A 56,977-nucleotide genomic window follows, 5' to 3' on the forward strand; every position below is an offset into this window, starting at 1 on the left:
TTCGGCGTCTCTGTTTCATCGCAACACTCCCGCCGCATAATAGCGTTATTGTGTTGCATCGACCGGTTGAATCCGCCGGGTGGAGACGACGTCTGAGTGTCCCAGCAACGGTGCGGGCGCATGACGCTTCATGGCCGAACTGTGCCGACCCTCGAGCCATCCCCGAAAGTTTCCCACGGCATCAGTGCTGACGCCCGCGCCCGACAGTGGCCGCGGCACCCGTCCGTCGCTGCTCCTGACGCCATGAATTCAAACGGCGCCCGCCGGATCCAATCGTCAACGGACCTCGACATCGCTCGAGCCTCTATCGTCCAGATTCCAAAAAGACGATAGTCGAAACCATTCAACCGCCGAATCAATGCGACGAAACATATAGCGCGGACCCCGGACCCGCCTCCGGGACTGCAGAATGCTGTTTCATTCGTCGCAATTCTTCCGAAGGCGTGCCACCAAAGAGCCGCTTGAATTCGCGGCTGAACTGTGACGCACTCTCATAGCCCACCCGTGCGCTTGCCGCAGCAGCTGTCATGCCTTGCCGCGCCATCAACAGCCTCGCCTGATGGAGTCGCGTCGACTTGATGTACTGCAGCGGAGAAGTGTTCGTGGCCGCCTTGAAGTGCAGATGAAACGACGGCACGCTCATTGCCGCTTCCCTTGCGAGCGTTTCGATCGTCAGCGCCTCGGCATAACTAGAGTGAATCATGCGCAGCACTCTCGATATGCGCCCGAAGTTTCCATTCAGGTTGAGCGCCGCACGCATCGAAGCGCCCTGTTCGCCGATGAACACGCGAAAGTAGATCTCCCGCACGAGGGTTGGCCCCAAAACCGCGGCTTCGAGGGGATCGCGCATCGCATCGAGGAGCCGCACCATGGTTTCGCCGAGCGCCACATCCAGCCTCGTCGTGGCCATGCCGCCCGGCTCGCCCGGCACCACGCCGTCGCGCTCGTCGATCTGCAACAACACATCGGCGGCAAGCGTCGCATCGAGGCGCACGTACACCGCGAGCAACGGTTCGTCGGCGGTCGCGTCGGTTTCCATCGAGAACGGCAGCGGCAAGGCGACGGCCAGATAGTGCTGCGCATCGTAGACATAAACCTTGCTGCCGAGATAGCCGCGCTTGCAGCCTTGCGCGATGACCACGATCCCCGGCTCGTACAGCACCGGCGTGCGCGTGAGCGGACGATTCGACCGCAACAGGCGAATGTCAGGCATCGGCGTCGCGTTATAGCCTTCGTTTGGCGCGAGTTCCAGCAGCCGGCTCACCATCGAAGCGTGCACGCGAGCGAGTGCAGCGGCTTCGGTTTCTATCATCGGCAATTTGGAAGGGCAGTGCATTTTCATGCTTCGAGTTCGATAACAGTGTGTTCATAGAATCGGGCAAGCTTCGCAGACGATCAGACGTTCCCGTCACGTTGCCACATCCCTAACATTCGATCATGCATCGGCATGCGCGAATTGCGATGCCTCGATGCCCTGAGAAGACTCACTTACTTCGGAGAAAAAAGCATGATCGATGTAATCAATCCCGCCGACGGCACACTCGTCGGGCAAGTCGAACATCATTCGGAAGCGCAGGTGCGCGCGGCCATCGATCGGACATGCGCGGCCTTTCCAGCGTGGTCGCGCACGCTGGCGCGCGAACGAAGCGCACTGCTGCGCAAATGGTTCGACGTCGTCAGCGCCGACAAGACCGCATTCGCCGAACTGATGTGCCGCGAGAACGGCAAGTGCATGTCGGAAGCCTTCGGCGAAATCGACTATGGCCTGGGCTTCGTCGAATGGTATGCCGAGGAGGCGAAGCGCGTGTACGGCGACACCATCCCCACGCACGCGAGAGACGCCGCGGTCATCGTGACGAAGGAACCGGTCGGACCGGTCGCGTCGATCACGCCGTGGAATTTCCCCTTCATGATGATCACGCGCAAGGTCGCGACCGCGCTCGCGGCGGGCTGCACGATCCTGCTGAAGCCCTCCGAGGAAACGCCGCTGACTGCGTACAGGCTGCTCGAATACGCGCGCCGCGCCGGCATTCCGGAAGGCGTGTTCGAGATGGTCACGGGCGACCCGGCGCAAATCGGCAAGCTCATCACCGACGATCCGCGCATCCGCAAGATCTCGTTCACGGGATCGACCGCGATCGGCAAGCTGCTCGCCGCGCAGTGCGCCGGCACGCTGAAGAAGATGACGATGGAACTGGGTGGCAACGCGCCGTTCATCGTCTTCGACGACGCCGATCTCGACGAAGCCGCCAAAGCGCTCGTGTCCGCGAAGCTGCGCAACAGCGGGCAGGTCTGCATCTCGCCGAACCGCGTGTATGTTCAGGCGAGTGTGCATGACGCGTTCGTTCAGCGCGTGAAGGCGCTCGTCGAAGCGATTCCGGTCGATCAGGGATTGCAGGACGGATTCGTCGTCGGTCCGCTGATCAATCGCGCGGCCATCGAAAAGGTCGCCAAACTCGTCGACGATTCGCGCGAACGTGGCGCCCAGGTCGTGCTCGGCGGACATCCGCACGCAAAAGGCGGACTCTTCTATGCGCCGACCATTCTCGTCGATGTCGCGGACGACATGCCGATCGCATCGACCGAAATCTTCGGTCCCGTCTTCCCGGTCTATCGCTTCTCGACGGAAGCCGAACTCATCGCGCGCAGCAACGACAGCGAGTACGGTCTTGTCGCCTATGCGTTCACGCGCGATCTGGGCCGTTCGTTCCGGCTCTCGCGCAACATCGAGGCGGGCATGGTGATTCTCAACTCCGGCTCGGTCGGCACGGCTTCGGTGCCGTTCGGCGGCGTGAAGCAATCGGGTTACGGACGCGAAGGCAGTCATCATGGAATCGAGGAATATGGGCATGTCAAATACACACTGATGGCCGGTCTCGCCTGAACCACGCGAGGCGCGACATCACGATGCCGCGCCTCGCGTGATCGTTGGCTCAGCGCACCGGCAACTGCACCGCGTCCGCAGGACTTGCGCATTGGACTTCGCGATTGCGCTGACGGATGAGCCGATCCTGCCGCAGTCCCCAGAAGAACGTGACGGCAAGACACGGCAACAGCGACACGATCGAGTACCCGACGCCTGCAAGCGGGTTGCCCGTCAGATTGACGAGCGAAAGGCTGATCAACGGAAGGAATCCACCGAACAGCACATTGCCAAGTTGTTGCGACAGTCCGAAGCCCGTAGTCCTGCTTTGCGGCGGAAAACATTCGGCGATGAACGCGGGCAGCGGCGCCATGATCATCGCGGTCAACATGGCGAGCAGCGCGACGAGCAGCGTCACCGAGGCCCAGCTGCCTGCGAGCGCGTTTGTCCTGATGCCCGCGAAAGCCGGATACGCTGCGAGTATCCATAGCACGATGCCGATGAGCATCACACGCGCGCGGCCGATCGCATCGGACAGACGGCCGAACACCGGATAAAGCGGCGCGGCCACGACAATGGCAACGCCGAGGCACAAATTCGCGCGCGACGGTTCGACCTTCAATACGTTCTGCAGGAAGTACAGCATGTAGACGATCGACGTATAGAGCGACACCGACGTTCCGCCCTGCGCGCCGAACATCGCGACGAGAATCGCCTTCCACGACGTCGCGCTCGACAACGTGTCCTGCAACGGCGATTTCGACAGACGGCCGGCCGCCTTCATCTCCGCGAATACGGGCGTTTCCTTCATGCCTAGGCGGATCCATGTCGCCACCGCGACGATCGGCGCCGAGATCAGGAACGGCACGCGCCAGCCCCACGATTCGAACGCCGCTGCATCGAGCGCGAACTTCAGCGCAGACACGATAACCAGCGCCAGCAAAAGGCCGAGGCTCGCGGTGCTTTGCAGCACGCTCGTCGCCATGCCTTTGCGGCCTGCGGGCGCGTGCTCCATCACGTAGACGACGGCAGAGCCGTATTCGCCGCCGAGCGCGATGCCTTGCACGACGCGCAGCAAGATAAGTCCGATCGGCGCGAGCAAGCCGGCCGCTGCGTAGGTCGGCAGACAGCCGATGCCCACCGTTGCGATGCCCATGATCGCGAGCGTGATGACGAACGTCTTCTTGCGTCCGATGCGGTCGGACATCGGGCTGAAGATGATCGTGCCGAGCGGCCGCGCGACATACGCGATGCCGAAGGTGGCGACGCCCGCCATCGCGGCGACGGTCCGGTCGGTCGACGGAAGGAACAAGTGCGTCAGCGTCGATGTCAGCGCGACATAGACGAAGAAATCGTAGTACTCGAGCATCGTGCCGAGGCTCGATGTAGCGATGATCCGCATCATGCCGGGCTTGGCATTGCGGGCGCCGGAAGTCGTGGACATGGTCGTCTCCTGTGATTCGGTTTTGTGAGGCCACGCGCGATCGACGCCGTGGCCGTATCGGCGCATCACATGTGCGTGCGCTTCTTCGCCGCCTGCTGCTGCAGAAACCGGTCGACAGCCTCCTTGTGCTCGCGGCCGCACAACAGAATGGCCTGCATGCTCGCCGCCATTTCGAGCGTCGTCGCAAGCGATGCATCAGCCGCTTCGCGCACGAGCCGCTTCGCCATGCGCAGCGCCGTCGGCGGGTTTTGCGCGATGCGCTTCGCAAGCGACAACGCCTCGATGTCGAGCGCATCTGCCGGTACGACCTTCGACACGATGCCGAGGTTCAGCGCCGCTTCAGCATCGATGAACTCGCTGGTCAACGTCAGTTCGAGTGCCTTTGCATAGCCCACGATCCGCGCGAGAAACCATGATCCGCCTATGCCCGACACGAGTCCGAGCCGCAGGAAGCTCTCTGCGAACACGGCGTTCGCGCTTGCCATGCGGATATCGCACATCAACGCGAGATCGCAGCCGGCACCGACTGCGGCGCCATTGACCACGCATACCGAAGGCACGTCGAGACCGCTCAGTGCGCGCGTGATCCTGTGCAAGCTGCGATGCAGGCGGTCGCGCACATCTTCGACGCCGCCGCTCATGAGATCGCTGCCGCGTTGCATGTCCTTCACGTTGCCGCCCGTGCAGAAGTGCCGCGGCGACGACGAGCGCAGCAGCACGCAGTGCACGTCGCGCCGGTCGTTGATCTGCTCGAGTGCGTCCGATAGCGCTTGCGTCATCGCGACGTCGAGCGCGTTGCCGTTGCTCGGGCTGTTGAGCGTGAGCACGAGCACGCCGTCATCGACGGACGATTCGACCAGTGAATCGGCATCGTTCGATTGAGTTGACACGACAAAGTCTCCTGATTGTTCCGGCGATCACCGGTTCTGGAATGCGGCCTGACGGCGTTCGAGAAACGCGGCCATGCCTTCTTTCTGATCGGCGAGCGAAAAGCCCGCGTGAAAAAGCCGTCGCTCGAACAACAGCCCTTCCGACAGCGACGACTCGAACGCGCGATCGACGGCTTCCTTGATCGCGACGATCACCGGCAGCGAATGACGCGCGATCTGTTCGCCGACGCGCAGCGCTTCGTCGATCAACTGCTCGCGAGGGACGACCATCGACACGAGCCCATAGGCCAACGCCTCGCTCGCATTAAAAGGTTCGCCGGTCAGGCACGCGAGCATCGCCGTCGATTTGCCGACCGCGCGCGGCAGACGCTGCGTGCCGCCCGCGCCCGGCACGATGCCGAGCTTGATCTCGGGCTGGCCGAAGCGCGCGTCGTCCGCGGCGATGACGATGTCGCACATCATCGCGAGTTCGCAGCCGCCGCCGAGCGCGTAGCCGCCTACCGCCGCGATCAGCGGCTTGCGCGCCGTGCGGATGCGGTCCCAGCTACGTCCGATGTAGTCATTCGAGAATGCGCTCGCGTAATCGAGCTTCGACATCGCGACGATGTCGGCGCCGGCGGCGAAAGCCTTGTCGGATCCGGTCAGAACGGTCGCATGAACTTGCGGATCGTTTTCGATGCGCAGCAAGGCATCGACGAGTTGATCCATCAACGCATCGGTCAGCGGATTGAGCGGGTTCTCCGACGCGAGACGAACGAGCGCGACCCGCCCGCGCCGTTCGCTTACGATCATCGCGGCGCTCATGCGCTCACCTTGCGGTCTTCGTTGCACGTCTCGCGCGGGGCGCGGCTCACGCGGATCACGCCCGCGTTCAGCAGTCCCGCGATCTCGCTCTCGGCGAAACCGTATCGTTCCAGCATTTGCAGCGTGTGCTGGCCCGTCAGCGGCGCCGGCATGTCCGGCGCGCTCGCACGGTCCGACGGGCCGAGCGCGAAGCCATGCGTGCGCATGGGACCCGCGACCGGATGATCGATCGTCTGCGCCAGTCCGCATTCGGCGTATTCCGCTGTTTCGATGACATCGCCGTAAGTAGCGACGGGCGCGCAGAGGATGTCGCGCGCCGCGAGCCGTTCCATCCAGTCCGCAGTCGTGCGTTCGACGAAACGCGCCGCGAGTATGTGATGCAGCGTCGCGCGATGGCGCACGCGATCGTCGTTCGTGGCGAAGCGTGGATCCGCTTCGAGTGCAGGCGTTGCGACCACTTCACATAACGCGCGCCATCGTTGCGGGTGGTAGGCGACGACCATCATCCAGCCGTCCTGCGTCGGAAACGCCTCGTTCGGGCACGCATAGGGCGCGGCGCTGCCGGTCTTGTCCGGCTCGCGTCCGGATGCGAAGAACGCGGCGAAGCCGATCTGCTGCAGCATCAGCGTCGCGTTGTAGAGACTCACGTCGAGATGCTGCCCCCCGCCGCCCGCGCGGACCTGATGCAGTGCGCCCAGAATCGCGATCGAGGCGAGATAGCCGCCCATCATGTCCGCTATGGGGATCGGGACTTTCAGCGGCTCGTCGCTTGTCGTGCCGAGCGTGCTCATCAGACCGCTGACGGCCTGGATCACGCCATCGACGCCAGGCCGCTTGCGATTCGCGCCCGTCTGTCCGAATGCGGAGATCGAGCAGTAGACGAGCCGGGGATTCGGGTGCCGCAAGGTGTCGAAGTCGAGTCCCATCGACGCCATCACGCCCGGCCGGAAGTTTTCGACGAGCACGTCCGCATTCCCCAGCATGCGGCGAACGGCCTCGCGCCCCGCGTCGGTTTTCAGATCGATCGCGACGCTGTGCTTGTTGCGGTTGACACTGATGAAGGCCGGGCTTTCACCGCTTATCCACGGGGGCCCGATGCGTCGCCCGATCTCGCCGTCAGGCGGCTCGATCTTGACGACGTGCGCGCCGAGATCGGCGAGCGTCATCGAGCAGACCGGTCCGGCGAGAACGTGCGAGAAATCGATCACCCGCACGCCGTTGAGGCTGTCTCTTGGCATTTGTGATTGTCCTGTCTCGTGATTCGCCACCGCGACGAATCATGCTGACGAGAATAGGTACCCACCGCCCTACCGGACAATCTACAATTTAGAAACGAGCCGTTGACTTTTTGTTAAAGGGTCGGCGGCTTGTCAGAGCTATTCGCTGAGCAACGTGAGCAGCCATCGGCGGAAGATCTTCAGTGCATCCGATTGCGGACGCGCCGTCGGCCACGCGAAATAGTAGGTGTGATGCCCGCGATCGAGCTCGAACGAAAACGGCGCGACGAGCAGACCGCTTTCGAGTTCGCCGAGCACCAGCGCCTTCTGCGCCATCGCCACACCATGCCCTTCTATCGCTGCCTGGTACGCGAGCAGCGACGTTTCATAGCGCATTTCGCGGCGCCGCGCGTTCAATGGAAAGCCCGCTGCCTTCAGCCATAGCGTCCAGTCTTCCGGGCGCGCGAGCGTGTGCAGAAGCGTCTCGCCCTGCAACTGCGAGCGTGCCTTGACCTGCCTGGATGGCGCGGCGACCGGCACGAGCTCGTTCGCGATCAGACGTTGCACGCGCAGGCCGGGCCATTTGCCGTCGCCTAGCTGAATGCCGCCGTCAATGTCCTCACGCGCAAAATTCAGCGGAGCCGGGGATGTCGTCAATTGCACGTCGATGTTTTCGTGCAGCCGATGAAAGCTCGCGAGACGCGGTATCAGCCAGCGCACCGCGAACGTCGCGGGCGAGCGGATCTTGAGCACGCGCGCGCGACGCTCGGAGGAACGCAGGCTGTCGGTGGCTTCGCGCAGCGATGCGAACAGCGGCATGAGTTCCGCCAGATACCGCGCGCCCGCCGACGTCAGCTCCAGTCGCCCTTTCATCCGCTCGAACAAATCGACGCCCAAGTAAGTTTCGAGCGTACGCACCTGCCGGCTGACGGCGGCGGGCGTCACGGCCAGCTCGTCAGCGGCCTTGGAGATGCTCAGCAGGCGTCCGGTCGCCTCGAACGCCCGGGCGGGATTTAACGGGGGAAGCGGTGCTCGACGTTCCATGGCCTATCCGTGTAGAAGCATGATGAGATTGTCGCTCGAAATGCCCGAAGGACGGTTCAGAACGTGGCCACGCGCCAGATAGTGAAGCACGGAACAGCGGAGACGGGGCAAGAGACTATTCCGGCAGCGTGCGAATCGCGCAGCGTGTCGTCCACTCGATCACGATGATTACGCGAGTTCCACGTCGATGGTCGACTGGGCGAGGCTGATCTCGCCCAAATAAGCGCTTTCGCCCAACTCGCATTCCCGGCAGGCGTTGCCGAGCGCATGACGGATTTCGACACGGTACGTGCCGCTTCCCTTGGCCAGGCCGCCGAACCGGAAATCACCGAAATCGTCCGAGACGGTTTCGGCCAGCTTTTGATCGCCGACATACAGGGCGACCGCGGCACCCGGTACGCACTCGACCACGTCGCCTATACGAGCGCTGACGCTCGCGCCGATGAAGCAGGTCTCCCAACGCTCCAAGCCGCTGTACCACACACGCGGCTGCGTGCCCAAGTTCGGCCGCAATACTTTGAGTCCCTCACGCCGGGCCTTCTCGGACATCGCTGCATCATCAACCTTGACCGTCTCGAATACATCGGTAGGGCATGACTGCTGGCAACGTGGCTGAGGCCAGCCCTGGTCGAGTAGATGGGCATCAAAAATCCACGTCTGCGGCAGTTGCAGTTCTTCGTTCCAGACGATCGCCTGATACGGGCACGACTTCACGATGTCTTTGCGGCCCCGCGCCTTCTCCGGATCGATGATGACGATGCCGTCGGCGCGTTTGCGAATGGCGTCGCCGCCCACCCGCATGCACGGTGCTTCGTCGCAGTGGTTGCACATCACAGGCAGATAGGTGGTCTCGACCATATGCGAGTCGCCCTGAACCCGGCGCAATATGCGCAGGGGGCTGACGGCATCTGCCGCAGCGGGCGCGGCATACCCTGGGAAGTCGTTGCCGACATGCTCATCCCGTCCGGCGATGACGCAATTCTGGCAGTTTTCGCAACGCCCGACTTTGACGATCAGGTTCCACTTGTTCACTCTATGTTCCTCATGCTGCGCGACCGAGCATGAACGCCTCGGCACTTTTCCACTTTTCGACCTGTACAAGGCAGGAGTTAGGGCTCATGCTGCTTGTGCCGGCGGTTTGCGGCCGGTCAGGGGTAAGCATATTCATGCAACCTCCGATTTCGACGCGCTCGCCATCGATTTCAATCAGCTTGAATTCGGCGCTCGCCTCGTACGACTTGACGACTCCCGCATTGACCAGGGGAGAGACATCGGCCGCGCAGATCACAGCGCCTCGGTCGTTATAAACTTTGACGAGGTCGCGATGCGAAATGCCCCGGATGACCGCGTCTGCTCGACTAAGTCTCAGCAGCCAGAAGCGGTGTCCGCCGATTAATGCGCGATGGTCTTCGACACTGTTGACCGAGGAATTCTTCCCGTCGCAATGGGTATGGAAGCTGTAGCGACTGTGGGTGGCGATCAACTGCAGCGGATAGCGCTGAGCCTGTTCCGAGCGCAGTCCCTCCCAGGAAGGGATGTATCGGTTGAGCGCGGGTCGCTCGGGATTGTCTGCGGCGTGCCGCTTCAGCAACTCCGGCACAAATTCCAGCTTGCCACTTGGCGTCTGCAGGCCCATGCCGAATTTCTCGGCGAACTGGGACGGTAGCGGATGCGGTTCTTGCAGGTCCTTGCGGCGGCCCTCCGCGAACCAACGCATGTCCACCGGATGGCGCAACTCGGGCTTTTCGGGGGGCACGACAAAATAGCCCTTGCGGCAGAATTCGCGCCACGAAACATGATCGGGCAGATCCGATGAGTCGAAGACTCGCTTGACCCAATCCAACTCGCTGCATCCCTCGGTAAATACGCCGCCCAAGCCCAACCGGGTCAAGATGGCGGTGAAGATGTCGTAGTCCGAACGGGACTCACCCAGAGGCTCGATGCACTTGTGCTGCAGCATCAACATGCGATGATTCACCGTGCCATGCCCATGGTGCGCGTAGCCGCCGGAATTCGACCATTCACCGATGTCCCAGCGCTCGAGCGCAGTACACGCAGGCAGGATGATGTCGGCAAATTGGGCTTCGCCCTCCATCCAGATCGACTGGTTGACCACGCACTCGATGCTGGGGTGCCGGTAAGCCTCGGCCCAACGTCCGGAATTCGTCACTGTGCTAAACGCGGACCCGCCGTAACGATAAATCATGTGGATCGGCGAATACCCAGGCATGGGGTAGCTGAATGGGGCGAACTGGGCTTCCTGAGAAATGCCGTCCCAAAGATAGCCGATCGCCTGGCCGTTGATGATGGCATCGGGCAGTTGCTGCCGCGGCACCATTTGCTTGACCGGGTTCATGGTCAGAATGTGCGGCATGCGCTGGTAATTGTTGACCGCATTCGCGGTCCACGCGAGGTCGCCGGAAATGCCACCATCCGCATAGCCGGGGAAATAGAAATGGAGGTCGTGAGGCGCACCGACTTCAAGGCAGCCGAAATTGACCCCCGGCTTACCCCAACCCCGCATCGCCATCATCATGATCATGCAGCGCGCCCATTGCGCTCCGGTCGCGCCACGGCCTGCTCCACCGAATCCCGCGCCAGTCATACCAACGGCGAGATGGACCTTCTTGCTCCCCCATAGGCGCGCCAGCGCTCGGACGTCCTTGGCGGGCACGCCGGTCTCGCTCTCCTGCCACTCGGGCGTCTTTCGAACGCCGTCCGTCTCGCCCAGCAGATAGGCCTTCCACTCGTCGAATCCGGTCGTGTGGGTGGCGATGTAATCCTTGTCGTACAAGCCCTCCACGGCCCACACGTACATGATCGCCGTAGCCAAGGCGGCATCGGTTTGCGGTCGAACGGGAATCCAGCGCCCGCCCAGCAGTTGGGCAGTGGGATTGCAGTGCGGGTCGATATGAACGAACTCGATGCCGAGTTCCTTGGCCCATAGGCGCCGCGGTGTCCCTTCGAAACCCGCATAGGCCCCGTTGGTGCTTTCTGGATCGCAGGACCAGAAGACGATCATGTCGGCTTCCTGAAGACAATCCTCGATGCCGCCATAGCCGGACGGCACGCCGATGCGCATCGAGTTGCCGAAATGATGCATGGCGCCCCAGTACCAGCCTTCCCAACTGTCCGGATTGGCGGCGACCCGCGTAAAGCCAATCAGATTAGCGAAGCGTGTCAGCGCGCTGAGGTAATAACCCACATTGCCCCATTGGTGATGGGACGACATCGGGAAGGTGATGGAACCGGGACCGTGAACCCGCTTCTGCCGGTTGATTTCCTTGGCGACGATGTCCAAGGCCTCGTCCCAACTGATCCGGACATAGCCGGACTTTCCCCGGTTCTGGTGATTGCGTTCGCCATCAGCATCGAAATCGACCCGCTTCAAAGGATGAAGGATGCGCTTGTCGGAGTAGACGAGCGATTTGAGCGTCAATGCATGGGGCGCGACCAAGCCACGCCGCGGCGGGCTAAAGCGGCGTCCGCGCGCCTCGATGACCCAACTTGGCGCATCTTTGCTATCCAGATCGATGGGGGTGACCCGAACGACGCGGTCGTCCTTGACGTAGACGAACAGCGGCCCGCCATTAGTACATGTCGTGTAGCGGTGGGTGCCGTCACGCATAGGCATGCCCATCGGCAGGCCGACGGTCTGCATCATGCCCAGGTTTTGCAACAGCCAGACCAACAGTTCGTCCTCGCCCTCAGTGACCACTTTGAAGTTCTTGGCGGCGTGGATGATCTCGCCTTGGTCCGGACTGGGCGAGAGGAACTTAAGTGCCGTGGCGACATCCTTGAATACCATGCGCACGTCGGGCCGCGAATGCCTTCCGGCGCGCGACCGGACACGCCCGTTCCTGAACTTGATGACGCGGCCAATGCTTTCGTCCGCGAGTCCGATCCACGCCACAAGATCACGCTCCTTCAAGCGATCACGATAGGCGGGAAAGCGGCGTGCCGTCAGATCAAGGACCTTGGGCAACGCAAAAAGTATCGTCTTCAGAATCTGTCGTTTCATGATCCGATCCAAATTGAAGCTCGCCGCAAACGACTGACCGCATCTTCAATTGTCCAAGCAGCCCGGGCGAACCTCGTCATGCTGCGTTGAGGGTTGTAGACCTGGAAAGAGCGGGCCTTATCGTGGCAGCGCGCGTCGTGATATGTCGTAGTCGGCGATGAAAGCGCGGATCAAAAGCGAGTCCGGGGGCGCGAAACATGACGTATTCCATGTCTTTAATGAGCATTCAGCCCTCTCGGTTGGCGCACTGATGACCCGTACGCGCTAGAACGTATAGGCGACGTTCAGATAGACGTTAAGTGGATTGAGTCGTAGCGTCGAGGTGGAAACGACCTGTGTTCCCGTTGCGGTCTGCCCGTATAAGGTAAGGTGCGTCTTCACGGGGATATAGCCGACCGAAGTTCCGACCGACCAGTGTTTTGTAATCGCGTAACTCGCCCCGATTTCGAATACGGGATTCCACGATGAACTGAGCTCCGCGTGCGCCGAACCGCCGGGTCCCAGGTTATCGGTCACAAACTGGCTATTGGATATCCGAACTTGAGTGAACCACGTGTAGTTCACGCCAAGGCCTATGAATGGACGGAATTTCGACGCGCCTGAAAACACGTGGTATCGCAGTTCAATGGCGGGCGGCATCGGCTTGGTCGAGCCGAGGTTGCCATACTTCTGTAGCGTCCCATCGCCAACCAGATTGACTGTGAGTGGCAGCCCAACGAGCATGGCGACACCAATGTTGTCCGTGACGTAGTACTCAGTGGCGATGCCCACTGTGTCCGTTGAGCTCGGATGCGCCCCGCTTCCGGCCAGCTGCTGACTCACGCCGACGCCCCCGATTTTTTCTACGGTAAGTGGCGTTGCGTCGCCCTGGGGCGCAACGTGAAGCCAACCTGTCGACAGTGTGATGCTCCCGGCGGACTGCGCGTAGGCGATCTCAGTGAGCGCAGCCGAGCAGATAAGTGCCGCGATGCCGGCGGAGCCGATCGTTCGCCTGTAATTCCTCAAGTGTCTTCTCCTGTCTCGTTGCTTGGATATTTTTATCAAGCCCGGTGCGTCAATTTGGAACCAATCCGCGCACCGTCACGGGTCGTGGGACGCTTTTCACAGTCATCGCCCGGGCACGAGGACCAGAAATCATGTATTTACGTAGTTATACTAAGTAGCTATGAGAACGTGCTGTTTAACACCGCTGCCACCTCCTACACGTTTTGTTGAGACTCGTTTTCTCGTTCTCTTTTGCAGCGCTGTCTTCCCCGTTTCGCCGGGTGCCGTGAGCGGACACCGTCGCATCTCTACGCCTTGTCCCGCCTATATTTCCGGATATTCAATGCTTCAATCTTCCCACGCGCTAATATGCGCGCAACGCAAGGCGTTCAGCCTCGGGCGGGAACACGCACCAAGCACCGTCGCGATGGCGGAAGAAAAATAGTTCAACCGGCCCTGTCGGCAACATCAGCTTGATACGCACGCCGTGTTTCCGATTCGAGGCCGCATGACCGAATCGGGTAACACGAACCGGTACCGCAGAGGTTGGCCCCAGCCACTTTTCAACAAGCGATCGCAAGGACCTTTCCGTCACAACAATCATCCTCTCCCTCACCTGACCGTTCCAGGCCCGTAGCTCATTACGCTCGCAGTTGAAGCTCGCCACCGGGGCGAGTAGGCGTGACCGAATGCGCCCGCTGATATCGTGGTTCGTGTACCTTAGGCTGCCTGGGCATCTCCGATGCAGTTCGCCCGTCAGCGTTGCTCTACCCGAGATGGCTTCGCGGCGGAAGAGACCGTAAATGCGAACGGAAAGCGCCCAAGCGCGGATATCGCCAATGCTTCACGCGCGGGATTGGGAAGCTCGACGTAGAGTGCCATCCCGAGCGAGGCGTCCTCAATGATGCTAACAGCTGCATCCTCGACGCCCGCCTCCACTAATGCCATCCGTACGGCGTCTTCCGTTTCGCGGCGTCTTAGCGCGGGCTTAAAGATCTTGCCGACGCCCGTCAGCGGCATCGCATCCACGATGCGTATTCCTTTTGGAAACGCGGCCCGTTCGTTGATCTCGTGACGCAGAAACTCCGCCAATTCCGCCTCGGTCGTGACTGCGCCTGGCTTTAGCTGAACATACGCGACCGGCAACTCGCCCGCGTGCATATCTGGGCGCCCCACGGCTGCAGCGACCTGGACGGCGGGATGGCGATGCAGTGGCTCTTCAATTGCCGCCGGGTCGATGTTGTGTCCGCCCCGGATAATCAGCTCCTTTTTCCGGCCGGTGAGCCAGAAGTAGCCGTCGGCGTCGCAGCGACCGAGATCGCCGGTGTTAAGCCAGTTCCTGCCGTCACCCAGCTCTATCCAGATGCCATGGTTCTGCTCTGGGCAGCTATAGCCGACGAACACGTTGGGGCCGGAGATCACCAGTTGGCCGACCTCATTCGCATCGCAATCCCGTACATATCGGCCGGTTTCATCGACCAGCACTGCCTTCATCGCCTGCCCGGGAAGACGAAGTCCGATCGAACCGACCCTGCGTTCGCCAAACGGCGGATTCACGCTGCTCACGCAGGTACCTTCCGTAAGGCCGTAGCCCTCGAGGATTCTTATTCCTGTACGATCTTGGAAAGTGCGCAGTAATTCAACCGGCATAGGGGCGGCGCCGCACAGGCCATACTCGAGCGAACTGATGTCGTGTTCGCCAACCGGAACGTCCAGCAGCGACCCGTAGAGTGTCGGGACACCGCTAAAGAAGTTGATGCGATAGTGCTCGACAATCTCCCAGAAATGCCTTACAACACCCTCGCCCCGATAGCCTTGCGGTGTGCCGAGCACGATGTGGGCGCCGCGTGAGAACCCCAGCAGCCCTGTCACCGTCACGGCGTTGACATGGAACAGCGGCAATCCGCAAAAAATCACTTTGCCGGGGCCGATGCTCTCGCCAAAGAATTTACCCGCGTTCAACGCATTCGCCACCTCGTTGCCGTGCCGGCGCATCGCAATCTTCGGCAATCCCGTGGTGCCGCCCGTGCAGAAATAGGACGATATGTCATCGGGGCTGATTCGAAGCGTGCCGCTGAGCGCAACGCCCGACTCATGTTCGATCGCGGTGCTGTAATCGTGGATGTCAATCTGCGAAGGAACCACGCTACGCACACCGCCCTCGCCATACAACCGCGAACACTCGCCACGCTGGAGCATCCGCGCCACGAATCGCTTCTCGACCGGCATTCGGTCGATCAGATTGACGAGCACCAGATGCCGTAGTGCAGGAACCTTGTGCAACACGGACTGCACCTTCTGCCAAAGGTCAACCCCGCCCATCGGCGCCAGTGTGACAAGCACGCTTGCCCCTGACGCGATCAGCAGCTCGCCGATGGCCTCACCTTCAAGCAGCGGATTGATGGCGCAGACAATCCCGGCCGCTTCGCCGCCCCAGATCACGAAGTGCGTCTCGGGGAGGTTGGGTAGTACGTAGGCAACAACCGAGTTGCGTTGAACGCCCAGTCGGGAGAACAGGTTCGCGGTGCGGGTGACATCGCGCACAAGGTCACGATACGTCCAGCTTTCGGCGTTTCGATAGTCGTCAGCCGTGGCGAAGAACGAAAGTGCCAGTGCCGATGGATTGATGGCGGCACCCCGGCAGATCATCTCGTAAGTGCTCGACGGGAGATCGGCCTCCTGCCCCTGCGCTTCGATAGCAAGGACGTCCTGTACGTGTGCGACGCCTTTCATGCTGCCTCTTTGACAACAACGTTATGCTGCACGCCCAGATTGATCGAGCGGTCGGAGCTGGCAATGTGCGCTTCTACGACGTCCCCCACCTGCAGGTATTGCGGCCTCTCCTCCTGCATCTTCAAGAAAATCCGCCATTTTTCGACCTCAGGCAGCTGCGCCGCGGCGCGCTGCTTTTCGGGTGACGGGATGCTCAGTGCACAGCCGGAGGGCGTACCGGTTGCGAGCAGGTCGCCGGCGTGCAAGTCGTGTATGCGGGAAAGCTCCGTCAACGTCTCTGCCGGACCATAGACGAGACCCGCCGTGGTGTCGTTCTGGCGGACCGTTCCGTTGACCGTCAGCGTCAACACGAGCTCCTTTAACTTTGGAAAGTCCTCTTTCTCGAGGAGGCAAAGATAAGGACCGATGGGACCAAACGTCCGATAGCTCTTGCCCTTGTAGAACTGCATTTGCGGAATCTGGATATCGCGCGCGGAGTAATCGTTCACGATCACGGCGCCAGCAATGTATTCATGCAGGTTCTCGTCGGTGACCGTTTCGCGGGAGGTGATGTCGCGCTTGAGTACCAAACCGAGCTCGATCTCGTAGTCCAGGAAACGAACTTCGCTTGGTTTCACCACGTGCGAATTCGCCGGGACGATGCAGCTTGTCGCCTTCGTGAAGATCATATTGAATTTCTTCACGTCCGGGTCCATGCCAGACTCAATCATGTGCTCGCGGTAATTCGCACCCTGGCAGATGAACTGTTGATTGGCCGTCACGGGCGATAGCCATTGCACTTTGGACTCCGGAATCGTCGGAGCGCCGAGCATCAGTAACCGTTCAACCGGGTTGGCCTCGATAAACTCAGCGGTCGACTTGAACTCGCCGGGAATTGGGGTGATGGCGCCATGAGCAACCACGCCCCACTGCGCGCGGCCATCATGCAAGTAATGCAGAACGTGAAGTGCCATTTATTGATCTCCAGGTGCCATGGAAGAGGTTGGTTCAGGCGAAAATCTTCGCCAGTGTCCGCAGCTTGCTCAGCGTCAGATCGGGACTACGGCGCAGGTTTCTGAAGAGCGCCACGATGCTCGCGGGGGTAAAGCTCGGCTTCGTGAAGCTGCGCGGCATCGTCGGCCCCCACTGTGCCATCGCCTCACGGCTCACCGCGTGCACGCCCGTCGGCACATCGGCGGTAAACAGATCGCCGTCGCAATAGTGCTCGTGCTTGTTGCCCCACGGGTCCTGCCAGTAGTCAAAGATCTGGCTGCCCAGGATATGTCGGCCAATCCCCCACGCGTGCGTCCAGCCCTTCTCGCGCAGGACGCGCTGACCCATGCCGACCGCGTCGGCATCGACGAGCTCATACGCGCTATGGCTGTAGGTGGGCTGAAAGCCTTGTGCGAATGCAAGCGTATGATGATCGGCCGGCTTGTCACCCAGGTCGAGCCGCATGAACGCAACGACGGGCGAGCCATCGGGAAGCACCTGCACATCGCTCGGGATGAAGCCGAAATGCTGCGTGTACCATGCGCACGTTTCCTGATAGTCGGCGAGTTCGAGCACGACATGTCCGAGCCGGATAATTTCCGGAGCATTCTCGGGCGGCCGCTGCGTCCCATTGATGCGGACGGTCGCATCTACGGAGTTGAACGGCAATGCTGGCCGATGGGACAACGGCGCAGTGCGCTCCTGGCCCCATATCGCGTCCACGCGAAAACCTGACGGGTCCGCCAGTCGTACTACATAGCCGCCGCCTGCCAAGGAGAACCGTTCGACACCCGAAGCGCCAGGCAGTTTTGCGAGTGCATCAAGATCGGCCCTGTTATCGACCTGCAATCCGAAGCCGACGAACCGGGCTTTCGAAGCCTTCCGAACGACATAGCAGAAGGGCGAAGCGCCCGTTCCCCGCAAGAGGAGGAGCGCCTCACTCCGCGACACGGTTCGAAGCCCGAAGTCATTGAGGAACTGCTCGGCTTTCTCAAGGTCTGGCCGATCGAATATCAGATAGGCCAATGCCGACGCTTTGGTCGTGGGATTGGGGTGGCGGGCCGGATGCGCAGTGGTCAGTTTCATAGAATATTCACGCGGTGTGGATAGCGGTTTCGAGACGCCAGGCAGTGTCGCGCTCACTGGCTAACCAGCAGTGCTGTCCTGGCAAGGAAAGCGTCGTAGGGTTGCGCCCACCGGTTCGCAACCCACCAATAGAACATCCGCCGCTGGCGGAAGCGTTTCGATCCGCTGACCAGCCCGGCCGTGCGAGGCGAACGGCCCGGCACCTTCCTTTGATGTTGTCTCCACAGTCACTCCGTCTCCGTTTACAAGGCCGGCTCTCTCTGGCCGTTTGTGACATTAAACTCATCGATGATCGTTTTGTCAATATAGAGGTTTGAATCTATACTGCGGGTATAACCAGACTTGGGATCACCATGACGAACGCGATAAATCGCCGGCCGGCCAAACGTTCCAGCGCTGCTGCACCCGTCACTCCGCCTCCCGTCGCAGAAGAGCGGGAGCCACGCGGCGCGCGCCGCAAACGCGAGACACGTTCCCGTCTGCTCGACGCCGCCCTCAGGTTGATGGCCGAAAAGGGCATGGAGGGCGTCGCGATCAACGAAATCACCGAGGCCGCCGACGTCGGTTTCGGCTCGTTTTACAACCACTTCGAATCGAAGGAAGCGATCTACGCGACGCTCGTCGATAACGTGTTCGAAGAATTCGCGAACATGCTCGATCGCCTTGCGGGCGGCATTACCGACCCCGCAGAGGTGGTCGCCGTCTCTGTGCGCCACACTGTCCTGCGGGCGCGGCACGATCCGGTGTGGGGGCGTTTCCTGATCCGTGAAGGGTTTTCTGCGCGCGCGATGAGCCGCGGGCTGGGCCAGCGGCTACTGCGCGACATCGGCAACGGCATTGCCGCAAAACGGTTCGTCGTTGCCGACCCGTTTATCGGATTTCTCGCAGTGGGCGGCACGGTCCTCTGCGCGATCGCCGCCGAGCTGAACTTCGTCGCGCCTGGCGCGAACGCGGCGGGCGTGCTGAAAGAACTCGGCTTCAGCGGCGAGCACTTCCCGGAGCGCACGGCAGCGATGTTGCTGCAAACGCTCGGGCTAAAGCGCGCTGAGGCGGAAAAGATTGCGGCGCGGCCACTGCCCATCGTCGATGAAGCCGTCGAGGAAAATTGAGGATCGCGAAGCGAGCAAATCCGTTGGTCATGCTCTGGCAGGACTGACCAACGGCCGCGCGTACAATACCGTCGCGCCGCGCTCCGATGACGTGAACAGGCAGCGCAGCGTCCTCTGACACTCGTTTTCCGCAGCGGGGCGTCTGTCGTTGTATGTTCCAAACGCCTATCGTCTGGTTCGGGCTGAACGGCGAGGACGATCCGATCCGGCCAGATCGCCCTTGCACGTTCAACAATGCCGTCATTGCGTTGAAGTTTTCGTTGACGCAGCCGTCTGCTGAGCCGCGGGTAGTTCGCCCATCGCCTGGAACAATGCCGCTGTATCACTCATGCGCTGGGCCGCTGCGCGCGTGGCACCTATCTGGGCGTTGAGATACCTTGCCTCGGTAGCATGGGTTGCCGCCGAAGACAGTGAGCCCATGCGATGGCGCGACGCCGTATCGTCGAATGCCTCACGCGCGGCTTCTGTCGCGGCCTCGTTCGAAGCGAGCGTCTGCGCGTCGTTATCGAGCGCGGCAAGAGAATTCGCCACATCCTGGAAGGCAGAGAGCACCGTCGACTTGTAGTGCAATACAGCGGCGTCGTATGCGTCGATCGATGCGCGGCGCTGTGCGAACAGCGCGCCACCATGAAAGATCGGCTGCGAAAGGCCCGCGCCGATAGCCCACAGGCCGCCCGCGCCTGAGAGCACTGCTGGCCAGCTGAAGCCCCCGCGCCCCATCGATCCGGTTAGCGACAGGCTCGGAAAGAGTTGCGCGGTTGCAGCCCCCACGTCGGCCGCTGCTGCCTTGACGGCCGCGTCGGCGGCCCGGATATCCGGACGCGAGCGCAGCAGGTCCGAAGGCACGGCAACCGGTACATGCTCGGGCAGCGACAGGCTATCGAGATCGGGCACGCTCGGCGCGTTGTCCGGCGTGCGGCCGATCAACACCGCCAGCGCATGGATCGCGAGCGCGCGTTGCTGACGCAGCGCCGGCAGCGTCGCCGCGATGGCAGCGGCGTCCTGTTTCGACGCAAGCGCCTGTGCGCGCGAGACCGAGCCCAGCGCATAGCGCTGCTGATCCTCGTTTGCGGCATCGCCGGACACCGCAACGAGACGCTCGCTGAGCGCGATCTGCCGGTCGAGCGCCGCCACATTGATCGCGCTGCCGACGATGTTCGCGGCAAGCGCACGACGCGACGCCTCCAGTTCAAACGCCTGCGCGTTCACACGGGCCGCGCTCGCCGAATTCATATACCGCGTCTGGCCGAACAGGTCGAACGTGTAATGCGCGAGCAGTTGCCCGGCAAAGAAGTTGTATTGCACCTGCTCAGGGCCAAGCCCCGGCACGACGGGTGAACGCGCGCGCTCGACCTGCACGGCGCCGTCGATGGACGGCAGCGTCGATGCGCCCACCTGCGCGCGAAGTTCCTCTTGTGCTGCAGCAAGCGTGCGCTGCGTCGCCGCGAGCGTCGGACTGTTGCGCAAGCCTTCGTCGACGAGGGCATCGAGGCCGTCGGAACGGTAAAGATGCCACCATTGCGGAACCGCAGTTGCGCCGACATCGAATGTCTGTACGACACCACCCGCATCCGCGGTCTTCGACGGCTGCGCCTGGGCGCCATAGCGCGGGGGCGACGGCGTGGCCGGCGGCTCACCGCTGGGCCCGAACGAGCAAGCCGTCACAGTGAGTGCCGCGGCCACAGCCACCGCGGATGTCTTGTATGTAAAATTCATGATCAAACCTCCGCATGCTCGACGACGACGGGTTGCGCACTGCGCTCGTCGCGGCGCACCCTGAAGCACGTCGCGTAGAGCGCTGGCAAAAAGAACACCGTCAGCATGGTGGCGACGGTGATGCCGCCCATCAGTGCAGTCGCCATGGGTCCGAAGAAGCCCGAGCGAAGTAGCGGGATCAGCGCGAGCACGGCAGCGGCGGCCGTCAGCATGATGGGCCTGAAGCGCCGCACCGTTGCGCCGATAATGGCGTCGTAGCGCGCGTGCCCCGCCGCGATGTCCTGGTCGATCTGGTCGACCAGAATCACGGAGTTGCGCATGATGATGCCGAACATCGCAATCACACCGAGCAGCGCGACAAACCCGAACGGTTTGCCGAACAGCAGCAGTGCAGTCACCACCCCAATAAGCCCCAGCGGCGCCGTCAGCACGACGATAAACGTGCGCGCGAAGTTCTTTAGCTGGATCATCAGCAGCGTCAGCACGGCGATGATCATCAGCGGCATTTCCGCGTTGATCGACGTCTGGCCCTTCACGCTCTCTTCGACCGCTCCGCCCACCTCGATCCGATATCCGACAGGCAGCTTAGAGCGCACAGCGGTAAGTGCGCGCTCGATGTCGCGCGTGACGTCGATGCCCTGCGCGTCGCCGCGCACGTCCGCCTGCACGGTGATGGTCGGCTGGCGATCGCGCTCCCAGATCACGCCGTATTCCAACGTGTTGCGCACATGCCCGAGCGAGCCGAGCGGCACCGCGCCGTTCGGTGTCGGGATGGCGAGGCTCGTAAGCTTCGCGGGGTCGACGCGCTCGCTCTTCGGCGCACGTAGGTCGACATTGATCAGCTTGTCGCGCTCGCGATACTGCGTGACCGTGTAGCCGGACAACGTCATGGCGAGGAAGCTGGACACGTCCTCCGATGTGACGCCAAGCTGGCGGGCCCTGTTCTGGTCGATCTCGAACGAGATTGACCGTTCGGCCGGCTCGTCCCAGTCGAACTGGACGTTGCGCGTCCGTGAGTCGGCGCGGACCTTCTGCGCAACGGTGTCCGCCAGCGTGCGCACCGTTGCGATATCGTCACCGCTCACGCGGAACTTGATCGGGAAACCCACAGGCGGCCCGTTTTCGAGGCGCGCGACGCGTGTGCGCACGCCGGAAAAGTCCTTTTCCAGTTTCCCGTCGAGCCAGTGCATCAACGCCTCGCGCGTCTCCACGTCTTTGGCCGTGACGATGAACTGCGCGAAGTTGGGCTGCTGAAGCTGCTGGTCGAGCGGTAGATAGAATCGCGGCGCACCGGTGCCGACGAAGTCGACGAAGTGGTCGATCCCGTGCTTACCATCGAGAATTTTCTCCAAACGCTTTGATTCACGTAATGTCGCCTCGAACGAAGCACCTTCCGGGAGCCTCAGGTCGACGAGCAACTCCGGGCGCTCGGAGTTGGGGAAGAATTGCTGCGGGACCCGCGTGAACGCTCCCATCGCAATGACGAAGAGCACGGCGGTGACCCCGAGCACGACCCAGCGTCGGTCAATGCACAACGCGACCCAGCCCGACAGGCGCCGATAGAAGCCCGTGTTGTAGACGTCGTGTTCATGGTCGTGGCCGCCGCTCGCATGATCCTTGCGCTCCGGAAGCAGGTGAAACCCCAGCAACGGCACAAGCACGACGGCTGCGAACCACGAGACGACGAGCGAAATGGCCGAGACTTCGAAGATCGAGCGCGTGTACTCGCCCGTGCTCGATTTCGCAAGCGCAATCGGGAGGAAGCCCGAGACGGTCACAAGCGTGCCCGTCAGCATGGGGAATGCCGTACTCGTGTACGCAAAGGCCGCCGCGCGCACGCGGCTCCAACCCTGCTCGAGCTTCACGGCCATCATTTCGACGGCAATGATCGCGTCGTCGACGAGCAGCCCCAACGCGAGCACGAGCGTGCCAAGCGACACCTTGTCCAATCCAATGCCGAACAAGTGCATGCATAGCGCCGTCACTGCCAGGACGATCGGGATCGTGATGACGACGACCATGCCCGTTCGCAAGCCCAGCGAGATGAGGCTGACAACCAGCACGATCGCCACTGCTTCGCCAACCGCCTCGACGAAGTCGTCTACTGAATGCTTAACCGCATGCGGCATGCTTGAGACGGCCGCGAGTTTCAGACCCGCTGGCAATGAGCCCTGCAGTTCAGCCGTCCTCGCGTCCAGTGCCTTACCGAGATTGATGACGTCGCCGCCCTTTTGCATGGTCACGCCGATGCCGAGTACCGCTTGACCGCCGAGGCGCATTTGGGTAACTGGCGGATCGTCGTAACCGCGTTTGATCGTCGCAATGTCGCCGAGGCGGAACGCACGCTTGTTCACCGTGATCAGCATGTCCGCGAGCGCCTGCTCATCCTTGAAAGCGCCGCTCGGCCGTACAAACACACGGTCGTCCGCCGTCGTAATAGTGCCCACGGGTGCGACGGTGTTCTGCGCATCGATGGCCTGGGCGAGCTGCTGCGGCGTGATCGACAGTCGCGTCAGCTGCGCATTCGAAATTTCGACAAAGATGTGCTGATCGGGATCGCCGAAGTATTCGACCTTTGCCACGCCAGGCACGCGCAACAAGACGGTACGCAGCTTGTCTGCGTAGTCATGCAGTTGCGCGGGCGTGAAGCCGTCGCCTTCGAGCGCATAGATGTTCGTGTAGACGTCGCCGAACTCGTCGTTGAAGAATGGTCCTACCGCGCCTTTCGGAAGCGTTGCCCGTATGTCGCCCACCTTCTTGCGCACCTGATACCAGGTCTCGGGCACCTCCTTAACAGGCGCCGAGTCCTTCATCGCGAAGAAGATCATCGACTCGCCTGGGCGCGAATAGCTCTTGATATTGTCCACATAGGGGGCCGCCTGCAGTTGGCGACCGATCCGGTCCGTGATCTGTTCCTGCACGTCGCGGGACGCAGCGCCCGGCCAGTAGGTCTTGATGACCATCGTCCGAAAGGTGAACGGCGGATCTTCCGATTGTGCTAGCTGCGTATAACCGATCACACCAAAGAGCGTCATCAGACCGATCAGAAAGATCACAAGCTGCTGATGCCGCAGCGCCCAGGCAGACAGATTGAAACCGGTTCCGCCAGCGGCGGCATTATCAGAAGCATTCACGGGCGCGCTCGCGCGCGCGCTTTCATGGTCGCGCGCGTTCATGTCGGGAAGTTCTCCTGATGAAGCGGAGGCACCGCCTGCACCTGCTGGCCTGAACTCACGGCATGCACGCCTTGCAGAACGACCCGGTCGCCGTCATGCAGGCCCGAACTCACCGAGACCGTGCGCTCGTCATATCGCTCGATCGTGACCGGGCGCAGCTCGAGCGTATTGCTGCCGTTACGCACGACCCAGACGGCCGGATTCTCGCCCTTGTGAAAGAGCGCTGTCACCGGCAGTGTGAACGGCTCGCCCGAAGCGCTATCGTCGGCCACGTCGAACATCACATTTGCCGTCATGCCAAGGCGCACTTGCGGACCCGGTGCAGCCAGCGTCAACTTCACCCGCCATGTGCGGCTTTCGCTATCGGCCGCGGCCGACACCTCACGCACCCGCGCTTCGAGCGTCTTGCCCGGCAGCGCCGGCAATGTGACGCGCGCTCGTGCCCCGATCGTCAACGCGTTCAGTGCCCGTTCCGGCGCGTCACAGACGATGTCGACGTCGCCCGTCCAATCAACGTGATAGACGGCCTGCGTGGCCTGCATGTTCTGTCCGGTATCGGCATCCTCCGATGTGACCACACCGTCATGGTCAGCTGTCAGCGCCGTGTAGCGCAGTTGATCGGTCGCGAGCGCCATCTGGGCTCGCGCCGAATCGCGCTGCGCCAGAGCCGTCGCATAGGCATCCTGAGTCTGCTCTAGTTGCGCTGCGGCGATCAGGTTCGCGTGCGCCTGCGCCTGATCACGGTCAAGCTGCTGCTTGGCGAAGCTGAGCCGATGCTCGGCGGCGGCCAACAGTGCTCTTGCATTGGCAAGGTTGTTGCGCAGATCGGTTGGGTCAAGTAACGCAACCGTCTGCCCCGCCTTGACCGAATCGCCGATGCGCACTCGTCGCTCGATGATTTTGCCGCCCACGCGAAACGACAGGGGTGTGGAGTAACGGGCCTGGACCTGCGCAGGCAACGAGGCACTCGCGTTGTTCGCATCCGGATGAACCGCAAGGGCGACAACCGGTTTGGCTTCCGGCACGACGGCTTCACGCTGGTGGCATGCCGAAAGAAGGATTGCGCCGCACGCCGCGACGACAACGGGTAACCGGTGCGTCGACCGGAACAAGAAGGGTAACAAAGAGCGCGCCCGTTTTAGCGCGACGGGTCCGGATAGTTTCACGATGTTCACAAGGCAGGTGATGAGTCGAGGTAGAAATGCCAACAGCGCTGATCGGGCTAGCCGTGGCCGCGAGAAGCAAGCCTCGCCAGCAGAGCGAGAACAAGAAAGCTCCTGATGCGTCGCTGACTCGCTACAAGAACTCGAATTCAGCGAAGCCCCGCATTCGGCGAGAGATCGCACGCGGAACGCCCGGCCATTGCAAACTTTCTGCGCTACGGTCCCCGATCTTGGTATGTTCGGGTCCGGTAAAATGCGCTCATCAGATAACGGCGCCGCAGTTCCCGCAAAGCAGAAGCGAACACCGCGCTGGCAGGCAATGCAAGCAGAACGCCAAAGAAACCAAACAGCTCGCCAAAAGCAAGTAACGAGAAGATGACGGCAAGCGGATGCAGGCCAATGCGCTCGCCGACGAGCCGGGGCGTAAGAACGACGCTCTCCAAGATTTGCCCGACTCCATACACTACAATCACGGCTCCGAACCCGTACCAGTTTGCGAACTGCAGAAACGCAGCCAGAAGCGCCAATGCCAGCGCGGTCGCGAACCCGATGTAAGGGATGAACACGGCAAGCCCTGTGAGAAGACCGACGGGCAGTGCGACGTCCAACCCGGCGATCTTTAGCGCAACCGGATAAAACAGCGCGAGTATTCCGACGACGAGCAGTTGCCCGCGCAGATACTGCGACATCATCTGATCGATCTCCGCAATGAAATCCCGTGTTTTCGCGAGCCAGCGTCGCGGCACAAAGCTCTCTATGCGCTCGAACGCTTCATGCCGGTCATAGAGCAGGTAGAAAAGAACGAGGGGCACGAGCACCACATTCCCCGCGACGCTGACCATCAGGCTGCCGCTTGTGCGCAGATACTCCCAAGCCGAGGGAGCAGCGCCTTGCTCGCTTGCTGATAAACGTGCGGTTAAAGCCTCACGGATATTCGCCAGATTGACCGAGTAGTCAATTCCCAGTAAAGCCATCCGCGGTCTCAGAACGGCGTCGAGATTCTGCACCATTGAAGGAAGCTGCCTCGCAAGCTCAGGTCCTTCCTTTTGAAGGACAGCAAATACTAACAATGCGAACAACCCGATAAGCATTGCGATCAGAGAGATCATAAGCAGGGCGGCGAGGCCCCTGGGCGTGCGATGTCGAACTAGCCACTCCACGCCCGGCTGTAAAACGTACGCGATGATTGCACCGAGAAGAAACGGTGTTAGAACAGGACGCAATGCCCACAGCAAAACACCGGCCAACAAGGCTACGGCGCCCCAAAACAACGACTGGCGATGGTAAGTAGTCAAAGGTACTCTCATCCGGGTGCTAGCTGGTTGCGCTTCTTCGCCCGGGAACGTTGCATGCATGATCGCGCATGGTCCGCATAAATTACTTTGGCTTCCTAATAGTAGAAAGCGCCTCTCTGTCGAAACGATATGGTTTGGCTGCCCTTATTTGTTAAGGATGTCAGGCTTCCAGCGGTCGAAATCGGCCCAGCCCCCCCTAACTCCGGGGCAAAAGTTCAGTCATTTATCGTCTTCGTATTCGGGGCCGTGCTCAATGACCCACGATAAGAAGGCGACAGCAATAGTCCTTAAGCCCTTGCCGCACATGTTTGGCCCGTTAATCATGTTGAAGAACATAATGCCATCGCTGATACTCGCCATCCCGATCGCCAGTGCCTCTGTCTGTCCGCGCGACAATTCCGCTTTATTGGCCGCCCGTAGGCTCCGAATGCACTCACCCGTAGCGGCTAATCTCTGGTTTCGCAACGCATTGATGGGATCTCGGTACGCAGCATCCCTCGATGCTAGAAGAGCACCTTCTGCCCAAAGACTGAACGAATCGGGCCTGAGGGAATCGGTGAAACAGGCAGTGGCACGTTCCTTCACTTCATCGGACGTGCCGCCCTTCTTCGTGATCGCGTGCAAATTCAAACAAGTCCGTTCGCCGTCCCGCCGCAACAGCTCGATTAGCACTTCAGCCTTGCTCTCAAAGTTAAAGTAGAACGCACCACGCGAGTATCCGGCCTCCTCCGAGATGTCGTCCACGCTCGTTGCAGCCAACCCCTTACGTACGAACATTGTCTCGGCCGCGTCGAGCAGCCGTTCCCGCGTTCGCTCTTTGCGCTCCGCGCGTGTTAGGCGTTTCCGCTTCATAGCAACGGCTCTGGTTACAAACAGCTTGCTGCCACTGCCTTCAAACTGCACCTCTCTCGGAATACGCAGGTTGGAGCTCTCATCACGGGGGTAGTCCGCGCCTCCGTTTCGGAAGATTAAACCGCAAACTGATATCTATGTCAACAATGGGTTTAACGTCATACATGATTGAACGCTACACGCGCTGCTTTCGCGTTGAGGGGGCATGACCGAGAAGTCGCCTTGATACTTTTCGGCGATCGGCGACCCGCCTGCCCGCCTGGGCGTTTGGCTGCGTCTACGCTTCCGGGGTGCCAGCGGCCGCAGCGGTGCGCGCGGAGCGAACGTCGTCCAACGAAGCAACGCCAGCCGGAGAGACGTTGGCCGCTTGGTTCGCCGAGCGCTATGCGACCGCTTGCTTGAAGATGGACGACGAATGGATGGCATTGTCAGCGTCGCGCTGTGGCTCGGCCCTTACGCAAACTTCTTCCTATTCGTCACCTGCTCGTTCCTGCGAACGCGCTTGCCGCCGGCAGCATAATAAGAAACGTACACGGGCATGACGCGCTCGTGGTTGCAACGAACACCCGCTGTCGGTTTGCCGTCGCCGTCAGTCAGTCGTCGTGCCTGACGCGGGTCTCGTCGAGCACCGTATGAACGCCATCGAGCGAACGAACCGCCTCGTATGCGACCTTTTTCGCGGCCGCCGACGATACCGTGCCTCGGAGCGTGACGGTGCCGTCGGCGACGCGCATTTCGATATCGTCTGCCTCGATATCGGCCGCACGGCGCATGGCCGCGTGGATACCGGACGTCGCCTGCAATTGCATCTGCCGGTCACTGACCCGCAACAGGTTGACTATTCCGGTGATGCCTGTCAAATGCGCGACGACATGCTCCGCGAGTTTTCGCTGGAAGGACCACGGCATCTCGCCCGACAAGGTGACGCAGCCATGCTCTACCGCAACTTCAATCGCATCCGCAGGAAGGCACGCCTCCCATCTCAGCGCCACGCGCACATCCGACGCCAGCGCGGCATCCGTGCGCTGCGCTTCATGCGACAGTTCCACTACGATGCAGTCGTTTACGGAGTCAACGCCCGGCAGTGCGCCAGCGATCTCGCATATGACCCGCTTATTCGCGTAGCTTCTGACGCTTCCCCGAAGCGTCACGCGCCCGTCATGAACATCTACGATCACCGGTTCCGATGCAAGGTGCGCGTCCAGCCGAAGCGCATCGTCGATTGCGACGATCAGCGCGTTGTCGTTTTGGGGCGAGCCCTCTGCGCGCCGTTCTGCCGGCAGGGTTGAGCGGGGTGCGGAAACATTCGTCGGCGACATCGTCAGCGTGCTCATGTCAATCGTCCCACAACGCATTGATCAGACCGGCCGTGACAGCGAAGCGCATGCCGAGGCAGACATCAGTCGCCCGCGAACGGACCCACGAGTCCTTGACGTTGTCACGGTGAACCAGACTACCGCCGTCGAGCCAGACTCGTTTGATAAGGATCAATTGCAGCGCGCGCCGAGTCGCGACGTCGTCGCGCTCCTCGGCGCATCATCGCGCGCGCGGCGCTCGTCGGACGATGACGGTCAAGGCGTAACGAGCGGCCAGACATAGACTTCGTGAAGGCGAGTTTGCTCCGGGTCTCGGTCTTCGGTGCAGGGTGTATTCGTTCATCCCATAGCATGCGCAGCATCTCCGCCACGAGCGGGCCCGCGAACAGGCCAATGAGTCCGAACGCGGCAACGCCTCCGATGATACTGAGCAACGCCAGGGCGAACGGCATGCGCACCGCATTGCCGATGACCACCATGCGGATGACATTGTCGACCGAGCTGACCACCAGCGCGCCCCAAAGCAGCAGACCGATGCCGCCCCACAGATTTGCTTCCATGAGCAGCGCGACGCCGGTGGGCAGCCAAACGAAGAGCGCGCCGAACGGCACGAGCGCCGCGAATGCCGTCAGCAACGCAAGCAATAGCGGCTCATCGACGCCTGCCGCCCAGTAACCTATGCCGGCACACGCCGCTTGCCCGATTGCAGTGAGGGGAACCCCGATTAGCACCGCGCGCGTCACGCTGCGAAGTACCGCGACGTAGGCTTCGAGCCTTGGACCTATAAGCGGTTCCAGTAACCGACGTACCTTCGCAATCAGCGATTCACCATGCCGATAAGTGAAATAGAGCGCAATGAAAGTAAAGCCGAAGTGCAGCACATTGCGGCCTGCCAGGCGGCCCGCCTTCGACAGGGCGCTCAACCATCCGTCGCCTGGAAATGCGACATCTTTCCTCAAGGCTGGCGCGTCGCGTATCAGCTCGGATAGTCTCGCGCCGACGACCGGAACATCCGCGACAACTGAGGCAAGCCGCTTCGGCTCCCCGCCGCTCCACGCGACGAATCGATTAGCGACTTCGACGACCTCGCGGGTCAACGGCACTCCAATGGCAATCGTCGATCCGACGATGACCAGCGCGACCGAGACGGTCATCATCAGCGCGCTCAACGACGCGCCGCCGCGCATGCCCTTACGCATGAATATGTACAAGGGCCACGTTGCATAGGCAAGAAGGAATGCCCACAAGACCGGGCCGATGAATGGGCGGACCAGCAGTGCTCCCAACGCGAGGATCACGATTGGGGCAAACCACGATGCATTCGACGCATCCGTTCGCTTTTTCATTTCGCTATTGCCGCTATATCGCCGCTATCGGAGCGGAGCGTCGGGTTGAGTGTCAGCGCCGATATGAACCTGACGCGCCGCTTAGCAGAAATCTGACGCAAGACGGTGCAGGCGAACCGGCCAGTTGGTCCGCCTTCCATCCATCATGATGCGATCGCAAGCTGCGCCGATCTGATCTAGATCAACCTCCCCGACGCGGGCGCAATCAAGATGGTGCTATCGCATACAGAAGGGCACGCCGAGACGACTGCCCGATATACGAACATGGAACCCACTGAAGATAAGGCCGAGGCCTATCGGCCGCGACGAGTACTGATCGCCCTCGACACGTCGCCTGCATCGGAGAACGCGCTTCGCTACGCTTGCAGCTTCGTCTCACCCGGCACGTTCGTGCGTCTTGTCAGCGTGGTCGATAACCCGTATGTACCGCTGCCGCTTCCGGACAGAATCCCGCTTTCACTCGACTCGGTCCGCCGCGATCTGATCGAAAGCGGCCGCGAAATGCTGCGTCACGCCCAGGCGCAATTCGCCGGGCATGGACTTCATGCCGATACCGAGCTTGTCGAATTATCGAAGCAAGGTGGGGACGTCGTGCATGCGATCGCTGAAGTAGCGACGAAGTGGAATGCGGATCTGCTGGTCATCGGTGCGCGTCAGCATCACGGATTGCTGCGCTGGATCGAAGGCAACGTAGCCGAGCCGCTGACCGCCAATGTCAAGCTGCCTCTCCTGATCGTTCCGGAGTCTTTCGCAGCGACGGATGAGAAAGGTCCGCGGCGCATTCTCTTCGCTGTCGACGGCAGCACCGAGGTCGTTCCGGCGCTTCGCGTGGGCGCGAAGTTCGCGACATCGGAAACTTGCATAAAAACGATCTACGTCATCGACAAAGCCGCGCGGTTCGACAATCCTCTGCCCTTTGCCTTGTTCGAAGAAGCATTCATGGCAGAAGGCAAGTCGGCCATGACGATCGCGCGACGCGTGCTCGATCACGTTCCCGGACACAAAACCGCTGAGATCGTGAGCACCAGCCAGTGCAGGGACGATATCGCTCATACAATCGTGCGCGAGGCGAACGCGTGGCGTGCCGACCTGCTCGTCATGGGCACGCATGGCCGGCGCGGAGCCGCGCGCTGGGTGCTCGGCAGCGTTGCGCGCCGCGTGGTGGGCATCACGTGCACACCGCTATTGCTCGTCAACTCCGCATTCGGCTAAGTGCTGCACGTTGCTCAGGCGCTGTCATCGAGTGCATGAAAAAGCTCGTCCTCCTGCGCGCAGTGCAGGCGGACGACGGCATCGAGGACGTACAGCAGTCGCTGCAACTCTCGTACGCACCGTTCGTCCGGTCCGTCTGCCGGAAGATCGGCCGCTATGCGCCGTAACACGTGAACAGTGCGAAAGATCTCCGCGTGAGTGCCGGCCATCGCCGCCATGGGGTCTTCACCGCCGAGCCGCCTGGCGAGGTCTGGATACAGACGGATATCGTCCTCCTTCTCGTGCGCCAGCAGAACACGCACCAGGAGTTCGTTGATTCTTTCCAGCTCCGCCGAGACTGCTTGCCTCGGAAGCCCAGGCAAACCTTCAGCGAGACGCCTGATTTCACCCAATACCGGTTCGAGTCCGAGGTGGGCGGCTCGCAGGCGCTCCGCATCGCCTCGCGGCAGCGCATGCTGGCGCGACCTGGACTTCATGTGCAGGACACGAAGCGCGTTTGCGATCACGGCGATGTCTATCACTTCCTGCAACACAGCGCCGTACGGTGGACTCAGGTAACCGAGCGCTGCCACGATCATGGCAGCGATCGACAATCCCATGCCCGCCGCCGCACTTTGTACGGCGATGTGCTGGCATCGTCTGGCGATTTCCAGGCCCTCCACGAGGCGGTCGAGCCGATCGGTCAGCAGCACGATGTCAGCAGCCTGCGCGGAGGCCGCGGCACCCCGCGCGCCCATTGCTACGCCGATATCGGCGGCCGCGAGCGCGGGCGCATCGTTGACGCCGTCGCCGACCATGACGACCACACCCTCCGCGCGGGCAGAACGGATCAAAGAGAGCTTGTCGCCGGGCGTCTGTTCGGCATGGACTTCGTCGACGCCCAGACTCGCGCCGATGCAGTCCGCGACATCCTTCCGGTCGCCCGTCAGCATGGCGATTCGCCTGATGCCTGCGCGTCTGAGCAAGCGCAATGCACGGGGCGTATCCAGCCGGATGGGATCGGCGAGCCTGAGTGCGCCGACCATCACGCCGTCCACGTCCACAAAGACGGCCGAACCGCCTTCATGACCGAGATGGCGCAGGACCGCAGCGCTCCACGGCGCAGCTTGCGCCCGGGCGACTGCATGCGCGAATGAACCGATGACCACGACCTTGCCATCGACTGTGCCGATCACGCCCGCTCCTGGACACTCGGTGACCTGCGACGGCGCAACGAGCGAGAGGCCGCGCTCGCGTGCCGCCACCGTGAGCGCTTCTGCCACGACATGTGCCGACGCCTGCGCCAGCGAAGCGGCCAGTTGCAAAACGAGTTCGGGTTCGATGCCGGGACTGCTCTCGATCGAGACGAGCCGGGCGCGTCCGCTCGTCAGCGTGCCAGTCTTGTCGAAGAAAAGGATCTGTGCTCGCGCCAGACGTTCAATGGCGTCGCCGCTCTTGACCAGTACGCCGCGCCTGGCGCAAGCGGACATACCCGAAACGATCGCAATGGGCACGGCGAGTAACAGCGGGCAAGGCGTCGCGACGACCAGAACGGCCAGCGCGCGGATCACGTCGCCGGTCAAGATCCAGCATGCGCCCGCGACGACGATCGTGAGCGGAACGAAGAATATCGCGTATCGATCCGCGAGACGCGCGGTCGGACTGCGCGCCTGTTGCGCCGCTTCGACCATACGGATGATGCCGGAGAACGTGCTGTCACGCGCCGCCGCTGTCGCGATCATTTCGAACGGCGCGCCCGCGTTCAACACGCCGCTTTGAATGAGCTCGCCGGCGCCTCGCGGCCGTATGGCCGCCTCGCCGGTAAGCGCCGACTCATCGAGTTCCGCTTCCTGTTTGAGCGTGCCGTCTACCGGCACCCGCTCTCCGGCCCGGACGAGCAAGCGGTCTCCCGTGCGAATCGCCTCCGGATCGACCTGACGCCATTCTCCCGCTTCGTACCGGTGCCCATAGTTCGGCGCAAGCGTGAGCAACGCCGTCATCTCGGCGCCCGCACGCGCCTGCCCGAACGCTTCGAGCGCCCTTCCGCCTGCCACCATCAGCGAGATGACTGCCGCGGTGAAATATTCGCCGGTAAGAGCAGCGACGCCCATCGAGAGCAGCGCGAGGACATCGACGCCCGCCTCGCGCCGACGCAACTTTTGTGCGGTCGATAAGCACAAGATCGCGAACGATGGCGCCACGCACGCAAGCCAGAGCGCGTGCGCGATGGCGATCCGCCCCGCCGTGAACAGGCCTGCTCCGGCCGCAAGCCCGAGCGCAACGACACCGACGACGTAAAAGTGAAGTGAGGACGATCTGCTCGACATGACATTCGACGCTTGCTCTCGTCGACAGGAGGGTTCGAGTGCGGGGCTTCTCTTCAAAGAGCGGCAGGCGTGCCATCGACTCGCGTTCGATGCGCCGGGTGAGTTCACCGAGCCTCGCCGAAGTTTCGACGGGCAATGGGTCTGCATGATCGGTCCGTTGGATTCGGGCCAGCATAAGCCTGAGCGCAGGCAATTCGTTGATGTGAGTCAAGCGAGAGTGGGAGCGCGTTCGAGCGTAGCGGTACCGTCAGGCGCATGCGGACTGATCCAGATCAATCGCGATGTCACGCGAGGTGAAAGAATCAGTCAACTCCCTCTCATCGGATGCTTTCATCGGCGAGCATGCAATCATGGTCAGACCGCTCTTTCGCATCGGCGCCGTGCTGAATGCACCGGCACCGCGTCCGCTCGACACGGCGCCGAACGCCGTCATCGTTCTTCCCCGGCCGCTGCGCTTCGGCGGCATGCCCTTGCTGGATGCGCTCGCCGCGCGCCGGACCTCACGGGAATTCTCGGATGAAGCCATCAATCTCGATGTGCTCGGCGAGTTGCTGTGGGCCGCCAATGGCATCAACCGCGACGCGGAGGGCGGCCGTACGGCGCCGTCCGCGCTCGGCGGCTATGAGATCGATATCTACGTGCTGCTTGCCACGGGCTCGTATCGGTATGACCCGGACGCACACCGGCTCGTGCTCGCCGCGCCGTTCGATCTGCGCGCAACGACGGGATACCAAGACTTCCTCTCGAATGCGCCCGTCGATCTCGTCTATGTCGCCGATCTGAACCGCATGCAGGACGTGCCCGCCCGCCAGCGCGAGAGCTTCGCGTATGCAAGCGCCGGCGCGATCGTGCAGAACGTCTATCTGTATTGCGCTTCGGTGGGGCTGGCCGTGGGTGCTCGTGGCTGGATGAACCGCACGGCGCTCGCGGCCAATCTGAAGCTGCCGGTCGGGTCGAGCCCCTTGCTGGCGCAGACGGTCGGACACTTCGCGCACGCTCATCGAAGCCCATGAATGGTCGCACTGGAGCCACTATGAACGACACAACCGAACGCGCCGCACTACACGTGATCCGTCTCGATCACAAGCGGCTTGCCTCCGTCACCGAGACCATGCTCGACTTCGTCCGCATGCTCGGCGAGGGCGGCTCTCCGCCCGATCCCATCGTGCTGCGCGCAATGCTTTACTACATCCGCGAGTATCCGGAACAGTTCCATCACCCGATGGAAGACCGCTTCCTCTTCGCTGCGCTAAGAAGCCGCACGGACGACTTCGACGACGTGCTGGACGAACTGCAATGCGAGCATATCGAAGGCGACGTGCGCCTGCGCAATCTCGAGCACGCGCTCACCCGTTTCGAGTTGAAGGGCGAAGCCGTGCTGCTTGGTCTGCGCACGCTGATGGAGCAATACGTCGACTTTTGCGCGAACCACAGGCGCGTCGAGGAGACGGTCATCATTCCTGCCGCCGAACGTTTTCTGACTGAAGCCGACTGGGCATGCCTCGATGCGGCCGTCGAGCGCCGTCTGGACCCGTTCGGCGAGGCGACTTTCGAAGGCGAGAGCCTGGCGAGCCTCTATCGTCTGATCGCCAATGCGGTGCCCGCTGTCGCTGAAGCACATCAGAACGCGTGAGCACGATGTTCGAGCCTGCGATCGCGTCATTGCGTGAGCCAGAGGCGGATCGGCGCCGCCCGGTTCGGCACGCCCGCTCTCACGTGACCCGGACGCTCGGCGCGTTCGTATGCGTGAGTGTGTGCGGCCCCTGCCTCGCGTTCACGACGCCGGAACCTTTCGGGCTCGTCGACGCGCAGCGCTGCATGTTTTGCCATAAGGTCGACACGGCTTTCCGCGCGCCCTCGTTCCAGCAGATTGCCGACCGCTACCGCGACGTGCCCGGCGCAAGCGACATGCTGGAAAAAAAACTGCGCCAGGGCGGCGAGGCGCACTGGGGAAACATGGCGATGCCCTCCGCAGCCGGGCGAGGCGGCGGCCCCCTTTCGAGGGAAGACGCACACAAGCTCGTTCAGTGGGTGCTGAGCCAATGAAGCGGACGACATCATGACCCGCACAGCAGATTGTGAGGCTCTCATGACCTTCAAGACGATCGTCGTGCAACTCGATACGGGCACGCACGCGAAGCACCGGCTCGACGCCGCAGTCGCGCTCGCCGAACGCTTCGATGCCCATCTGTACGGCGTGTACTCCGAATTCACGCTCGATCCGCGCTTCTACTACCAGGCGGATCGCCAGCACCGCTACGAGGTGCCGCTTGCGGATCTATGCCGCGAGCGGCGCGAGCGCGCCGAGCACATGTTCCGCGTGCGCCTCGCGTCGACCAAAGTGGAGCACGACTGGCGGGCAAGCGAAATGACCGGAGGATCTTCGGTCATCGATCATGCGCGCTGCGCCGATCTCACCATCGTGGGACAACATGATCCGGACGAGCCCGACGCCTATCTCGCCGACCGCTTTCCCGAAAGCACGATCATGGGTGCGGGCGGCCCGGTACTGGTTTGGCCCTGCAAGAACTCGCCGAGCCCGCTCGGTGCGACGGCGGTCATCGCATGGGACGGCAGCCGGGAAGCCGCGCGCGCCGCTTACGATGCACTGCCGTTGCTCTCAAGGGCGAGGCGCGTGGACATCGTATCTATCCGCACTGACCGAGACCCGCCGCTCGGCGACGGGCGCGCCGCGTCGGACCTCGCGCGAAGCCTGATCCGGCACGCGGTTCGCGCGAACGTCATCGAACTCTCCGTCCCGCGGGGCGCACATGTCGAGGAGGCATTGACCTCCTATCTGAAATCGCAGAGCGCGCGACTGCTCGTCATGGGCGCATTTCACCATGGCCGCGTGCGCGAAACACTCCTTGGCGGCTTCACGCGGGCCGTGCTCCGCGAAGCCGAGCTTCCGGTCCTGATGTCGTACTGACCGGACGGACCCGTCGCCTTCAACGAAGCAGATCGGCAAGCGTCAAGTGAATGGGCGCGTTGCTCGGACCCAGCTCGCCGAGCTTGCGGGCCGCGACGAACAGAAAGTGCTCCGGGTCGGCCATGAAGAGATTCTTCATGCTTGCTTCGTCGAGATGCCTGACCTGCAACAACTCGCGAAACACGTCGCCCTCGACGCGGAAGGTCTGCGGTCTTCCGTCCAGACTGCCGGTGAATTGGACGCAGCCGCCCTCGCAACATACCGGTGCGTCGAGCGTTAATTCCTGAATCATGGATGCACTCCTCGGCTCGTAGCCAATCGCACGGCGCGCGATGACGCCGTGCCCACGCAAGCTCAGATGCCCGGCATGATCGGGTACGGGATGGTGTGATCCTCCACCCGCTTGACGCCCGGAATGCTCTCCGACGCGATGCGCATGGCATCCAGTTGATCGCTCGACCAGACAGTGCCCCACAGATGCACCACGCCATCGCGCACGACGATATTGCGCCCCGGGAACGCCCAGCCGCGTCCGGCGAGCTCGCCCATGAGCATTGCGCGGATTTCCGCATCGCTCGTCGCGGGAGCCCGCGGCTCAACGAACGCGGAAGCCAGCGCCTGCACGAGATTCGAACGGCTCACGATGCCCACGACGCGCCCTTCGCGCAACACAGGCACGCGCTTGATGTGATGGCTTTCGAGCACCGAAGCAATCTCGGTGAGCGATGCGTCCTCGCTGACACAGATGGGGTCGCGACTCATGATCTCGCCCACCTTGCGCGCGTGCGACCTGATGTAGTCTTCCGCGCCGCTATCCGAGCCCAGCATCTCGAGCCACCAGGACCGGCGAGACGGCGTCTTCTCGGTATCGATCTCCTCGCGATGGAGCAGGTCGCCCTCGCTGATCATGCCGACGACATGCTGTTCCTGATCGACGACAGGTGCGGCGCTGATACGGTGCTTCGTCAGCAACATCGCCAGTTCGTGCACCGTCGTATCGGGCGTCACGGAAACGACAGAGGTAGTCATTACGTCGCGTGCTTGCATCTTCATCTCCAGGCGGCTAAGTGATCGGAACATGAGGGAAAGTCGTCTTTCGACACATCCATCACGCACTTTCTCGCGTGCGTGGTTCACGATACCGCGCGCGCTCTGCACGCCGTTGACATGCATCAACTGCTTGCAACTCGATCGTGCTGGTCGCGAACCAGCATCGAGGGAATCTTCGCGAGGCTCGCCACCCGGTTGGCGACGCTGCCAACGAACGCTCGCATCACGCCACGTCTGCCGTGCGTTCCCAGCACGATGAGATCGGCGTTCCAGCGTTCGGCTTCGCGCAGCAGCGCATGAGAGACATCGTCGGCGCTGATGTCCGTGCTGATCAGATCGACCGACACGTGCGAGCGTGTGACGTTGGGCGCAGATGCCAGCCGCCCTGCCGCCGCTGCGATCGCCGACTCGCCTTCCTTGACGAACGCGTCCTCGAGCGCGGTCACGGGTACGAAATCGCTGTAACGTACCGCGCGATCGACGACATAGACCACACGTATCCGCGTGTCAGGCGTCGCAAGCGCGGCACCGAGGTTCACCGCCGCGAGCGACGTCGGACTGCCATCGACCGCGAACAGAATCCGATGAATGCCAGCGTCGCGCGCGGCGTCGTAACCCGCAGGCACCGCGATCATCGCGCAAGGTGCAAGCTGGCTCAGCCTGTCTGTCACGGACGGATCGAGCCACCTCACGAGACCGTGATGTTGCCGGGTACCCAGGATCATGAGATCCGCGTGCTCTGCCTGTGCGGCTCTTGCGAGCGCATGCGCAACATCGCCGCCCTCTTTCGCGAGATCGATCACCCGTGCTCGCACGGAGGCGGTCGCGCCCGCGAGCGCACTGCTCGACTCGGCAATCGCGCATTTCGCATCTTCCACCAGCTCTTTGTGCGCAGCGCCGAAATCAAGCCCGGCGAGCGCCGCGTGGGGTGCGAGCAGATGCGGGTCGAGTGCCACAGCGGCAATCGTGAGTTGGGTGTCAGGCCGTAAGAAATGCCGCGCAAAAGCGGCGGCGCAGCGAGACGCGTCGGAGGAATCGACGCAAAGAACGACGCGCCTGAAGCCGCCAGCGCGCGCCGGCGTGTCCTTGTCTGCTTCCATAACTTACCTCCCGGCGCGGCCCGCGGATTCGATTCGCACCGCCTACCGCTCGCTATGACACGACGCCTGACGCAGATCAAGCCAATGCGGCGTATCGCGTTCGGCATGTTTCATTGACTCGTGTCGAATCGCCCTCGCCTGACGCGCGTACCCAGCCGGTCATGTCTAAAAGATGGCGCCTCCAATGGCGCGACAATGCAAGGCATTCAGTTGAATTCGAGGTTATCCACCGAGCGGCCACTGGCTGCATCGAATCGAATCCGGCTAGACGTTGATCGTATGGGTGGCCTTTAGACGAATCCACGCCATGCCTTCGCGCAGCCCGGCAATTACGGCTTCACGTTCGTTATCGAAGGTGCTCGCGTGCCTGAAGCGATGCATGAAGCGGCCACCCTCCACGTTGCGCTGCTCGACGCTGATCGAACATTCGACACCTCGGGGCGTTTGCTCCGTGCAGCAGGTGACGGTCCAATCGGCATCGTCTATGGATCCCTTGAGCGACATGGCGGTTCTCCCTTGGATAAAGCGAATATCAGTTGTCATGCCGCGCCCGTTTCATCGTTCCGGCGTAGAAGCATCGGGCGCTTCAATCATTCCGTTGCCTGCAGCGAGCCCGACACGCCGATGCTAAGCGCAGCGCGCAGCGCGGCCTTGAGCCAGGTCAATGAATGACGCATCTGTTTTCGCGATGCCATCGTTTGATTTGAGTCAACGGAGATCTGCTCCACGATCCGCAGAATCTCCCCATGCAGGCCAGCGCGCAGCGGAAGCGCCGGCAACCGGATCGAACCGACGAGCAGGAAGTGGTCCTCTGGAAGGACACCGGACGGTGCTGCGCGATGACGATACCCGTGCTCATGTCCCACTGAACCGCACCTCTTTCACCTTTCGAGGAGCCCCCCATGTACACCCGCATACTCGCGCCGATCGACGGTAGCGTCACTTCCGCGCACGCCTTCGATGAAGCCATCAAAATCGCGCGAGCGAACGGCGCCGAGCTGCAGCCGCTCTATGTCGTCGATTTGCAGCCGATCGCGTATGACGCCGCCGCTACCTTCTATCCCGACATGCGCGAAGCGCTTCTCGAAGAGGGCCGGCGCCTCGGCGCGCAAGCCGTCGAGCGCATGGTGCGCGAAGGCGTGAAAGGCACGCCGCGCATCAGCGAAGTCGAGCTGACCGGCGATGACATCGCGGAACGCATCCTGCGCTGTGCCGAGGATTTCGGCGCCGACCTCGTCGTCATGGGTACGCATGGCCGGCGCGGCTGGCGGCGCCTGGTGCTGGGCAGCGTCGCCGAGCGTTTCATGCGAATTGCACATTGTCCCGTGATGCTCGTGCCGGGACGCGAGGCCGAAGAGGACGCGCAACGCCGGGAGCAAACCGCAGAAACTGCCGACTGATCCCGGCGGCGCGCGCGTCGACCCTATAATTAATTCGCACTTCCCTTACTGCGCAGCTTCACGACACGCAAGCACGGACCGCCGAAGCGTATGAGCGAAAACGAAGGTCGAAGTCCCGCGCAAGCGAACGGCCAGCACGTTCGACGAGCCTCGTCGCGCGAAGCAACCGGGCAAGCACTGCTGGCGGGAGCGACACTCTTCGGCGTGTGCTGGATCGGCGTTCAATACCTGCCTTCGATTTGTACGCTGTCTGTCGCAGCACGGGCGTGGCTGCTGGCGGCCGCCGCGATCTGCGCCCTGCTGCTTGCGAGCGCCATCCTTCTACTTTCCACGCAACGCGTCAGGCGGGCGAGCGCCGGTTCGACAACCGTGAGCCACACGCGGCTCGACGGCATCATCCGGTCTACGACGGACGCCATCATCACAGTCGATTCGACGCAACGTATTGTCCTGTTCAATCCCATGGCCGAACGCGTGTTCCGGTGCGCGGCGAGCGACGCGATCGGCGGGCCGCTGTCGCGCTTCATCCCCGAGCGTTACCGGTCGGCGCATGAGCACCAGGTCCGGCACTTCGGAAGCACGGGGGTATCGGATCGTCAGATGGGCCCGCAGCGCGTGCTATACGGCCTGCGCGCCGACGGCGAGGAGTTTCCCATCGAGGCATCGATATCGCAGGTCGAAGATGACGACGGCAAGCTGTTCACCGTGATTCTTCGCGATGTCACCGAGCGCGTGAAGGCCGAGGCCGAGCTTCAGCGTTCGCGCGAAGAATTGCGCGCGCTCTCGGCCAATCTCCAGCAAGTACGCGAGCAGGAAAAGAGCCGCGTCGCACGCGACTTGCACGATGATCTCGGGCAAACGCTGAGCGCGCTCAAAATGAATATATTCGCGCTGCACGCACAGCTTGGCGCGCACACACTGCTGAATGAAGACGTTGCCGCTCAGTTTCAGCACATGGTTGGGCTTATCGACCGCAACATCGCCTCGCTCAGACGCATCGCATCGGATCAGCGGCCCGTCATGCTGGACGACCTGGGGTTATCGGCTGCCATCGACTGGCTTGTCGATGATTTCATCCGGCGCCACGGCATCGACGTGAGGCACAATCTCGATACCGGCGATCTCGCGTTCAACGCGGATGCCGCAACCGCGGTCTTCCGTATCATCGAGGAGGCGTTTGCGAATATCGTGCGACACGCCCGCGCGAGCCGCGTCGAAGTGTCGCTCAACGCCGATGCTGCCAACTGCGTGCTGCGCGTGGGCGACGACGGCATCGGCGCCTCGTCCTTGCCGGCCGCGAACGGCAAATCGTTCGGCTTGATCGGGGTGCGTGAACGCGCGCATGCACTGGGCGGGCGCGTGTTCATCGATTCGACGCCCGAGTGCGGCTTCGTGCTGACAGTCGTCCTGCCACGCGAAGCGGTGGCGGAGAGGGAATCGCAACCATGACTACAAGAGTGCTGATTGCGGACGATCACGCGATGGTGCGCGACGGCCTGCGCCACATTCTCGGCAACGCGAGTGGTTTCGAGGTGGCCGGTGAAGCCTGCGACGCGGCGAGCACACTCGCGCTGGTGCGCTCGACGCCGGCGCAGGTGCTGGTGCTCGATCTGTCCATGCCGGGCCGCAGCGGCATCGACCTCCTCAAGCAGATCAAGGATGAAAGGCCCGCGCTACGCATTCTCGTACTCACCATGCATGCCGAACAGCAATACGCCGCCCGGGCATTCAAGGGCGGTGCGTCGGGGTATCTGACGAAGGAAAGCGCGAGCGCGGAATTACTGGCTGCCGTCACCAAGGTCGCCGCGGGCGGCGTGTACGTGAGCCTCTCGATGGCCGAGCGCCTCGCGCAAAGCCTGACCGAGCCTGCCGACGCGCTGCCCCATCAACGCTTGTCGGACCGGGAGTTCGAGGTGTTTCAGCGGCTTTGCGCGGGCGAGTCCATCAACCAGATCGGCGAGGCGCTGTCCGTGAGCGCGAAGACCATCAGCACATACAAGGCGCGCATTCTCGAGAAAATGCAGATGCCGCACGAGGCCGCCCTCGTGCGCTATGCCGTGCGCCACAAGCTTTTCGACGACGATAACGACGACGCGTAAGCGTTCGCTCGTCAGGATTTCCCTACACGCCTGCCGAAATCCCTACCGAACTTTCCGCCGCCGCCGATTTAATTTCGAGACAGCGCGGCCAATAATTCGACGCATGGAATCATCCGCCGCGCATCGAGACGCCGACTTCCCCGGCATCCGCCTCGCGCGCGCGAACCCCGGTTCGACAGGAGACACACCATGTTCCCAGTGAGCGAAGGCCGATCCATCCTCCGACAATCCGAAGCGCCGGTCCCGCGCCGCACTTTCCAGATCGCGGATAGCTCGGAAACACGCAAGGGTGCGCGCTGTTCGACCTGCTCGATGCAGCACGTGTGTATGCCGAGCGGTCTCTCGTCGGATGAATACGAGCGGCTCGACGCGATCATCTGCTCGACCCGGACCGTGCGGCGCGGTGAGACGCTCTATCGATCCGGGGATGCCTTTCAGAGCGTCTACGCCGTGCGTAGCGGCTGCTTCAAAACCGTCGTCATGCATCGTGACGGCAACGAGCAAGTCACGGGCTTTCACCTGGCAGGCGACGCGCTCGGGCTCGACGGAGTCAGCTCGGATCACCACGGGTGCGACGCGATCGCGCTCGAAGACAGCGTCGTCTGCATCATCCCCTTCGACTTGCTCGAACTGCTTTGCCGCGAGGTCAAGACGATCCAGCATCACGTGCATCGACTGATGAGCAGCGAGATCGTGCGCGAATCCAACCTCATGATGCTCCTCGGCACGATGACGGCCGAGCAACGCGTCGCGGCTTTCCTGCTCAACATCTCGACGCGCATGAAGGCGCGAGGCTATTCCCCCGCACAGTTTCTGTTGCGCATGACACGCGAGGAGATCGGCAGCTATCTGGGCCTCAAGCTGGAGACGGTGAGCCGCATGTTCTCCAAACTGCAAAAGGCCGGCGTGGTCGATGCGCGCGGCAAGGAAGTGCGGATACTGGATCAGGCAGGGCTCGAAAGGGTGTGAGCGGCGGATCTGTGTCTGCACGCCTGGCGGAATGTCGGCCGCACACTGAAACCGTCACCTGACCGGGCGCGTCCGATGCGTGCCCGCAGCAGCGCCTCCACTGCTGAACCGGAAGTATCCGCTGCGAAGCACGACCGGTCTGCAGCCGACGCTGGTCAGCAATTGTTCTGCTGCCCCTTCTATGACGGCGCGGTTCATCTCGAACGCGCGTTGGAGGTCGTCCTCGCGCGAGGACGCTGCGCCGAAATGATCCTGGAGCGCTTCCGCCGATATGGTGCATTCAATGCGCGTGTCGTCCACGAGCGCCCAGAACATGAGCGCGGGCTCATCGCCGAGATACGCGGGCGCCTGGATTGGAAAGCTGATGTTCATGATCGCGCTTCCTCGCGGATGTCGGCTCGTACACCACTCAGTGTTTGCGTTCGACCCATGACCGGCGTTGACTCAGATCAACGCCCGCGAGAGAAGCACCCGCATGATCAATGTGTGAACACTTCTCTCACCGATCATGCACACTCACCGCTTTCTCGGTCATCGCGCGCGATCCGATGGCCCGCGCGTTCACGCCCGACATGTCGCACTGGGTGCGCTTCTTGCCGCACTGCTGCTCATCGCATCGCGCGCGCTCGCCCAGCCCGAACCGAGCGCACTCATCGACCAGCAGCATTGCATGTTCTGCCACACCAACGATGCGCCTTTCCTCGCTCCATCGTTTCAGGAGATCGCCAACCGCTACCGCGACGACCCACGCGCGCACATCATGCTCGAACACAAACTGCGCGTCGGCGGTCGTGCGCATTGGGGAAACATGGCCATGCCCTCGCCCGCGGAGCGTGGCGGCCCGCTCTCGCCTGAAGACGCCCATACGTTAGTCGAGTGGGTATTGCGTCATTGACCACTTCGCAGGAGACCGTTATGCGAATCACCATCAAGCTCGACGCTTTTAATCGAGAAGCCGAATCGGCGTTTGCGGTGCTATGGCTCGATAAGGAACGCGGACGCTGGTCGCGGGAAGCGCATGACCGCATCGAGCTGCCATCATGGGGAACGTGGGAACTCACGCCGGGCGGCACCCTGCTGCGCGGTCCCGACGTTTCTGCTCCTGTCGCCATGCTCGAGGGCCTGGTGCTCGCGGCGCGGCAAGTAGTGTCCGGCACCGCGGAACTTGTGACGTGCGAGCGCGGACGAGCCGTAGTCTTTGCCTGCGGCGACTCAAACGCGCCTCGTGCCCCGAACGCAGGGTATTGGCACATCCAGTGCGTCGACAGCGAAACTACGCTTGCTGAACACGAGATCTTTTCCGACGAGCCCGACGTCCTGGGTGAAGGAAGCGCACAGACACGCGGTCCCGGCCCATTCGCAACGTGAGCCGAACGCCTCAGTTCGACGAAAAGCGCATGTGTTGAAGACAGCGCATCGCGTTGTCGAATGCCTGATGAATCGCCGCGCCGACATCCAGGTCCGAGGCGTGTTCAACTGGAATAAGATCGAAATCACGCGTCACGAGATCGAGCCGCGCATCATAGCGGCGGTCTCCAGACTGATCCCGATACGCTTCGATCGTCAGATGGCAGTTCGCGATGTCTTTCGCGGCGCGCTCGAGTCGCACGAGTTCGACACCGGCCGCGCGTTCGACGTCGTTACTACCGACAAAGCCCTGATAGGCGATTTGCATGCCGAGCCCCATGATCTTCCTCCCCCACCGAACTTTGTCCTTGCCGGTTTTGCTGATGAATCCGGCGTTCTTCGCACGTTGCGACGTCCACTCATCGTCCGCTTTCAATGCGTAACCGAATTGACTCATGTCAAGTGATGCTCGATCACGCAGCATCGTCCGCGCAGCCTTCAGCCGGCGCCAGGACGAAGCCCCGGAAATTCATCTCGATGCTGCGAATCTGACTGGCGCATTGCGCGTAGAGCCAGCCGGGGCCGCCGTCCATGCCATACATGCCGCGGCACATGCCTTTCAAGCTGATGCGCGCGCGCCCGCTGCCCGGTGCCGCCGGCGTACGCGTAGCCCACAGATACACCACGCCGGCTTCGAGCGGCCGGCCCGTTTCGATCGCAGCCGCATCCGCATGACGTATGCGAGTGGCTGAATAGCGCGCGACGTACTGGCGCGTGCGGTCCCAACGTTGCGCACATTCGTCGCTTCCCGAGCAGTCGATCGTTGCAAACTCTCGCGCCTCCACGAGGGTGGGCTCGGTCTGCCGAAACTGGTTCCAGCGTGCATCGGATGCGCAAGCCGCCAGTCCCAGAAGCAATACTGTCCCCATGCACTGCTTCCTCATTTCGTGCTCCGCATCAAAGCTTTTCATCGACGATGCCGGCCTGTCATCGATACTCGCAAACGTGAGCGACAGCATCCCGTAGCCCAGCAGGGTCTCAGCAAGCGTTGCGTCACGCCTGAGCGAGTGATCGGATCAAAAGCACCGGACAAGTCGAATGTCGCAAGAATGCTTCGGCGACGCTGCCGAGGACCAGCCGCCGAATACCGGTGTGGCCGTGCGTGCCCATGACAACCATGTCGACTTGCGTTTGCGTCGCGAAGCGCTGAAGGCATCGCGCAACCGTGTCCGTTGTGTTTTCGGTTTCCAGCAGTTGTGTCTCGCATTCGAGACCGGCCGCCTGAACGCGCTCCCGCGCGCCGTCGAGCATGCGGCGCGCGTTGCTGAACACCTCGTTGCGATGACGCACCGGATATGACGACAGCGCCGCCGCATCCGCGACGAAAACTGCGCGCACTCGCGCTTGCGAGCCCTTTCCACAACGGATCGCTTCGTCCAATGCACGTTGCGACGGTTCGCTTCCGTCGAGTGCGACCATGATGTTCCGGTACATTGATAACTCCGATTTCCTATTAACCGCTTACACGGCCCATTCGAGATTGTCGATTCGCGCCAGCGTGCGCTCGATACGATCCACGAAAATCTCGATGAAGCGCTGTTTCGCCTGTGCATCCAGCCGGGCTGTAAGGGCGCAACGCGCGACCGGCTGCTTGCCGGCGAGTTTCGTCATCTCGCGAAAAACCTTGGCATCGCCTCGCATTTGCTGCGTGCAGAAAAAGGCCACATGCGGCAGCTTGCGCCGGTGGATAGCGAGCCATGCGCGTACCGGCGCGCTGATCGTACCGGCCCATACCGGCGTCCCGACAACGACCACGTCGTAATTCGCCACATCGCGGCGCGATTCCTCGATATGCACACTTCGCGTGAACACGGCATCGGCGAGAGAGCGCAAATAGCCCAACGGCCCCGAGCGATCGACCGGTTCCGTGATGACCTCGAAGTCGGCGTGCAGCCGCTCCGCTAATGCCGCACCTATGGCACGCGTTGTGCCGCTGCGAGAAAAGCAAACTACGAGCACTTTGGACATCTGCATTCTCCGCGACTCATTCATGACATTTCGATGATGACGATCTGACGAGGCCACTGTATCCCCGTCATGGTGTTGCCGATTGACCTGAGTCAATCCAAACCGGTCCCTTCGATAAAGCGCGGCGCCGTTGACCTGAGTCAACCGCGCCGTCGAGCCGCCTCCATAAACTGGGTGCCAGTGAAGAACACGCGGGCATGTGCACTCATGCAGCGCAATTCGACTCGAGGAGCCATCCGATGAGCTACAAGACCATTCTCGTGCACCTGGACACCAGCGTGCGCGCGCATCCCAGACTGGAAACCGCGTTGCAGCTCGCCAAGCGCTTCGGCGCGCATGTCATCGGGCTCTTTGCGGTGTTCGAGCCCGACCCGCGCGCCTTCAACATCATGGCGGGTACCGCCGAGTACTACGAGCAACACGCGGCCAGGCGGCGCGAACAGCGCGGTGCGATCGAGCGGCTGTTTCATGCGGAAATCAAGCGCGCGGGCGTGTCGGGTGAATGGATCGAAACACAGCAACGAGCGAACGATTCCATTCCCCGTTTTGCGCGCTGCGCGGATCTCATCGTCGTCAGCCAGGACGATGCGGCCGATCCGGAGTCTTACGTCGGCGACCACTTTCCGGAGACCACCATCCTCACCTCGGGCCGACCGGTCCTGCTTGTCCCGTACACGGGCTTCTTCGCCTCGGTCGGAAAACATCCGATGATCGCCTGGGACGGCAGCCGCGAAGCGACCCGCGCCGTGCATGACGCCCTGCCCTTTCTGAAGACGGCCGAGCGTGTCTCGATCGTGAGCGTCGATACGCCGCGGCGGGAAGCAGGCGACGACCGCATTCCGGGCGCGGACATCGCGGCCTGCGTCGCGCGGCATGGCATCAAGGCCGAAGTCTCATCGGGCGGCGTTACTCCGAACGCATCCGCGGGTGAAATGCTGCTTTCCCGCGCTGCCGATCTGAATGCGGACCTGGTGGTCATGGGTGGCTATGGACATGCGCGCTGGCAGGAACTCGTGCTCGGCGGCGCCACGCGAACCTTCCTCGCGTCGATGACCGTGCCGGTATTGATGTCCCACTGATGCCCGTATCGCATCGTGCCCGGTCCTGCTCGTGCCCGCGAGATCGCACGAAAGACCCTATGGCTCGATGGCTCTCGAGGAGACGACGTCATGAACTGGAAAACCATTCTCGTCCATCTGGATAACAGCCGGCGTTGCGATGTGCGGACCCGGTATGCATTGGACATCGCCCGCCGTTTCGATGCGCATGTCATCGGTCTCTATCTGGTTTGTCAGGACCTCGTTCATCACCTTTTCGAGCCGGCAGAGCCCCTGCTACGCAACGGATACGAACAACAGCGCCGAACCTCGCTCGACCGGGCGCGCGAAGCATTCGAGCGCGCTGCCGAACTGGCCGGTATCAACGCAGAGTGGCGTGCGCCGGCAGGCTCCGTACTCGATGCCGCCACGTTACATGGCCGCCATGCCGACGTGATCCTGCTCGGACAGGATGATCCTGACGATCCCGATGCTTTCGTTGCGCGGCATTTCGTCGAGGACGTCGTGCTCGGTGCGGGACGCCCGGTGCTGCTCGTGCCGCGAACGGGCGACTTTGCGACTATCGGCGAGAACGTGGTCATTGCGTGGGACGACAGCCGCGAAGCCGCGCGCGCAGTCGCCGATGCGCTGCCCATCTTGCGTCGTGCCCGATTCGTCGAGATCATGACCGTCGAGCGCCATAGAGACATACAAGCGCCCGCAGGTATCGAAATTTCCGCTTATCTGGATCGTCAAGGCATTCGCGCGAGTTTCTCCTCGACGCCTCGCGTGAGCGGCGAAAGCACAGGGATGACGTTGATAGACAAAGCGAACCGTGTGCATGCGGACATGCTCGTCGCGGGCGCCTATGCGCATTCGCGTGGACTCGAAAGGGTGCTGGGCGGTGTGACCAACAATCTCCTGCAGGTATCGACGCTTCCTGTTCTTCTGTCGCATTGAGCAGATATGTTGCTGTCAGCGACACGCCTTGGCGAATCCCGTCGATTCTCTCTAATCGGCGTTTCGCCAAATCGTGCACTGAACGACAAGGACAGCAACGACGATAACTATCAACACGACGACGCCGACTAATCCAATGATCTTTCCCATTGCATCGACTCGCAAATGCTTGCTTTGAAGGTACAGGTTAAAGATCGCGAGGCGGTCGTCATTTGATTTGCGTTAAATGTTTCCGCTCCTGGCACAAAGCACTGCGATTGCAAAGACGCGACAAGACCGCTGCCCTCATAGGTCATAATGCACGCTTCCACGGTCGCAACAGAAGAATGAAAAGATGCTACGAGCGAAGCCGAAATCCTTTGACTCGCGCGCTGCGCGATCGGTCTTTCTCGCCTTCCTGAAACTTGGCTTGACGTCTTTCGGCGGTCCTACCGCTCATATCGGCTATTTTCGCCATGAATTCGTCACGCGTCGGCAATGGCTGAATGATGCGCAATTCGCTCAACTCGTCGCTTTGTGTCAGATCTTGCCCGGCCCGGCAAGCAGCCAGGTGGGATTCTCGATTGGATTGCTCAGGGCCGGCTGGTTGGGCGGATTCATGGCATGGTGCGGCTTCACATTGCCCTCTGTCGTCGCCATGGTCGCCGTCGCGATCGCAGCACCCTTCGCTTTTCATAACACGCTCGGAGACGCGCTCGTTCACGGCCTGAAGCTGGCTGCCGTAGTGATCGTGACTCAAGCGCTGCTCGACATGGCGCGGCGCTTGTGCCCCGGAGTGCGACATGCCGCCATCGCTCTGCTCGCCGGAGCATGTCTTTTCATATCGCCTCTGGCATGGAGCCAATGGATGGTGCTCCTCGGAGGCGCGTTTCTCGGATCGCTGCTCTTGCGACCTTCGATTGCGTATGAAACCGAAGCCGCATCGATCGACTCCGCGAGCATCTTTTGCGTGCCATTCTCGCGTGTCGCGGCATACGCTTGTCTGAGCACCTTTGCAGTCTTATTGATCGTCCTTCCGGTCGTCGCCGACGTCACGCGACTTCAAGGCATTCGCTTATTCGATGCTTTCTTTCGTTCCGGCGCGCTGGTGTTCGGCGGCGGTCATGTCGTGCTTCCGTTGCTGAAAGCGGCGACAGTCGACTCGGGCTGGATCGGCACGAACCTCTTTCTCGGCGGCTATGCTGCAGCACAAGCGTTGCCGGGGCCGCTCTTCACGTTTGCAACGTTTCTCGGATGGAGCATCGGCGTACCGCAATCGTGGGGCGGCGCGGCGATCGCGACGATCGCCATCTTTCTTCCCGGGCTATTGCTCGTCGCCGGCGCGCTTCCTTTCTGGGAAGCAGCGAGCCGGCACACGGCCATGCGGGGGCCGCTCGCCGGGATCAATGCGGCGGTGGTCGGGCTGCTTGCGCATGCGCTTTATGATCCGTTATGGACCACCACGGTGCGCTCGCTGGCCGACGTTGTTTTCTGGGCTATCGCTCTCGGCATCACGCTCAAACTCAGATTACCGCCGCTCGCTGTGGTGCTCCTGAGTACGGGCGTCGGCATGTGCATTGCACTTTTTTGATGTTCCTTAGCCAATGATGGAATTTGCCGCGATCGTCTCCTGCGACGCGCATCGGACCGACGTTTCATAACGGCACGGCACGCCTCCCGTGAAGTCACATCATGACGAGCTACTTTCACTACGATCTGCACTCACTGCGGCTTTTCATCGTCGTCGCCGAGCTCGGCAGTCTCACGCGCGCCGCCGACCGCACGAGCATGACGCTGTCGGCGGTCAGCAAGCGCATCGCCGACCTCGAGCGCAGCACCGGCTGCGATCCCATTCAGAAAACGGATACCCCGCATTCGAACATTTAATTTGTCGATACCCCGCGTCTCCTATATTTTTGTACAGGTCCAGCACGGCGTCGCCTTCAGTGCGACGGCGTGGACCCCAACGGAGACTTACCTATGTCAACCAATACCTACTACGCGCCTCATGGCGGTCATCCATCACAGACAGAGTTGCTGACCGATCGCGCGATGTTCACCGAAGCATATGCCGTCATCCCCAAAGGCGTGATGCGCGATATCGTCACCAGTCATCTGCCGTTCTGGGACAAGACGCGTCTGTGGGTATTGGCGCGGCCTCTGTCGGGCTTTGCCGAAACGTTCTCGCAATACATCATGGAAGTGGCGTCCGGCGGCGGCAGCGAGCATCCGGAACAGGACCCGAAAGCCGAAGGCGTGCTGTTCGTCGTCGAAGGCGAAATCGAAGTAACGCTGCAAGGCACCCTGCACGTGCTGAAGACCGGCGGCTATGCGTTCATTCCGCCCGGCACGAACTGGCAATTGCGCAATCGTCATAAAGATACCGCCCGCTTCCACTGGGTCCGCAAGCACTATGAAGCCGTGGATGGCGTGCCGCTGCCCGAAGCGTTCGTGACGAACGAGCAGGACGTGGAGCCGATTCCGATGCCCGGCACCGAAGGACGCTGGGTGACGACGCGCTTCGTCGATACCAGCGACATGCGTCACGACATGCACGTGAACATCGTCACGTTCCAGCCCGGCGGCGTCATCCCGTTCGCGGAAACGCACGTGATGGAACACGGTCTCTATGTGCTGGAAGGCAAGGCGGTTTATCGGCTGAATCAGGACTGGGTCGAAGTCGAAGCCGGTGACTTCATGTGGCTGCGCGCATTCTGCCCGCAAGCGTGTTATGCAGGCGGCCCGAGCCGTTTCCGCTATCTGCTGTACAAGGACGTCAACCGTCACATGAAGCTGACGCTCAACTCACTGCGCTGATTTCTCGCGCGATGCGGCACGCGCTTTTAATCGGGCGTGCCGCCCGAACGAACGCTGTGTGATTGCCAGCGCCCGGTCACGCGTGATAGAAGTCAAAGTCCGAAATTCAAAGATCGACCGGGTCGATGAAAAACGTTCCCCAAGCCCGTACCCCGCTCTTCGACCTGGATCTGCTGAAAGCCATCGTCATGGTGGCCGATTGCGGCACCTTCACCGCAGCCGCCGCACGGCTTCATTCGACGCAGTCGACAGTGAGCCAGAAGGTGCGTCGCCTGGAGGAAATGGCGGGACACAAGCTGCTCGAACGCGGCAGCCGCGACGTCCTTCCGACCGACGCCGGAGAAACGCTGCTCGCCTACGCCCGCCGGATGCTCGCACTCAACGATGAAATGATCGAGGCGCTATCCGGTGCGAACGTCGGCCTGACGGTGCGTCTCGGCGTGCCGGAAGACTTCGTCGGCGGGCCGACGACGCACATGCTCGCCGCGTTCAATCGCAAGCATCCGCAGGTGAAGCTCGAAGTGACGAGCGGACTGTGCCGCGACATCAGCAACAGCTACGATCGCGGTGAGCTCGATCTGGTCCTCGTGAAGCAGCGGCGCAATAGCCGCGAGGCCGTCGCGAACTGGCCGGAGCAACTAAGATGGATCGACAGCGCGAAGAGTCCGTCGATCGGACTCGATCCGATTCCGCTCGTCGCCTTCCCGCCACGCGGGCTGTATCGCGACGACATGACCAACGCGATCGAAAGCATCGGACGACGCTGGCGCCTGAGCTTCATCAGTTCGAGTCTGAGCGGCATTCAGGCGGCCGTCGCCGATGGTCTGGGCATCAGCCTTCTCCCGGCGCGGGCCGTTGCGCCCGATCACGTCGTGTTGACGACGAAAAGCGGGCTGCCGGCCATCGAGACGATGGACATCGCGCTGATGCATCGCCCAACCGCCGACGCCGTTGTGAAGGCGCTTGCACGGGCCTTGTCGCGGATGTTCGGGCCGCAGCGTCGGTGACTGGCAGCGTTCAAAGGCTGGTTGCGGGACAGACGATTAGTTGCATGGCTTACTGAACCCATCCGCGCTCGATGAGCGGCACGTCCCACGCCGGCTCCGGGCCCAGTCGCTCGGCGAGAAACTCGACCAGCGCCTTCACCTTGAGCCCCTGACGCTGCGTCGCCGGATAGACGGCTGCAAAGTTCATCGGTGAGAGTGCGTAGTCCGCCAGAATCGGCACGAGCGCCCCATTCAGCAGCGACGCGCTCGCCACCAGCGTCGGCAGGCACACGATCCCGCCGCCCGTCAGCGCGTAATCGTGCAGCAGATGGACGGAATTGGAGCGGATGATGCCGGGCAATTCGATTTCGACGACCTCGTCGCCGCGCGTCATCGTCCAGCGATTGCGCGACGGATAGCCCGAATAGAGCGCCGTCCTGTGATCCAGCAATTCACGCGGATGCCGCGGCGCGCCATGCTCTTGCAAATACGCGGGCGCCGCGCAAAACAAACGCCGGACGGTGAAAAGACGCCGCTCGATCAAGGATTCGGAGATCGCCGGGAAAATCTGGAAGGCGACGTCGAAGCCTTCCTCGATCGGATCGACGACGCGGTCATTGACGATCACGTCGAGCTGGATACCGGGATACCGTCGATTGAATTCGGCCATCGACGCGCCGAAGTGACCCAGCGCGAAGCCCGGCAGCATCTGGATGCGCAGCCGCCCGGTCGGGGTTGCGCGCAACTCGCGCATCTGGTCGGTCAGTTCGTTGACGCGTCCCACCACTTCCGCGCAGTCCCGATAGAACGCCTCGCCGACGTCGGACAGCCGCACGTGCCGCGTGCTGCGATGAAACAGCGGCACGTTGAGAAACTTTTCGAGCTGCTGGATGCGCGTCGTGACCACCGAGCTGGCCACCCCGAGCTGACGCGCGGCCTCCGCGAAGCTGCTGGTCTCCGCGACCCGCACGAAGGCCTCGATGCTGAGAAAACGATCCATGCTGGTTCCTTTCGATCGTGTCCAGCATGTCAGTGTATCCGCTGCGCGCGAGGCTCCCGGGCGGCACACTTACTCGGGCTGCTCGCTTCCAGTGAGCTCGACCGCCCGCGCATTGCGGCGCACCCTGGCGGGCGCGGTTTCTTCGAGCAGCAAACTTACGCCGATACCGAGCAGCACGGCGCAGATCGGTAGCCAGAGAATATTCTGGATGCCGAATCGTGTCGCGACGAATCCGGAGAGCGCCGGCGCCACCCCACCGCCGAAAATCTCCCCTGCGCCCACCACGATGCCGATTGCGGTCGACACCATGCCAACGGGCGCCGCCTCCGTCGCGACCGGCCCGGAGAGCAGCGAAACGAGGCCCAGCGTAAAGAAGGACGCGACGAACAGCACGACGAAGAGGACGAGCGGCTGCGCCCCGAGACCGCGAAACACATACAGCATGACCGCCGTGCCCGCGAAGCCGGCGATGCTCGCGAGCCGCCGGCCGACGATATCGGAAAGCCCCGGCAGACCGAACTGCCCGACGAAGCCGCCAAAGCCGATTGCCGACACCACGATGCCCATGCGCTGAGTGTCCAGCGAAAGGTATTCGGTAAGGTAAAGCGGCAGCATCGCGCCGAGCACGAAGACTCCGGTCATCGCACAGAAGAGCGCAATCATGGCGACGGGAATGTTGCGACGCTTCAGCACGTCGCGCCAGTTGCCCTCTGCGACCGTCGCCTGCCGATCCGTAGACGCCGGCTCGATCGCTCGCGGCTCGCGAATCACGAAGAACATCAGCAGCCCGAGAATCAGGCCGGGAACGGAGACGAGCGCGAAGACCCAGCGCCATGAGACCACGTTGAGCAATTGCGTGGCGATGATCGGCGAAAGCGCGAGCCCGAACAGCGCGAAGCCGCTTTGCTGGAGCCCGAGATTGAAGCCGCGCCGTTTCGGATGGGACGCGTCCGCGGTCGCGGCGAAGCTCGTCGGGCAGAACGAGCCTTCGGCCACGCCCATGAGCGCGCGCACGGCGATCAGACTGGCGAGACCGCCCGCGACGCCCGAGAAACCGGAGAGCAGCGAGAAAGCGATGATCGCGGGGATCAGCACCTTGCGTCGCCCGATCTTGTCGGAGATGCCGCCCATCAGCGCCGCGAACACGCCCCATGAGAGACCCAGTACGCCGATGCAGTTGCCGACGTCCTGCGCGGTGAGATGCAGGTCCTTCATGATCGCCGGGAAGAGCGGCGCGATCAGCCACCGATCGAGGCCCACGAGGCCGAAGCCGAGCGCAAGGAGCGTCACCGCTTTCCATTCGTAGGACGTATCCCACCGTTTCGAGGTCATCTTTGTCTCCTGAGTCAGAATCGCCGGCGGATTCGTCGCAGTGCGCCTCGCCGACGCAACAGAGAGTGGCCCAGACACGGTTTGAAAAGAACGGCCGAACCGGCGAATGCGTCATTTGCGAAATGCAAACAATGGCGCAACCGTAGTCGTCGCCGGGTATGGACGATGCGCTTCAGGCCGTACCAGGGATACTTCGGATGGACGCTTCGTGTATGCAGTAACCTTCAGACACGGGCAGAAGGAGCACGACATGACCAAACTACTGAAAATCCGCGCGACGCTCTCAGCGCTGGCAATCTCGCTCGCCGGCTGCGTCGCGGGCGGCACGCAGCAAAGTGCGACGAACCTGAGCGCAACGCAATGCCGCGACCTCACCGCGCTCAGGAACCACGCGCCGCCCACGCGCGAGCGCAACCTGAGCGAACTGGCGGCGCTGGAGCGGGCCGGATACGACCCATCCAAGTTTTTCGATCCGTACTATCCGGACGATCTGCACGCGGCGCAGCGTCAGGTCGATCGCTGGTATCAGGCGGAATGCCCGCAGGCGCGGCCGGATTGAGGCGGGAAGGCTACCGATATAATCGGCGTTCCGTCCAACGAGGTTATCGCATGAAAACAGTCATCGCCTTGCTCGCAGCATCGGTCATCGCATCGAGCGCGTTCGCCGCCAACGCCGTCGACAAATTGCCATCGGGCGTGGTCGTCGAACACATCAAACAAGGCACGGGTGCGCAACCGAAAGCCGACGACGTGGTAAGCGTCAACTATCGCGGCACGCTTGCCAACGGCACCGAGTTCGACAGTTCGAGCAAGCACGGCGGCCCCGCGACCTTCCCGCTCAACCGGGTGATTCCGTGCTGGACCCAGGGCGTGCAGAAGATCAAGGTCGGCGGCAAGGCGAAGCTGACGTGCCCCGCGGCAACCGCCTACGGGGATCGTGGCGTCGGCGCGATCCCGCCGAACAGCGACCTGACGTTCGAGGTCGAACTGCTCGGCATCGGCAAGTAAAAGCAAGTCACCGGGGCGGCATTCGATTCACTTGCCGCCCTCCTCCCGCAACTGCGCAAGCGATGCACGTTGCTTGCCGTTCGCGTCGAAGTTGTCGTCGGCGAGCCAGCGCTCGAAAGCGCGCCGTATGCGCGGCCAGTCCTTGTCGATGATCGCGTACCAGGCGGTATCGCGATTGCGTCCCTTATAGACGATCGCCTGCCTGAAGATGCCTTCGAACTCGAAGCCGAGCCGCAGCGCGGTCTTGCGCGAAGGCGCGTTCAGGCTGTCGCACTTCCATTCGTAGCGCCGATACCCCAGGTCGTCGAAGACATGACGCATCAACAGATACTGCGCTTCCGTCGATATGCGCGTCTGCTTGAGCAAGGGCGAAAACGTGACGCTGCCCATTTCGATGACACCATGCACAGGCTCGATGCGCATCAGCGCGAGTGTGCCGACCGCCTTGCCGCTCGCGGAATCGACGACGGTGTAGTGAAGCGGATCGGTGGATGCCGCGGCTTTCGTCAGGTAGTCGCGGAACGCGTCGAAGTCCGTGAACGGTCCGACGAAGAGATAGGTCCAGTCGCTGCCGTCCGGGGCCTGTCCATAGGCGTCGAAGAGATCGGCCGCGTGGCGATCCGCATCGAGCGGCTCGATGCGGCAATGCTTGCCTTCGATGGCGATGCGCGCGGGCCGCTCGCGCGGCGTCCAGTCGATCACCGCTTCGCCGATGGGCTGCTGATATTCGTTGGTTCTCGTCATGCGTGAAGGAACTCCGGTTGCGTGAGAAGGAGTGAGAGTACGGCGCGTCATCGCGTTGTGTGTTAATCGGGCTTCGCCGGTTCCCGTTAGCGTGTCGGTCTATTGGCGTTGCCCCTCTGCAAATAAACCAAGTAGAAAGCGGCATCCGGCGAAAGCCCATACCGTCCCGGAAAATGCACGCACCTAGCGCGCCCCCGCGCCCAGCTTCACGGTGCCATCAGGCTGAGGAACTTCGATCGGCTTGACTTCGACCGCCGCCGTGCCCTCCTTCTTGATCCCGAGCTTGTCCGCCGTCTTCGGCGAAACATCGACGATCCTGTCCTTCACATACGGGCCGCGATCCCGAATCTGCACCACTTCGCTATTGCCGTTCTCGAGATTCGTGACCCGTGCTTTAGTACCGAGCGGGAGCGTCTTGCTGGCGGCCGCGTCGGATTGCGGATTCATCTGCGTGCCGTCGGCCATCTTCTTCTTGTAGAACTTGTGGCCATAGTACGAAGCCTTGCCCTTGCGCGGATTGCCCGAGCGGTCGAGACCGCGTTCATGAGCGGATGTGGCCTTCGTGTGATGGCCGCTGGCGGATGCCGTCTTGTGTGCGGGATACGCCGTGCTCATGCAGCACGACACGATCACGCATACGAAT

The 56,977-nt window shown here is 62.1% G+C and carries 53 protein-coding genes and 2 pseudogenes (1 of these 55 cut by a window edge); 21 read left to right on the top strand and 34 right to left on the bottom strand.

The window, feature by feature from the left end:
* Positions 1–355 precede the first annotated feature (355 nt).
* The gene (locus NCS58_RS27390; protein ID WP_250478021.1) at positions 356–1,342 is read right to left on the bottom strand and encodes an AraC family transcriptional regulator; all 987 of its coding nucleotides are present in this window, start codon (positions 1,340–1,342) and stop codon (positions 356–358) included.
* Between the two features lie 165 nt (positions 1,343–1,507).
* On the opposite strand from NCS58_RS27390, the gene NCS58_RS27395 reads away from it, so the two are divergent.
* Positions 1,508–2,884: an NAD-dependent succinate-semialdehyde dehydrogenase gene (locus NCS58_RS27395; protein WP_061120937.1), complete on the top strand. Its 1,377-nt coding sequence runs from the start codon at positions 1,508–1,510 to the stop codon at positions 2,882–2,884.
* A 49-nt stretch (positions 2,885–2,933) separates the two neighbouring features.
* Here NCS58_RS27395 and NCS58_RS27400 read toward each other — a convergent pair whose 3' ends face one another.
* The 11 genes from NCS58_RS27400 to NCS58_RS27450 all read right to left on the bottom strand — a co-directional run bounded on the left by NCS58_RS27400 (position 2,934) and on the right by NCS58_RS27450 (position 18,058).
* Complete coding sequence (locus NCS58_RS27400; RefSeq protein ID WP_061120936.1) at positions 2,934–4,307, bottom strand: MFS transporter; 1,374 nt, start codon at positions 4,305–4,307, stop codon at positions 2,934–2,936.
* Between the two features lie 65 nt (positions 4,308–4,372).
* Positions 4,373–5,197 (bottom strand): enoyl-CoA hydratase-related protein, encoded by an 825-nt coding sequence (locus NCS58_RS27405; protein ID WP_061120926.1) that lies wholly within the window; start codon positions 5,195–5,197, stop codon positions 4,373–4,375.
* Between the two features lie 27 nt (positions 5,198–5,224).
* Positions 5,225–6,001: an enoyl-CoA hydratase-related protein gene (locus tag NCS58_RS27410; RefSeq protein WP_061120925.1), complete on the bottom strand. Its 777-nt coding sequence runs from the start codon at positions 5,999–6,001 to the stop codon at positions 5,225–5,227.
* Positions 5,998–7,239: a CaiB/BaiF CoA-transferase family protein gene (locus tag NCS58_RS27415; RefSeq protein WP_061120924.1), complete on the bottom strand. Its 1,242-nt coding sequence runs from the start codon at positions 7,237–7,239 to the stop codon at positions 5,998–6,000. The genes NCS58_RS27410 and NCS58_RS27415 overlap by 4 nt, the downstream gene beginning before the upstream one ends.
* Positions 7,240–7,377: 138 nt before the next feature.
* A complete protein-coding gene (locus NCS58_RS27420) occupies positions 7,378–8,262 on the bottom strand; it encodes a LysR substrate-binding domain-containing protein (RefSeq protein WP_061120923.1) in 885 nt (294 codons plus the stop codon).
* Between the two features lie 168 nt (positions 8,263–8,430).
* A complete protein-coding gene (locus NCS58_RS27425) occupies positions 8,431–9,294 on the bottom strand; it encodes a 4Fe-4S dicluster domain-containing protein (protein ID WP_061120922.1) in 864 nt (287 codons plus the stop codon).
* Between the two features lie 10 nt (positions 9,295–9,304).
* Positions 9,305–12,283 (bottom strand): molybdopterin-dependent oxidoreductase, encoded by a 2,979-nt coding sequence (locus NCS58_RS27430; protein ID WP_061120921.1) that lies wholly within the window; start codon positions 12,281–12,283, stop codon positions 9,305–9,307.
* A 264-nt stretch (positions 12,284–12,547) separates the two neighbouring features.
* Complete coding sequence (locus NCS58_RS27435; protein WP_061120920.1) at positions 12,548–13,288, bottom strand: OmpW family protein; 741 nt, start codon at positions 13,286–13,288, stop codon at positions 12,548–12,550.
* A gap of 735 nt (positions 13,289–14,023) precedes the next feature.
* Positions 14,024–16,000 carry an acyl-CoA synthetase gene (locus NCS58_RS27440; RefSeq protein WP_061120919.1) on the bottom strand — a complete coding sequence of 659 codons (1,977 nt, stop codon included), beginning with the start codon at positions 15,998–16,000 and terminating at the stop codon, positions 14,024–14,026.
* Entirely contained in the window at positions 15,997–16,953 is a 957-nt protein-coding gene (locus tag NCS58_RS27445) for a fumarylacetoacetate hydrolase family protein (protein ID WP_061120918.1), read from the bottom strand. Before NCS58_RS27445 ends, NCS58_RS27440 begins: the two co-directional genes overlap by 4 nt.
* 34 nt (positions 16,954–16,987) lie before the next feature.
* Entirely contained in the window at positions 16,988–18,058 is a 1,071-nt protein-coding gene (locus NCS58_RS27450) for a VOC family protein (RefSeq protein WP_250478022.1), read from the bottom strand.
* A gap of 353 nt (positions 18,059–18,411) precedes the next feature.
* Here NCS58_RS27450 and NCS58_RS27455 point away from each other — a divergent pair, with 353 nt between their 5' ends.
* Positions 18,412–19,167: a TetR/AcrR family transcriptional regulator gene (locus tag NCS58_RS27455; RefSeq protein ID WP_061120916.1), complete on the top strand. Its 756-nt coding sequence runs from the start codon at positions 18,412–18,414 to the stop codon at positions 19,165–19,167.
* 240 nt (positions 19,168–19,407) lie between these two features.
* Here the strand turns inward: NCS58_RS27455 and NCS58_RS27460 are convergent, their stop codons facing one another.
* From NCS58_RS27460 to NCS58_RS27490, 7 genes are all read right to left on the bottom strand, one after another.
* Complete coding sequence (locus NCS58_RS27460; protein WP_061120915.1) at positions 19,408–20,883, bottom strand: efflux transporter outer membrane subunit; 1,476 nt, start codon at positions 20,881–20,883, stop codon at positions 19,408–19,410.
* Positions 20,884–20,885: 2 nt separating this feature from the next.
* Positions 20,886–24,059 carry an efflux RND transporter permease subunit gene (locus NCS58_RS27465; RefSeq protein WP_061120914.1) on the bottom strand — a complete coding sequence of 1,058 codons (3,174 nt, stop codon included), beginning with the start codon at positions 24,057–24,059 and terminating at the stop codon, positions 20,886–20,888.
* A complete protein-coding gene (locus NCS58_RS27470) occupies positions 24,056–25,234 on the bottom strand; it encodes an efflux RND transporter periplasmic adaptor subunit (protein ID WP_061120913.1) in 1,179 nt (392 codons plus the stop codon). Before NCS58_RS27470 ends, NCS58_RS27465 begins: the two co-directional genes overlap by 4 nt.
* Positions 25,235–25,437: 203 nt before the next feature.
* Positions 25,438–26,529 carry an AI-2E family transporter gene (locus tag NCS58_RS27475; RefSeq protein WP_061120935.1) on the bottom strand — a complete coding sequence of 364 codons (1,092 nt, stop codon included), beginning with the start codon at positions 26,527–26,529 and terminating at the stop codon, positions 25,438–25,440.
* A 207-nt stretch (positions 26,530–26,736) separates the two neighbouring features.
* On the bottom strand, positions 26,737–27,369 hold the full coding sequence (locus NCS58_RS27480) for a TetR/AcrR family transcriptional regulator (protein WP_061120912.1): 633 nt from the start codon (positions 27,367–27,369) through the stop codon (positions 26,737–26,739).
* Between the two features lie 593 nt (positions 27,370–27,962).
* Complete coding sequence (locus NCS58_RS27485; RefSeq protein ID WP_061120911.1) at positions 27,963–28,703, bottom strand: BON domain-containing protein; 741 nt, start codon at positions 28,701–28,703, stop codon at positions 27,963–27,965.
* A 119-nt stretch (positions 28,704–28,822) separates the two neighbouring features.
* Positions 28,823–30,031, bottom strand: a complete 1,209-nt coding sequence (locus NCS58_RS27490) for an AI-2E family transporter (protein ID WP_086961487.1) — start codon at positions 30,029–30,031, stop codon at positions 28,823–28,825.
* 264 nt (positions 30,032–30,295) lie between these two features.
* On the opposite strand from NCS58_RS27490, the gene NCS58_RS27495 reads away from it, so the two are divergent.
* Positions 30,296–31,243 carry a universal stress protein gene (locus tag NCS58_RS27495; protein WP_250478024.1) on the top strand — a complete coding sequence of 316 codons (948 nt, stop codon included), beginning with the start codon at positions 30,296–30,298 and terminating at the stop codon, positions 31,241–31,243.
* Positions 31,244–31,257: 14 nt separating this feature from the next.
* On the opposite strand, the gene NCS58_RS27500 is transcribed toward NCS58_RS27495, so the two are convergent.
* Positions 31,258–33,549, bottom strand: a complete 2,292-nt coding sequence (locus tag NCS58_RS27500) for a heavy metal translocating P-type ATPase (RefSeq protein ID WP_250478025.1) — start codon at positions 33,547–33,549, stop codon at positions 31,258–31,260.
* Between the two features lie 350 nt (positions 33,550–33,899).
* On the opposite strand from NCS58_RS27500, the gene NCS58_RS27505 reads away from it, so the two are divergent.
* From NCS58_RS27505 to NCS58_RS27520, 4 genes are all read left to right on the top strand, one after another.
* A complete protein-coding gene (locus tag NCS58_RS27505) occupies positions 33,900–34,562 on the top strand; it encodes a nitroreductase family protein (protein ID WP_061120934.1) in 663 nt (220 codons plus the stop codon).
* A gap of 20 nt (positions 34,563–34,582) precedes the next feature.
* Positions 34,583–35,182, top strand: coding sequence for a hemerythrin domain-containing protein (locus NCS58_RS27510; protein ID WP_061120907.1), 600 nt, complete (start codon positions 34,583–34,585; stop codon positions 35,180–35,182).
* Between the two features lie 113 nt (positions 35,183–35,295).
* Positions 35,296–35,595, top strand: coding sequence for a c-type cytochrome (locus NCS58_RS27515; RefSeq protein WP_061120933.1), 300 nt, complete (start codon positions 35,296–35,298; stop codon positions 35,593–35,595).
* A gap of 43 nt (positions 35,596–35,638) precedes the next feature.
* Complete coding sequence (locus tag NCS58_RS27520; RefSeq protein ID WP_061120906.1) at positions 35,639–36,478, top strand: universal stress protein; 840 nt, start codon at positions 35,639–35,641, stop codon at positions 36,476–36,478.
* A 19-nt stretch (positions 36,479–36,497) separates the two neighbouring features.
* Here the strand turns inward: NCS58_RS27520 and NCS58_RS27525 are convergent, their stop codons facing one another.
* From NCS58_RS27525 to NCS58_RS27545, 5 genes are all read right to left on the bottom strand, one after another.
* Positions 36,498–36,770, bottom strand: coding sequence for a hypothetical protein (locus NCS58_RS27525; RefSeq protein WP_143756424.1), 273 nt, complete (start codon positions 36,768–36,770; stop codon positions 36,498–36,500).
* A 62-nt stretch (positions 36,771–36,832) separates the two neighbouring features.
* Positions 36,833–37,525 carry a CBS domain-containing protein gene (locus NCS58_RS27530; protein WP_061120932.1) on the bottom strand — a complete coding sequence of 231 codons (693 nt, stop codon included), beginning with the start codon at positions 37,523–37,525 and terminating at the stop codon, positions 36,833–36,835.
* Between the two features lie 125 nt (positions 37,526–37,650).
* Positions 37,651–38,628, bottom strand: a complete 978-nt coding sequence (locus NCS58_RS27535) for a universal stress protein (RefSeq protein ID WP_061120904.1) — start codon at positions 38,626–38,628, stop codon at positions 37,651–37,653.
* Positions 38,629–38,892: 264 nt separating this feature from the next.
* A complete protein-coding gene (locus NCS58_RS27540; RefSeq protein WP_061120903.1) occupies positions 38,893–39,132 on the bottom strand; it encodes a hypothetical protein in 240 nt (79 codons plus the stop codon).
* A gap of 86 nt (positions 39,133–39,218) precedes the next feature.
* Positions 39,219–39,494 (bottom strand): hypothetical protein, encoded by a 276-nt coding sequence (locus tag NCS58_RS27545; RefSeq protein WP_143756423.1) that lies wholly within the window; start codon positions 39,492–39,494, stop codon positions 39,219–39,221.
* Between the two features lie 36 nt (positions 39,495–39,530).
* Here NCS58_RS27545 and NCS58_RS27550 point away from each other — a divergent pair, with 36 nt between their 5' ends.
* The 4 genes from NCS58_RS27550 (at position 39,531) to fnr (ending at position 43,096) form a co-directional block, all read left to right on the top strand.
* Complete coding sequence (locus NCS58_RS27550; protein WP_061120901.1) at positions 39,531–40,028, top strand: universal stress protein; 498 nt, start codon at positions 39,531–39,533, stop codon at positions 40,026–40,028.
* Between the two features lie 90 nt (positions 40,029–40,118).
* On the top strand, positions 40,119–41,477 hold the full coding sequence (locus NCS58_RS27555) for a PAS domain-containing sensor histidine kinase (protein ID WP_086961483.1): 1,359 nt from the start codon (positions 40,119–40,121) through the stop codon (positions 41,475–41,477).
* Positions 41,474–42,127 carry a response regulator transcription factor gene (locus tag NCS58_RS27560; RefSeq protein WP_061120900.1) on the top strand — a complete coding sequence of 218 codons (654 nt, stop codon included), beginning with the start codon at positions 41,474–41,476 and terminating at the stop codon, positions 42,125–42,127. The genes NCS58_RS27555 and NCS58_RS27560 overlap by 4 nt, the downstream gene beginning before the upstream one ends.
* A gap of 189 nt (positions 42,128–42,316) precedes the next feature.
* Positions 42,317–43,096 (top strand): fumarate/nitrate reduction transcriptional regulator Fnr, encoded by a 780-nt coding sequence (gene fnr / locus NCS58_RS27565; protein ID WP_061120899.1) that lies wholly within the window; start codon positions 42,317–42,319, stop codon positions 43,094–43,096.
* 54 nt (positions 43,097–43,150) lie between these two features.
* On the opposite strand, the gene NCS58_RS27570 is transcribed toward fnr, so the two are convergent.
* Positions 43,151–43,468, bottom strand: a complete 318-nt coding sequence (locus NCS58_RS27570; protein WP_061120898.1) for a DUF1488 domain-containing protein — start codon at positions 43,466–43,468, stop codon at positions 43,151–43,153.
* 136 nt (positions 43,469–43,604) lie between these two features.
* Here NCS58_RS27570 and NCS58_RS27575 point away from each other — a divergent pair, with 136 nt between their 5' ends.
* Both NCS58_RS27575 and NCS58_RS27580 read left to right on the top strand, forming a co-directional pair.
* On the top strand, positions 43,605–43,991 hold the full coding sequence (locus NCS58_RS27575; RefSeq protein WP_311765936.1) for a c-type cytochrome: 387 nt from the start codon (positions 43,605–43,607) through the stop codon (positions 43,989–43,991).
* Positions 43,992–44,011: 20 nt separating this feature from the next.
* On the top strand, positions 44,012–44,464 hold the full coding sequence (locus NCS58_RS27580; RefSeq protein ID WP_061120896.1) for a DUF3564 family protein: 453 nt from the start codon (positions 44,012–44,014) through the stop codon (positions 44,462–44,464).
* A 10-nt stretch (positions 44,465–44,474) separates the two neighbouring features.
* Here the strand turns inward: NCS58_RS27580 and NCS58_RS27585 are convergent, their stop codons facing one another.
* The 4 genes from NCS58_RS27585 to NCS58_RS27600 are packed head-to-tail and all read right to left on the bottom strand — an operon-like array spanning position 44,475 to position 46,615.
* Positions 44,475–44,900, bottom strand: a complete 426-nt coding sequence (locus NCS58_RS27585) for a hypothetical protein (RefSeq protein WP_250478027.1) — start codon at positions 44,898–44,900, stop codon at positions 44,475–44,477.
* Between the two features lie 16 nt (positions 44,901–44,916).
* Positions 44,917–45,462: a hypothetical protein gene (locus NCS58_RS27590; protein WP_250538916.1), complete on the bottom strand. Its 546-nt coding sequence runs from the start codon at positions 45,460–45,462 to the stop codon at positions 44,917–44,919.
* Between the two features lie 34 nt (positions 45,463–45,496).
* Positions 45,497–45,937: a universal stress protein gene (locus NCS58_RS27595; RefSeq protein WP_061120895.1), complete on the bottom strand. Its 441-nt coding sequence runs from the start codon at positions 45,935–45,937 to the stop codon at positions 45,497–45,499.
* 27 nt (positions 45,938–45,964) lie between these two features.
* The gene (locus tag NCS58_RS27600) at positions 45,965–46,615 is read right to left on the bottom strand and encodes an NAD(P)H-dependent oxidoreductase (RefSeq protein ID WP_250478029.1); all 651 of its coding nucleotides are present in this window, start codon (positions 46,613–46,615) and stop codon (positions 45,965–45,967) included.
* 95 nt (positions 46,616–46,710) lie between these two features.
* On the opposite strand from NCS58_RS27600, the gene NCS58_RS27605 reads away from it, so the two are divergent.
* The 6 genes and pseudogenes from NCS58_RS27605 to NCS58_RS27630 all read left to right on the top strand — a co-directional run bounded on the left by NCS58_RS27605 (position 46,711) and on the right by NCS58_RS27630 (position 52,271).
* On the top strand, positions 46,711–47,550 hold the full coding sequence (locus tag NCS58_RS27605; RefSeq protein ID WP_061120893.1) for a universal stress protein: 840 nt from the start codon (positions 46,711–46,713) through the stop codon (positions 47,548–47,550).
* 90 nt (positions 47,551–47,640) lie between these two features.
* On the top strand, positions 47,641–48,468 hold the full coding sequence (locus tag NCS58_RS27610) for a universal stress protein (protein ID WP_061120892.1): 828 nt from the start codon (positions 47,641–47,643) through the stop codon (positions 48,466–48,468).
* A gap of 334 nt (positions 48,469–48,802) precedes the next feature.
* A complete protein-coding gene (chrA, locus tag NCS58_RS27615) occupies positions 48,803–50,038 on the top strand; it encodes a chromate efflux transporter (protein WP_061120891.1) in 1,236 nt (411 codons plus the stop codon).
* Positions 50,039–50,139: 101 nt separating this feature from the next.
* Positions 50,140–50,289: pseudogene (locus NCS58_RS27620) on the top strand (LysR family transcriptional regulator); the annotation flags it as partial.
* Between the two features lie 138 nt (positions 50,290–50,427).
* On the top strand, positions 50,428–51,264 hold the full coding sequence (locus tag NCS58_RS27625; protein ID WP_061120889.1) for a bifunctional allantoicase/(S)-ureidoglycine aminohydrolase: 837 nt from the start codon (positions 50,428–50,430) through the stop codon (positions 51,262–51,264).
* A gap of 125 nt (positions 51,265–51,389) precedes the next feature.
* Positions 51,390–52,271 (top strand): LysR family transcriptional regulator, encoded by an 882-nt coding sequence (locus NCS58_RS27630; RefSeq protein WP_061120888.1) that lies wholly within the window; start codon positions 51,390–51,392, stop codon positions 52,269–52,271.
* 49 nt (positions 52,272–52,320) lie between these two features.
* On the opposite strand, the gene NCS58_RS27635 is transcribed toward NCS58_RS27630, so the two are convergent.
* Together NCS58_RS27635 and NCS58_RS27640 are read right to left on the bottom strand one after the other, a co-directional pair.
* Entirely contained in the window at positions 52,321–53,250 is a 930-nt protein-coding gene (locus tag NCS58_RS27635) for a LysR family transcriptional regulator (RefSeq protein WP_061120887.1), read from the bottom strand.
* A 69-nt stretch (positions 53,251–53,319) separates the two neighbouring features.
* Positions 53,320–54,582, bottom strand: coding sequence for an MFS transporter (locus NCS58_RS27640; protein ID WP_061120886.1), 1,263 nt, complete (start codon positions 54,580–54,582; stop codon positions 53,320–53,322).
* A gap of 250 nt (positions 54,583–54,832) precedes the next feature.
* Between NCS58_RS27640 and NCS58_RS27645 the strand changes: the two genes are divergently transcribed.
* Together NCS58_RS27645 and NCS58_RS27650 are read left to right on the top strand one after the other, a co-directional pair.
* Positions 54,833–55,141 (top strand): DUF4148 domain-containing protein, encoded by a 309-nt coding sequence (locus NCS58_RS27645; RefSeq protein WP_061120885.1) that lies wholly within the window; start codon positions 54,833–54,835, stop codon positions 55,139–55,141.
* A gap of 50 nt (positions 55,142–55,191) precedes the next feature.
* Positions 55,192–55,590, top strand: a complete 399-nt coding sequence (locus NCS58_RS27650) for an FKBP-type peptidyl-prolyl cis-trans isomerase (RefSeq protein ID WP_061120884.1) — start codon at positions 55,192–55,194, stop codon at positions 55,588–55,590.
* A 45-nt stretch (positions 55,591–55,635) separates the two neighbouring features.
* On the opposite strand, the pseudogene NCS58_RS27655 reads toward NCS58_RS27650, so the two are convergent.
* A pseudogene (locus tag NCS58_RS27655) lies at positions 55,636–56,334 on the bottom strand (GNAT family N-acetyltransferase); the annotation flags it as partial.
* 183 nt (positions 56,335–56,517) lie between these two features.
* Positions 56,518–56,977, bottom strand: the 3' portion of a protein-coding gene (locus NCS58_RS27660; RefSeq protein ID WP_061120882.1) for a septal ring lytic transglycosylase RlpA family protein. Its footprint extends 17 nt past the window's final position; the window shows 460 of its 477 coding nt (coding positions 18–477); the start codon falls outside the window, past its right edge — the gene reads right to left on this strand; its stop codon occupies positions 56,518–56,520.

The sequence above is a fragment of the Caballeronia sp. INML3B genome (assembly GCF_023631305.1).
In the GTDB taxonomy this organism is placed as follows: Bacteria; Pseudomonadota; Gammaproteobacteria; order Burkholderiales; family Burkholderiaceae; genus Caballeronia; species Caballeronia turbans.

Bases quoted from the DNA above. Each gene is read 5' to 3' on its own strand.
- NCS58_RS27390 (WP_250478021.1), bottom strand. From the start codon at position 1,342: ATGAAAATGCACTGCCCTTCCAAATTGCCGATGATAGAAACCGAAGCC.
- NCS58_RS27395 (WP_061120937.1), top strand. From the start codon at position 1,508: ATGATCGATGTAATCAATCCCGCCGACGGCACACTCGTCGGGCAAGTC.
- NCS58_RS27400 (WP_061120936.1), bottom strand. From the start codon at position 4,307: ATGTCCACGACTTCCGGCGCCCGCAATGCCAAGCCCGGCATGATGCGG.
- NCS58_RS27410 (WP_061120925.1), bottom strand. From the start codon at position 6,001: ATGAGCGCCGCGATGATCGTAAGCGAACGGCGCGGGCGGGTCGCGCTC.
- NCS58_RS27415 (WP_061120924.1), bottom strand. From the start codon at position 7,239: ATGCCAAGAGACAGCCTCAACGGCGTGCGGGTGATCGATTTCTCGCAC.
- NCS58_RS27420 (WP_061120923.1), bottom strand. From the start codon at position 8,262: ATGGAACGTCGAGCACCGCTTCCCCCGTTAAATCCCGCCCGGGCGTTC.
- NCS58_RS27430 (WP_061120921.1), bottom strand. From the start codon at position 12,283: ATGAAACGACAGATTCTGAAGACGATACTTTTTGCGTTGCCCAAGGTC.
- NCS58_RS27440 (WP_061120919.1), bottom strand. From the start codon at position 16,000: ATGAAAGGCGTCGCACACGTACAGGACGTCCTTGCTATCGAAGCGCAG.
- NCS58_RS27445 (WP_061120918.1), bottom strand. From the start codon at position 16,953: ATGGCACTTCACGTTCTGCATTACTTGCATGATGGCCGCGCGCAGTGG.
- NCS58_RS27450 (WP_250478022.1), bottom strand. From the start codon at position 18,058: ATGAAACTGACCACTGCGCATCCGGCCCGCCACCCCAATCCCACGACC.
- NCS58_RS27455 (WP_061120916.1), top strand. From the start codon at position 18,412: ATGACGAACGCGATAAATCGCCGGCCGGCCAAACGTTCCAGCGCTGCT.
- NCS58_RS27460 (WP_061120915.1), bottom strand. From the start codon at position 20,883: ATGAATTTTACATACAAGACATCCGCGGTGGCTGTGGCCGCGGCACTC.
- NCS58_RS27465 (WP_061120914.1), bottom strand. From the start codon at position 24,059: ATGAACGCGCGCGACCATGAAAGCGCGCGCGCGAGCGCGCCCGTGAAT.
- NCS58_RS27475 (WP_061120935.1), bottom strand. From the start codon at position 26,529: ATGAGAGTACCTTTGACTACTTACCATCGCCAGTCGTTGTTTTGGGGC.
- NCS58_RS27480 (WP_061120912.1), bottom strand. From the start codon at position 27,369: ATGAAGCGGAAACGCCTAACACGCGCGGAGCGCAAAGAGCGAACGCGG.
- NCS58_RS27485 (WP_061120911.1), bottom strand. From the start codon at position 28,703: ATGAGCACGCTGACGATGTCGCCGACGAATGTTTCCGCACCCCGCTCA.
- NCS58_RS27490 (WP_086961487.1), bottom strand. From the start codon at position 30,031: ATGAAAAAGCGAACGGATGCGTCGAATGCATCGTGGTTTGCCCCAATC.
- NCS58_RS27495 (WP_250478024.1), top strand. From the start codon at position 30,296: ATGGAACCCACTGAAGATAAGGCCGAGGCCTATCGGCCGCGACGAGTA.
- NCS58_RS27500 (WP_250478025.1), bottom strand. From the start codon at position 33,549: ATGTCGAGCAGATCGTCCTCACTTCACTTTTACGTCGTCGGTGTCGTT.
- NCS58_RS27505 (WP_061120934.1), top strand. From the start codon at position 33,900: ATGGTCAGACCGCTCTTTCGCATCGGCGCCGTGCTGAATGCACCGGCA.
- NCS58_RS27510 (WP_061120907.1), top strand. From the start codon at position 34,583: ATGAACGACACAACCGAACGCGCCGCACTACACGTGATCCGTCTCGAT.
- NCS58_RS27520 (WP_061120906.1), top strand. From the start codon at position 35,639: ATGACCTTCAAGACGATCGTCGTGCAACTCGATACGGGCACGCACGCG.
- NCS58_RS27525 (WP_143756424.1), bottom strand. From the start codon at position 36,770: ATGATTCAGGAATTAACGCTCGACGCACCGGTATGTTGCGAGGGCGGC.
- NCS58_RS27530 (WP_061120932.1), bottom strand. From the start codon at position 37,525: ATGCAAGCACGCGACGTAATGACTACCTCTGTCGTTTCCGTGACGCCC.
- NCS58_RS27535 (WP_061120904.1), bottom strand. From the start codon at position 38,628: ATGGAAGCAGACAAGGACACGCCGGCGCGCGCTGGCGGCTTCAGGCGC.
- NCS58_RS27540 (WP_061120903.1), bottom strand. From the start codon at position 39,132: ATGTCGCTCAAGGGATCCATAGACGATGCCGATTGGACCGTCACCTGC.
- NCS58_RS27550 (WP_061120901.1), top strand. From the start codon at position 39,531: ATGTACACCCGCATACTCGCGCCGATCGACGGTAGCGTCACTTCCGCG.
- NCS58_RS27555 (WP_086961483.1), top strand. From the start codon at position 40,119: ATGAGCGAAAACGAAGGTCGAAGTCCCGCGCAAGCGAACGGCCAGCAC.
- NCS58_RS27560 (WP_061120900.1), top strand. From the start codon at position 41,474: ATGACTACAAGAGTGCTGATTGCGGACGATCACGCGATGGTGCGCGAC.
- fnr (WP_061120899.1), top strand. From the start codon at position 42,317: ATGTTCCCAGTGAGCGAAGGCCGATCCATCCTCCGACAATCCGAAGCG.
- NCS58_RS27570 (WP_061120898.1), bottom strand. From the start codon at position 43,468: ATGAACATCAGCTTTCCAATCCAGGCGCCCGCGTATCTCGGCGATGAG.
- NCS58_RS27575 (WP_311765936.1), top strand. From the start codon at position 43,605: ATGCACACTCACCGCTTTCTCGGTCATCGCGCGCGATCCGATGGCCCG.
- NCS58_RS27580 (WP_061120896.1), top strand. From the start codon at position 44,012: ATGCGAATCACCATCAAGCTCGACGCTTTTAATCGAGAAGCCGAATCG.
- NCS58_RS27585 (WP_250478027.1), bottom strand. From the start codon at position 44,900: ATGAGTCAATTCGGTTACGCATTGAAAGCGGACGATGAGTGGACGTCG.
- NCS58_RS27590 (WP_250538916.1), bottom strand. From the start codon at position 45,462: ATGCTGTCGCTCACGTTTGCGAGTATCGATGACAGGCCGGCATCGTCG.
- NCS58_RS27595 (WP_061120895.1), bottom strand. From the start codon at position 45,937: ATGTACCGGAACATCATGGTCGCACTCGACGGAAGCGAACCGTCGCAA.
- NCS58_RS27605 (WP_061120893.1), top strand. From the start codon at position 46,711: ATGAGCTACAAGACCATTCTCGTGCACCTGGACACCAGCGTGCGCGCG.
- NCS58_RS27610 (WP_061120892.1), top strand. From the start codon at position 47,641: ATGAACTGGAAAACCATTCTCGTCCATCTGGATAACAGCCGGCGTTGC.
- chrA (WP_061120891.1), top strand. From the start codon at position 48,803: ATGCTACGAGCGAAGCCGAAATCCTTTGACTCGCGCGCTGCGCGATCG.
- NCS58_RS27625 (WP_061120889.1), top strand. From the start codon at position 50,428: ATGTCAACCAATACCTACTACGCGCCTCATGGCGGTCATCCATCACAG.
- NCS58_RS27630 (WP_061120888.1), top strand. From the start codon at position 51,390: ATGAAAAACGTTCCCCAAGCCCGTACCCCGCTCTTCGACCTGGATCTG.
- NCS58_RS27635 (WP_061120887.1), bottom strand. From the start codon at position 53,250: ATGGATCGTTTTCTCAGCATCGAGGCCTTCGTGCGGGTCGCGGAGACC.
- NCS58_RS27640 (WP_061120886.1), bottom strand. From the start codon at position 54,582: ATGACCTCGAAACGGTGGGATACGTCCTACGAATGGAAAGCGGTGACG.
- NCS58_RS27645 (WP_061120885.1), top strand. From the start codon at position 54,833: ATGACCAAACTACTGAAAATCCGCGCGACGCTCTCAGCGCTGGCAATC.
- NCS58_RS27650 (WP_061120884.1), top strand. From the start codon at position 55,192: ATGAAAACAGTCATCGCCTTGCTCGCAGCATCGGTCATCGCATCGAGC.